Source organism: Caproiciproducens galactitolivorans, from assembly GCF_029266045.1.
In the GTDB taxonomy this organism is placed as follows: Bacteria; Bacillota; Clostridia; order Oscillospirales; family Acutalibacteraceae; genus Caproiciproducens; species Caproiciproducens galactitolivorans.
Genome location: NZ_JAJUFJ010000010.1, coordinates 57,672 through 106,636 on the forward strand (window position 1 = coordinate 57,672; position 48,965 = coordinate 106,636).

Sequence of the window (48,965 nt, forward strand, 5' to 3'; positions counted from 1 at the left end):
AACGGAAGGGGATCGACACAATCGGGCGAACAGGCGGTTTCGCCGATATTCAGCCCCGGAATTCCGGAAACAGCGACCAGATCGCCTAATTTTGCCTCCTGCACTTCCACACGCTTCAAGCCTTCAAACTGATACAGCTTCGTAATCTTCGCATTTTTCTGCTCGCCGTCCCGGCAGCAGAGAACCACGTTATCCCCGTTGTGAACCTCTCCGCGTTCCACGCGGCCGATACCGATTCTTCCGACATAATCATCGTAATCGATATTGGAAAACAGAATCTGCGTCGGACCGTTGAGGTCGCCCTTCGGCGCGGGGATGTGCTCCAGAATCGCGTCAAAAAGCGGTTTCATATCGGTACCCGGAACTTCGGGATCCGTTGTAGCGTAACCGTCGCGCCCGGAAGCATAGATTACTGGGAATTCAAGCTGATCGTCATTTGCGCCAAGCTCAATAAACAAATCGAGGACTTCATCAACCACCTCAGCCGGCCTAGCACCCGGGCGGTCAATTTTGTTTACGACAACCAGAGGGCTTTTGCCAAGGCCAAGCGCTTTTTTCAATACGAACCGCGTCTGCGGCATGCATCCCTCAAACGCGTCGACCAACAGCAGAACGCCGTCAACCATCATCAGGATCCGTTCCACCTCGCCGCCGAAATCGGCGTGGCCGGGCGTGTCGACAATATTAATTTTAACGCCGTTATACATAACGGCTGTATTCTTGGAGAGGATTGTGATGCCGCGTTCACGTTCCAGATCATTCGAATCCATCACGCGCTCCACAACATTTTCGTTGGCCCGAAATATACCGCTTTGCTTTAAAAGCTGGTCAACCAGCGTTGTTTTCCCGTGGTCGACGTGCGCAATGATCGCCACATTCCGAATGTCGATTCTAGAGTCCATAATTGATATTACCTCTTTAATAATTATATTCATTCACAATAATTTCACAAAACTTTTTTATTATAGCATAAAACATCCTGTTTGTGAATAAGACAAGCTAAATAGAAAAAATTGTTCGAAAAAACGCCGGTAAAACACCGGCGCTTTGCATTTTAAGGAAAGATTTGTTACTTTTTATATGGATGGTTCAATTGATAGCCCAACTTTTCCGCCAACGATACCCACTGCAAATCATGCGCGTCCCGGCTTGGATACAGATGGCGTTTCAAAATGAAAACATCTATAAGGTTGCAAATTCCGAAAAATGAATTTTCGTGTCTTATCCATCAAGCAAAGCATGAAAAAAGGACATACCTAACTGGAAGGTATGTCCTTAACTGGAGCGAACGACGAGGCTCGAACTCGCTACCTCCACCTTGGCAAGGTGGCGCTCTACCAGATGAGCTACGTTCGCATTGCTTGGTGCGAGAGTTATTATACGACAAAAGACGATCTTTTGTCAAGCCTCTTTTTTTAATTCAAATGTGTTTTTTTAGCAATTCCTTATTTGACAAGCTTATGTTATAATAACAAAGTGAATTTACTCGTTTTGAAAGGTGACCTGTATGAGCTGTTCTATTAATCTTGGAGAGTGGAACTCCATCTTTGCCGTTCCCTGCTCCGTTGTTGATAAACATATTAAATTAGCGGGTTCCGTCCAGTTGAAAGTCCTTTTGTGGGAACTCCGGCATGCGGGGGAACGCTTTGATGCCGCGGATATTGCAAAGGCGCTGGGCATTGACCGGGCCGATGTGAGCGACGCGATGCTCTACTGGCAGCAAACCGGGCTGTTCGCTGAAAAAGACGGGGAATTCGTTCCTGCCGGGGGAACCTCAGAAGCGGAAACCACAAAAACGGCAGAAGAGGCCCCGGCTGCGAAACCGACACAGGCACCGGAGAAGCCTAAAAGGATTCTTTCCCGCCCACAGAAGCCCGACAACGCGTTCGTTGCAAAGCGAATCGCGGAGTCCAAAGAAATTGCCTGCCTGATGCAGGAAGCCGAACAGATTCTCGGACGGTTGATTTCCAACGGCGACTCCGCCATGCTGTTAATGCTGCACGACCATTATGGCCTTCCCTGCGACGTGATTATCATGCTGCTGCAATACGCTGTCAGCATCGGCAAGGCCAATTCTAGGTACATAGAAAAAGTGGCCATGAACTGGGCCGACGAAGAAATCTTTACCCATGAAAAAGCGGAGGAAAAGCTGCGCCGCCTGGATGAAAGCAAAAAAGCATGGCATGCGGTGGAGCAGGCAATCGGGATTATGCACCGCGCGCCTTCCTCGAAGGAGCAGGCTTTCGCCTCTGTCTGGATTAACGAATGGAAATTCAACACCGCGCTGATCCACGAGGCGTATGAGCGCAGCGTGGACAACACCGGCAAATTCAGTCCCAGCTATATGAATAAAATCCTGGAGCGCTGGCACAAGGAAGGAATTTCCACGCTGGAACAGGCGCAGAAGGATAAGGAAGAGCGTGCGGCGGCCCGCAAAGGCGGCAGGAAGCCGATAACAACCTATGATATTGAGGAATACGAACGCTCCGGCGTTTTTGATAATTTTGACAGGAAGTGATTGCATTGGGTTACAGCAGGGAAATTTATGAAAGCGCGGAAAGGATTCTTGCAGAACGCCGTAAAACGGCCGAAAACGCCGCGGCCGAGCGCAAATCCATATTTTACAGTTGTTACCCGGAAGCAAAAAAAATCGAATCCGCACTGTCTAAAACCGCCATTGCCGCGGCGCGCGCCATTTTCGGCGGCGGCAACGCAAAGGAGCAATTAACGAAGCTGAAGCAGGAAAATCAGATGCTGCAAAACCAGATGAACGAACTGCTCGCATCCGCCGGGCACAACTCGGATTATCTGGAGCCGCCCTATGTTTGCAAAAAGTGCAGCGACACCGGCTATATTGACGGCAGGATGTGTTCCTGCATGAAAAAGCTTCTTCGGGCGCAGGCTTACGAAAATCTGAACAAGCTGACGCCGCTTTCCCTTTCCACTTTTGAGAGCTTTTCGCTCGATTATTACCCGGACATTGCGGAAAACGGCAGGGAGTCCCCGCGCAGAATTATGGAAAAGGTTTTTTACAACTGCCAGAATTACGCCCGCAATTTTTCGCTCTCCTCCCCCAGCCTGATTATGCAGGGTGGTACGGGGCTCGGCAAGACCCATATGTCGCTAGCAATTGCCAATACAGCGATCAAAAAAGGCTTCGGCGTTGTATACTGTTCCGTTAACAACATCATCACCCAGCTGGAACACGAACATTTCGGCCGCGATGCACAGGGGGATACCGACAGGCTCCTTCTGGAATGCGACCTGCTGATTCTGGACGATCTGGGGACGGAATTCCGTAGCGCGTTTTCCTGCGCAGAAATTTATAATATCGTAAACACAAGATTAATGACGCAGAAACCAACCATTATCAGTACCAATCTATCCCTGCAGGAGCTTCAGGAACGGTACACAGAACGTTTCGCCTCCCGGATTATGGGCGATTACGTCCGCGTGCTGTTCTGCGGGAAAGACAACCGGCTCCAGAAACGCCTAAGAAACCAAACATAAGCAACGCCACTTATTACCTATATCCAAATACATGGAAAGCCGCATGAGTCCTGTATTCATGCGGCTTTTTTTACTACTGTATTTATTTGTTAAAAATTACCTATTATTATATTTATAAGAATTATTGATATATGAAAGAGGATATGCTATACTGTGTAAAATTCCGTTTCAGCCGAACAGCTTCCGCCAATCTTACATCGCAGGGAGATCGTTTGGCTTTTCTTTGAAAAAATTTCAATAGGAAAGGTTGTGGTGTTAGGGTTGGAAAAAAAGCTGGCTTTATACGGCTTTAACAACCTCACAAAAACACTTAGCTTCAACATCTACGATGTGTGCTATGCAAAAAGTGAGAGAGAGCAAAAGGACTATATTGCTTATATTGACGAGCAATACAATTCGGAAAGATTAACGAAAATCTTATGCGATGTGACCGATATCATAGGTGCGCATGTCCTAAACATTTCCAAACAGGATTATGACCCGCAGGGCGCTTCCGTTACACTTCTAATTTCGGAAGAAGCCATTCCAAGGCACATGATCGACAAATCCTGCAGCCACAGCCTCTGTGATTTGCAGGACAGCCGCGAAACGGTAGTCGCTCATCTGGACAAGAGCCATGTTACCGTGCATACCTATCCGGAATACCATCCCGACAACTCGATTGCAACTTTTCGCGTGGATATTGACGTATCAACCTGTGGGAAAATATCACCTTTAAACGCGCTCGACTATTTAATCGGCAGCTTTGATTCCGATATTATTACCATTGATTACCGCGTGCGTGGCTTCACTCGGGATGTGAACGGCAAGAAATTATTTATTGACCATGATATTACCTCGATACAGGATTATATAAATAAAGAAACTTTAAAGAAATATGACGCAACCGACATCAACGTCTATCAGGCGAATATTTTCCATACAAAAATGCTGATTAAGGAAATCGTTCTACAGAATTATTTATTCAATACCGATTCCTATGAGCTGCCGCCCATGCAGCGGCTGACCATAACCGACAGCCTGCGGCGCGAAATGATTGAAATTTTCAGCGGCACCAATGTTTACTGAGAGGGTGAGGAAAAATGAATCATCTGTCTCAGGAAAAAACGCCGATTTTGACGGCCCTCAATAAATACCGTATGGATCGTATTGTCCCGTTTGACGTGCCGGGCCATAAGCAGGGGCGCGGCAACCCCCGGCTGACCCAGTTTTTAGGGGAACAATGCCTTTCGGTGGACGTAAATTCCATGAAGCCGCTGGACAATCTCTGCCATCCGGTTTCCGTTATTAAGGAAGCGGAAGAACTGGCGGCAGATGCATTCCGCGCCGCAAACGCCTTTTTCATCGTAAACGGAACAACGGCGGCCGTACAGTCGATGATTCTGGCGACCTGCAAACGGGGCGACAAAATCATCCTTCCCCGCAACGTGCACATTAGCGCAATCCACGCGCTGATTTTATGCGGTGCACAGCCCGTCTATGTGAATCCGGGCGTAAACGCCCGGCTCGGCATTCCTCTTGGAATGACACTCGAGGATGTAAAAGCAGCGGCCTCACAAAATCCGGACGCCAAAGCGGTTCTGGTAAATAATCCGACCTATTACGGGATCTGCTCCGATTTAAAATCCATTACGGAGCTGGCGCATTCGCACAATATGCTAGTGCTTGCGGACGAAGCGCACGGAACCCATTTCTATTTCGGCGAAGGTCTTCCCCCTTCCGCCATGTCCTGCGGCGCGGACATGGCGGCTGTCAGCATGCATAAAACCGGCGGCTCGCTTACACAGAGCTCCCTTCTGTTAACGGGGAAGAGGATGAATCCCGGCTGTGTCCGCCAGACGATCAATCTGACGCAGACAACAAGCGGATCCTACCTTCTGCTGACCTCATTGGATATTGCACGCAGCAATCTTGCTTTGGACGGGAAAGCCATGTTCCGAAAGGTCGTTTCCCTTGCGCAGTACGCGCGGGAAGAAATTAACAAAATCGGGGGATACTATGCGTTTTCCACCGAACTCTGCGACGGCAAAGCGGTTTATGACTTCGACACCACAAAGCTTTCCGTTTTTACAAGGGATATCGGCCTTGCCGGCATTGAAGTGTACGATATCCTTCGCGATGAATACGGCATTCAGATTGAATTCGGCGACATAGGCAATATCCTTGCGATTATTTCCCCCGGCGACAGCGAATTTACGATTGAACGGCTGGTCGCCGCGCTGGCGGAAATCAAGCGCCGGTATGCAAAGGACCCATCCGGAATGTTCGACCACGAATACATCAGCCCTCAGGTGGAAATGACCCCGCAGGACGCGTTCTATGCGGAGAAAAAGATGGTTTCCATCCGAGCAGGGGCGGGCTGCCTCTGCGCCGAATTTGTCATGTGCTATCCTCCGGGAATCCCGATTCTGGCGCCGGGCGAGCGGATAACGGAAGAAATCATCGATTATATTCTCTATGCAAAAGCGAAGGGATGCTTTCTGTCGGGAACGGAAGACATCACGATTGAAAATCTAAAAGTAGTGGATGTGTAAAGATATGGACTTATGGTTTACGGAAGAACATACAAAGGACGTCCGTTTTTCCATCCGGGTGGAAAAACAGATTCATTCCGAGCAAAGCAGATATCAGCGCATCGACGTGTTTGAATCGGATGAATTCGGGCGTCTTCTAACTCTTGACGGCCAAATCATGCTGACGGAAAAGGACGAATTTATTTACCACGAAATGATCGTGCACGTGCCGATGGCGGTAAATCCCAACATAAAAAACGTTTTGGTGATCGGCGGCGGCGACGGCGGTACCGTCCGGGAGCTGACCCAGTACCGTTCGATTGAAAGGATTGATCTGGCGGAATTGGACGAGCGCGTTCTGGAGGTCAGCCGCAAGTATTTCCCCCGGATATCCCAAAACCTTTCCGACCCCCGCGTTTCCTTTTCTTTTGAAGACGGGTTAAAGTTTATCCGCGAAAAGGAAAAGGAATACGACCTGATTCTAGTGGATTCTACTGATCCGTCCGGCCCGGGCGAAGGGCTGTTTACCAAAGAATTTTACGGAAGCTGCTGCAACGCGCTGAAGGAGAACGGCATTCTGGTAAATCAGCAGGAATGCGCGTATTACGCGGATTATTCCAAATTCATGAAACGGGCGTATCAACGCATGCGGGAAATTTTTCCGGTCTGCCGGATTTATCAGGCACAGATTCCTTCTTATCCATCCGGGAACTGGGTGTTCGGCTTTGCCTCCAAGGGGCTGGATCCGGTTTCCGATTTACAGTCCACAAAATGGAAAGCGCTTGGGCTAAAAACCCGGTACTACAACACAGACGTTCATGTCGGCAGCTTTGCAATTCCGAATTACATCCGGGATATGCTAACCGATGCCACAGAGTAGCGAGAATTTAAAAAACGGGTGCCCCGCAAGCTGCGGGACACCCGTTTTCTATTGAACCCCCAGAATAACCTGCTCTGCGCATTTGATTCCATCCACCGCGGCGGAAATAATGCCGCCCGCGTAACCCGCGCCTTCGCCGCATGGAAAAAGCCCCTCCGCCAATGGCGATTGGAACTTCTCTGTGCGCAGCATGCGCACCGGAGAGGAGCTTCGGGTTTCAACGGCGGTTAACAATGCGTCCGGAAAAGAAAAACCCTTCAGCTTCCGGTTCATCTGTAGAATCCCCTGCCGCATGGAATTAGTGATAAAATCCGGCAGGCAGTCGTCCAAGCTGCACAACGTAACGCCGGGGCGATAGGTTGGCTTTACATCCCCCAGAGCTTTGGTAGGAACCCTCTTTAAAAAATCCTCCACACGCTGCGCCGGAGCATGATAATTTTCTCCACCGAGACGGAAAGCTGCCGCTTCCAGCCTGCGCTGGAACGTCATACCGGCGAGCGGGTGGTCATCGCCGAAATCCTGCGGGCCAACACCGACCAGCAACGCCGCGTTCGCGTTTTCTCCATCGCGCGCAAAAATGCTCATTCCATTCGTAACAAGGCGCCCCGGTTCACTTGCCGCGGCGACAACGCTGCCGCCCGGGCACATGCAAAAGGTATAAACACCCCTGCCGTTTTCCAAATGCACCGCCAGCTTGTAGTCAGCCGCGCCGAGGTTCGGGCGGCCGGCAAATTTTCCGTACTGCGCATGGTCGATCAATCTTTGCGGATGCTCGATCCGGGCGCCGACGGAAAACGGTTTCTGCTCCATCGGTATGCCGAGGGAATACAGCATTTCAAAGGTGTCCCGCGCGCTGTGCCCCACCGCGAGAATCAGCCGGTCGGCATCCAAGGTGAAGGACGAGCCGTCCTGCGGCTGCACCTCCACGCCTGTCACTTTTCCTTTTTTCAGAATAATCTTTTTTAAGACGGTATCAAAGTGGACTTCCCCGCCAAGGGAAAGAATCTTTTCGCGGATTGCCTTTACCGCAGCCGGCAGCCGGTCCGTCCCGATATGGGGCTTTGCCATATACAAAATTTCCGGCGGCGCGCCGGCTGCGGCGAATTCCTCCAGAACCTTGCGGGAACGGGGATCCTTTGTGCCGGTATTCAGTTTCCCATCTGAAAAAGTGCCCGCCCCGCCTTCGCCGAACTGGACGTTACAGCCGGGATTCAGTTTTCCCGTTTTCCAAAAGTGTTCAACTTCTTCCTTTCGCTTTTCAACTGCGCTCCCGCGCTCAAAAACGATCGGGCGCCACCCTGCCTGTGCCAAAATCAACGCGGCAAAAAGGCCTGCAGGGCCGAAACCGACAACCACGGGCCGCAAGGTGCGCGGCTTCCCCGCAGGAAGCTGATAACGATACGGCTCGACCTTCGTTATTTTGGGGTCCTTCGGCAGAAACTTCAAATCGCAGTCCACCTCAACCGTACAGATAAAATGAACGTCGTCTTTCCTACGCGCGTCGATTGATTTTTTATACAACTTTAAGGATTTGATCTTTTCGGGGGCAACCTTCAAACGGGCCGCCGCCTGCTTTTTTAAATCTTCCTCGCTGCCATCCAGTTTTAAATGAATTTCCGATATTCGAATCATGTCCCACCCTTATTTTTCCGTAATGATAAAGCGCAGGCGGTTCCCGCCGCCATGCCGGTGCTCCAAGCCCAATGCAGGTTAAAGCCGCCGCAGTCGCCGTCAATATTTAACAGCTCGCCCGCAAGATAAAGACCGGGGCAGAACCTGGACTGAAGGTTTTCGTCCACTTCCTTTAGCGGCACCCCGCCAGCGGTTACCTGCGCGTCCTTCCACGAAAGCGTTCCGGTCACTTCAAACCGGAAGTCTTTCACGGTTTTTGCAATCGCTTTTAAGTCGTCCGTGCAATATTCATTCGCCTGACGGGGGATACGACGCAAAGCCGCCCGAATCACCCCACGGCCGACAAGCTTGTTCACACAGCCGCCCAGAAGTTCCTCAGCCGGCATCAGACCGAGGGTTTCCCGCAGCGCTTTCAGCATTGCGAATACCTCTTCCTCTGTATAATCCGGAAGAAGATCCAGGGCGATTTCAAGTTTTTTTGCCGCTTTCAGTTCTCCCACCAAACGGGACAGTTCAAAAATGCAAATGCCGGAAAGCCCGTTTTCCGTAAACTGCACTTCTCCGCAAACGGTTTTTACGGGCTTTCCCCCGGCGAGGAGCGTTGCGCAAACCGCGCTCCTTGCGCCCTTTAAGGGCTTTGCGCGGGCGGGATCAGTTTTTACCTGTACCAAGGCGGGGAACAACTCGGTTAGGCTGTGTCCCAATGATTTCAGGATTGGATAACCGCTTCCGTTGGAGCCAAACTGCGGATACGCCTTTCCCCCGCAGGCAAAAATCAGGCGCTTTGCAGAAACGGCACCGGACTGGGAATGAACCGTAAAAGTCGCTCCCGATTTTTTCACAGTAGCGGCGTGAAAATCCGTAAGGCTTTTCACGCCAAGGATTTCAAGCTGAAAGCGCAGGATATCCAATACGGCGGAAGCCTGTAAATTATTCGGATAAATACGCCCTTCCTCCCGTTCCCTGCACAGCAGGCCGAGCGAGGAAAACTGATCGATAATTCTCTGCGTCGTATACTTCTTGAAAAGCGGCATTGCAAGGTCTGTGTCCCCGTGGTAATGCTCGGCGGAAAGATTGCGGTTTGTCAGGTTACAGCGCCCATTGCCGGTTGCAAGCAGCTTTTTGCCGACGCGCGGATTCGCTTCCAGTACGGCAATCCTTGCTGGTATCCGGTTTTTTCTGCATTCCTGCGCCGCGCAGACCGCAGCCATCAGCCCGGCCGCGCCGCCACCAATAATTCCAATATCATAATATTCCATAGATCCTCCAAAGCGGTCACCAAAGCTTACTGAGAAACATACAGCAGCAAGCAGACTGTTCTTGCTGATTCAACCACTTCATATTCTGCAACATCATAATCTTAGTATAGCCCATTCCCTTTTAAAATGGCAAGCCTTTCGGCGAGTACTTTTCCCATTTCTATCCTGCCCCGAAACTGAAAAAGAAAACCGGCACGGCCGTACCGCACCGGTTTTCAGACGCACATGTAAAGGAGAGTCTTATAATCAATTAAAATATCTCTTCAGCAAACCTTTGAAACCTGCGCCGTGGCGTGCTTCGTCCCTTGCCATTTCATGTACGGAATCGTGAATCGCATCGTAGTTGAGCTCCTTGGCTCTCTTCGCAAGTTCGAGTTTCCCTGAGCAGGCTCCAGCTTCAGCTTCCGCACGCATCTCAAGATTCTTCTTCGTGCTGTCGGTAAGGACTTCACCAAGCATTTCCGCAAAACGGGCGGCATGATCCGCTTCCTGATACGCATACTCCTTGAACGCTGCGGCAATTTCCGGGTAGCCCTCGCGGTCAGCCTGACGCGCCATGGCAATATACATACCGACTTCACAGCATTCGCCGTTGAAATTCGCTACCAAACCGTCGTAAACTTCTTTATCAATTCCTTTTGCTATGCCAACCTGATGTTCACAGGCAAAGGGAGCATTTTCCGTCTGCTCCACAAATTTCTCTTTTGGCGCCTTACACTGCGGGCAAGCAGCGGGAGCTTCTTCTCCTTCATAAACATAACCACATACTGAGCATACAAATTTTTTCATCTTTCTTATCCTCCATTATCAATTTAGTATTTTAGAAAGGCCTTTGCCTTTGTAAACAATTGGAACAGATTCCGCGGAACAGTACCTCGCTAGAATCTACGCGAACATGGAATTTCTCGGCAATTTCAGAGTTTGTGCTTGATGAGATAAAACTGCCGGGAATATCAATCACAGCTCCACAGCAGGAACAGACAAAATGCGTGTGTGGATTAACGTTTCCGTCGTACCGTTCCTGCCCGTTTACGATACCGACGCTGAGGATGGTACCATCTTTCTTAAACTGCGCGATATTACGGTAAACCGTTCCCAGGCTTAAATCCGGATATTCCGGTTTCACCTTCTGGTAAACCCATTCCGCTGTCGGATGGATGGTCGTACTCCGTATCGCTTTTAAAATGGCTTCGCGTTTTCTGCTATAATTTTGTTTTCTTTCCATATTCGCTTCCTCAAAATAATAATAATTACTGTTCTTGTTTTATATATTAGCACGTCTTCCCTAATTTGTAAAGGGCTTTTTTATTTTTTTACGGATTGATTTCTTTTATTTTTTTGCTAAAATAGGTAAGGATAAAAATAAACAGTAAATAAGGGGAATTTATGAAAATCAAGAAGATTGCCAAAGAATATGCGCTAATTACGTTTAGCACTCTTTTTATTGTTGTGGGTGTTTACTTTTTTAAATTCCCCAATAACTTTACTTTTGGAGGAGTTACCGGCATTTCCGTTGTAATCGGAAGGATTACTCCGTTTACCCCCGGTACAGTAAACCTGATTCTGAATGTCCTTCTGCTGATTCTTGGTTTCATCTTTATCGGGAAGGGCTTTACTTTAAAAACCGTATACTCCAGTATGCTGCTTTCGGGGTGCCTCTCCGCACTAGAAAAAATTTACCCCCTGCGCCAGCCGTTAACCGACCAGCCGATGCTGGATCTGGTATTTGCCGTGGCGCTGCCGGCGTTTGGTTCCGCGCTCCTATTTAATATTGACGCTTCCAGCGGCGGTACCGACATCGTCGCTTTAATTCTGAAAAAATATTCGACCTGCGACATCGGCAGGGCATTATTTTTTAGCGACGTGCTGATCACTCTTTCGGCGTTTTTTGTGTTCGATATTAAAACCGCGCTGTTTTCAACACTCGGACTTTTATCCAAATCACTTGCGATCGACAACGTTATCGAAAGCATCAATCTCGCGAAGTATTTTAACGTGGTCTGTTCAAATCCGAATACCATCTGCGATTATATTGTGAATGAACTCCATCGAAGCGCTACCGTTTTGGATGCAAAGGGCGCATATTCACACAAACATAATTATGTAGTCTTAACCGCGTTGCGCCGTCCGCAGGCGGTACAGCTCCGGCGTTACATCAAGAGGGTCGAACCGGAAGCGTTTATTTTGATATCCAATACAAGCGAAATCATCGGCAAAGGCTTTCACGAATGAGAAAGAAGAGGGTGAAGCGGAAATTCCGCTTCACCCGTTTGATTATTTTAGAATACCATAATTTATATGGTTTTTTAAAGTACTCGTTAATTTCAGATTTTAGAACTGTTCTTTACAGAAGATAAAAACCATAGGAACAGTTTGTTCCATTTTCCTCTATATAAAAATTTCTTGAAAATTGAGAGAGAATATAATTGATCGTATCGTTATGAGACCATTCTTCAAAGGAGTAGCCGTAAAAAGAAATGGATATAATATCATCGAAAGCCTCGCTGCGTTTTTTAAGAAAGGAAGCAAATTCAACCACATCGCTTGAAATGTCCGATTCCTGATATTTCGTTTCATGTACTTCAAATAAGGTCAGCGAAGAGTCCGGGGACGTTATCCGGCCCGCCCGGGATGCAAGAAGCAGAATACAGGGATGGAGCTTTCCGGAAAGGAAGAGCTGCCGGTATACTTTTCTCGCATAGGGCAGGAGGTCCCCTCCCCTGATTTTATACAGTTCTCCATTGCGAAGATAAAATTTGACTTGTTGATAGCATTTCACAAGAACCGAGGCCATATGTTTAAATTCTTCCGTACCAAGCCTGTCTGAAAAAGCAATTTCTCCCGATGTGCTTCCGTAAATTGCAGAATTCATGAATGCAAATTGCAGCGGCAGACTGCTTTGTATTTCCTTCGAAAGGGACTTTGCGCTGGGAGAAAATTGAATCTCCGTTCCATCCGTAAACACGCAGTCAATCAGGTTCTTCTCTTTATTCCATAAACAGGATCCGGAAGGCCTGCTGTCCGAATACTTGTACAGCCCCGTAAAATCATGCCAGTCAAAAGCAGTTACATACATATTAAATCTTCCTTACGCTAATTGAAATTCTGTATATCCACGTCTGTGGTGAAGCTTGTAAAGCTTCCCGCTCCGTTTACCAATGTGAGCTCCCCAGGGCCAACTTCGATATATTGAGTTCCACTGTGATAAGTTGACATACCCGTAAAATTGTGTTCGAATGTCAGAACAGGTCCTGGAGTAAAATTAGAGGCCTTTAAATTTGCCCCATATTTACGTGAGCCTATTGCCCCATAGGTTCGCAGTCCGTGTATTGTACCATATTTTATTAATTCTGGTGCATAACATTGTACTTCAATTTCAAAAGTCCCGTCCCTATGCAAAGTTGTATATACCACTTCTTTACCAACAGACGATCTTGCTAATATTTGATTGGCATCACCAGGAACACCAATTACAGTAACAAACTTCTGATAATCTGGTGTAAATTCAATTAATTTGCTTTTGACATGTAGTTTATTATTATTATCAAAATACGTCTCACTGTAGGAATTATTATCCTTCAATGAACTGATGGGATTTGACGCTGCATAGGCAGTTGTGTAAAAAGAAGATACAAACAAGACTGATATCGCCAGCACTGCTGTTAAAAATTTTTTCATTTACCTTATCAACCTTTTTTGTCAATGTAACTGCTCGACTGACATCAGCATAAATTCCAACTTAGAAAATTCATTATATCCTAATTTTCATCCAAAATCAATAATAATTCTTTCAAATGATTTTAGTTTTATCAAAAAAATTATAGAAAAGATATTTTTAAACCTTGACAATTATCTCTGCCAAGCATATATCTTGCCATCCTGGTTTGCAGGGCAAAACAATTCTGCGCAGATTCCTACCGTTTTGAAAAGCTGTACGATCCGGAGCATACTACAATCGACCGCATCGGCCTTCAAGGGGACGCAATGACGGTGTCTGTCTGCACGGATAACCCCATGATTGATGAGGATATTAAACTCTTCACACAGGTGCTCAGCGACAATGACGAGTTCATTAGTGAACGTTTAAAAACACTTTCACACATTCTGAAAGAGATGGGGTATTAAAGTGGATAAGCAAAATAAAAAGGAGCTGACGGCTGCCTATAAGGGACGAAAAGTTGTCGGCGGAATTTACGCCATTGTGAACAGGCAGAACGGGAAAATGCTTCTGCTTTCCACCTGCGATCTGCAGGGGAGCAGGAACCGCTTTGCATTTGCGAAAGAAATCGGCTCCTGTATAAACCTGAAATTAACGGAAGACTGGCGCAAATACGGAAATGCCGCTTTTGACTTTACAGTACTGGAAGAACTTTCGAAAAAAGTAACCTAGACAAACAAGGAATTTTCAGACGTGTGGAAACCCTTCGGGAGTTATGGGCTGAAAAACTTCATGGGAAGGATTTGTACTAAGTTTACGAATTTTTATTCGGAGCGCCATCTCAATTTTGCTTTCAAAATTATATAATTGTATTGACAAGTTATATAATTTTAATATAATATTATTGTTAGCAAAAAAATTTGATTGGGATGAGCAGGATGGATCGAAATGTATATAGTCTTGTGCTGATTGATGAGGTAGTGGATGCAGTCGATAAAATGGCGTATGAGAAAAACACTAGTCGCAGCAACCTGATTAACCAGATTCTTGCAGAATATCTTTCCTGCCCAACGCCGGAAATGCGAATGCGGGATATTTTTGAAAGCGTGGACAGACTGATGACGGGACTGGGCAGTTTTCAGATCCAATTCCAGCCGAGCGATACCATGATCTCGATACGCAGCGCGCTTCGGTATCGGTACAAGCCGACCATCCGCTATACGCTGGAACTATACCGCCTCTGCGGCCCGACCCTCGGCGAGCTGCGGGTTTCTGCGCGCACGCAGAGCCAGTCCCTTCTTTCGATTCTAACGGATTTCTTTGTTTTTTGGTCCGCGCTGGAAAACAAGTATATCGCGTCCTATTTCCCGGAAGGAAAGGTATTGTGCGAGGTGGAAACAGGCCGGTACACACGGCAGTTCCTTCTGCCGCGCGACGAATCCCAGCGAACCAATGAAAATCTTGCGGCTGCCATATCCGATTATATCCGCTCTTTTGATAAGAACCTGAAGCTCTATTTTTCCGGGTTGGATGATTTGGAAGCGGCAGAGGAAGCAATCGAAGAAAATTATTCCCGTTATGTAAAAATTAGTGAAGTGATTTGAACAATTGTAAATAAGGAGGTAGGATTTTATGAACGCTCAAAAATTCACGCAGAAATCACTAGAAGCCATTCAGGAAGCGCAGAATATCGCGATTCAGAATAACAACATGCAAATTGAGGAAGAGCATTTGCTTCAGGCGCTGTTATCCCAGGAAAACGGCCTGATCCCCCAGCTTTTCAAAAAAATGGGCATTCCCACGGAAGCGGTGCTGGACAGCGTAAAGCGACAGGTCGCAAAGCTTCCGGGCGTAACCGGTCCGGGGCGCGAACCGGGAAAAATTTACGTTTCCGCAGACGTTGACGCCGTTCTGGTCGAAGCGGAAAAAGAGTCCGAGCGCATGAAGGACGAATACGTTTCCGTTGAGCATATCATGCTTTCCATTTTAAATAAGCCGAATTCCGCTGTGCGCGCGGTTTTTGATTCTTTCGGCATCACCCGGGATCAATTTCTCTCCGCGCTTTCTACCGTCCGCGGAAACACCCGGGTAACCAGCGATACACCGGAAGAAACCTACGACGCGCTTTCAAAATACGGGCAGGATTTGGTAATGCTTGCAAAAAATCATAAAATCGACCCCGTAATCGGAAGGGATTCAGAAATCCGCAATGTTATCCGCATCCTTTCCCGTAAATCCAAAAACAACCCCGTGCTGATCGGCGAACCGGGCGTTGGCAAAACCGCCATTGTCGAGGGGCTTGCCCTTCGGATTGTGCGGGGGGATGTTCCGGACAACTTGAAAGAGAGAAAGCTGTTTTCGCTCGATATGGGCGCGCTGATTGCGGGCGCAAAGTTCCGCGGCGAATTTGAAGAAAGGCTGAAAGCCGTCCTCAATGAAGTCAAAAAAAGCGAAGGACGGATTATCCTGTTTATCGACGAGCTGCACACCATCGTCGGCGCAGGAAAGACCGAAGGTTCCATGGACGCGGGCAATCTTCTGAAGCCCATGCTCGCACGCGGGGAGCTGCATTGTATCGGAGCTACCACCTTGAACGAATATCATCAGTATATTGAAAAGGACGCTGCGCTCGAACGGCGTTTCCAGCCGGTTATGGTGGAAGAACCGAGCGTGGAGGATACCATATCGATTTTAAGGGGCCTAAAGGAACGGTACGAGGTTTTCCACGGCGTAAAGATACAGGATCAGGCACTAATCGCCGCGGCGGTACTGTCGAACCGGTATATCTCCGACCGATTCCTGCCAGATAAGGCAATTGACCTCGTGGATGAAGCATGCGCCATGGTCCGCACCGAAATCGACTCCATGCCGACTGAGCTCGATGAAATTTCGCGCAAAATCATGCAGCATGAAATTGAAGAAGCGGCTTTGAAAAAGGAAACCGACTCGCTTTCAATAGAACATTTGAAAGAAATTCAAAAAGAGCTGGCCGATCTGCGCGAAAAGTTCAAGGAAATGAAGGCAAAATGGGAAAACGAAAAGCAGGCGATTTCCAAGGTTCAAAAGCTGCGTGAGGAAATCGAGAGGGTCAACGCGGAAATCGAAAAAGCGGAGCGCAATTATGACCTTGACAAAGCGGCGGAATACAAATACGGCAAGCTGCCCGAATTGACTAAGCAGCTGGAAGCGGAAGAACAGATTGCGGAGAAAACACAGGCAACCGGTTCCCTGCTGCGTGACCGGGTAACCGACGAAGAAATTGCAAGAATCATCGCCCGCTGGACGGGCATCCCAGTTGCCAAGCTGATGGAAGGTGAGCGTGAAAAGCTGCTCAAGCTGGACGACATCCTGCATCAGCGCGTTGTCGGGCAGGACGAAGCCGTGGAAAAGGTAACCGAAGCGATCATGCGCTCCCGCGCGGGCATCCAAGACCCGAACCGCCCGATCGGCTCGTTCCTGTTCCTCGGGCCCACCGGCGTGGGCAAAACCGAGCTTGCCAAGGCACTGGCGCAGGCGCTGTTTGACGACGAGCGCAATATGGTGCGAATCGATATGACGGAATATATGGAGAAATACTCCGTATCCCGCTTAATCGGGGCGCCTCCAGGCTATGTTGGTTACGAGGAAGGCGGCCAGCTCACCGAAGCGGTTCGCAGGCATCCGTATTCCGTCGTCCTTTTCGACGAGGTAGAAAAAGCGCATCCCGATGTATTCAACATTTTGCTTCAGGTGCTCGACGACGGCCGCATCACCGATTCACAGGGCCGCACGGTAGACTTTAAAAATACGATCATCATTCTGACTTCAAACTTAGGCTCCAGCTGCATTCTTGACGGAATAGATTCGAACGGCCGAATCAGCGAGGATGCAAAAGCACAGGTAAACGCCTTGCTGAAACAGCAGTTCCGGCCGGAATTTCTGAACCGTCTGGATGAAATCGTCTTCTACAAGCCGCTTACCCGCAGGGAAATTGACAAGATCGTCGAACTGTTGATCGCAGACCTGCGGCGCCGGCTGGAAGAAAAGCAACTGACGGTAAAACTGACGCCGGTGGCGAAGAACTATATTGTCGACCAGGGTTACGACCCAGTTTACGGCGCACGCCCCTTAAAGCGTTTTATCCAAAGCAAGGTGGAAACGCTGATTGCAAAAGCAATTATTGCCCGGGATTTAAAACCGAGAACCGAGTTGACCGTTGATTACGCCGACGGCAAACTAATGCTGCGCTAAGAACGATAAAGGAGCAAATTATGGAGTACAAAAGAATCGGAGACACCCTTGTCGCCCGTATCGACCGCGGGGAAGAAATCCTGCAAAACCTGAAAACCATTTGCGAGAAGGAGAACATCCGGCTCGCAAGCGTTTCCGCAATCGGCGCGGTTGACCACGCGGTCATCGGACTTTATCGGGTGGAAGAGAAAAAATATTATAAAAACACGTTTGACGGGGAAATGGAAATGACCTCCCTTACCGGCAATGTTACCGAACAGGAAGGTCAGGTATACCTGCATCTTCACGCGAACTTTGCGGGAGCTGACGGGCATGTTGTCGGCGGGCATCTGAACGAAGCAGTAATCAGCGGCACATGCGAAATGTTCATCCGTACCCTGCCGGGGAATGTCGGGCGCAAGCCGGATGATGAAACCGGTCTGAATGTGTTCTCCCTATAATTGAATTTTTTAAGAACAAGCGGCTCTGGAAGCGTACACTTCCGGAGCCGCTTTCGATAGAATATTTTATCTCCATTTTCTTACAAGATATGGTATAATAGAAAAAAAGATAAAGGTGAGATTTATGGTCAAGCATATCGTCATGTGGGCATTGAATGAAGACGCTAAAAAGGACAGCGAGAAAATCACAGCCGACCTGCAAAATCGGTTCAAGTCGCTGCTGGGTGTTGTGGACGGACTGAAAGCAATTGAGGTCGGACGCAATTACAACGGGGGAAAATACGATTTGGTACTACTTTGCGTATTTGATTCAAAAGAAGCGCAGGAAAAGTACCAAATGCATCCCGCGCATGTAGCGATAAAGGAAATTGTACATTCGCTTACCTGCGGCAGGGAATGCGCCGACTACGAAATCTGACCACATAAAAATGTACCCTCTGCTTTTCACAGAGGGTACATTTTTTAAAGCAGCATTATTTTTTCCCACCGATATATCCATATAGATCAAACGAGGGATGATCTTTACAGTCATTGAGAAGGCCTTCGTAAAACTGAAGGGTTTCCTGAATCGTCCCAAACCCATGCTCCACTTCGAAGCGCCGATAGGAATCCGGAGACTGCGACAGCTCATAAACTCCCTTTTGGAGACGGGAAATAAAATCGTTCGCCGGGCCAAAATTTTCCTCGTTCAAAATAACCCATCCGCTGGACGCAGCAATCAAGTCACGGAAAGCCCATGGAATAACATGGATTTCTCCTGCACGAATCCACTGTCCGTTTTGTATATTTAATTGCAGCACCACATAATATTGCATTCCATTTCCTCCAATAAGCCATATACTGGATTATGCGGAAACGGCGGCGAATGACTCAAGGTGTTAGACTAATGCTTAATTTGCTTTTTATTATTCATAAAATGGGTAGTTTACACCGCTTTTAAGCTTCCTTATCCATCGTATACATTTTCTTTTCTTCTACCTGAAGTTACACCCTAACTTTTAATATAACATAAATATGCAATAAAATATTACCAGTAAATAAGAATAAGGCCTGAATCAAAATGTTTCAGGCCTGTTTTTGCATCTGATGAAAATTGTAGTAAAGGAAAGAGATCATCACCGTTAAAATGCAGATTCCCGCGTAAAGCAAAAACAACTTGCTTTGCAGCCCGCCGGAAAGGACAAACCCGGAGCCAAGCGTTGCAAAAAGCGGTACGGCCACACCGCGGAAAGCGCTTTGAATATCACCCTTCCGATACAGCGAAAACACCTTGTAATAAAGCACAATATAGAACAGGTAGCTCATTGCAATAGAGATTTCCGAAATATCGGAATTGGGAAGCACAGAAAACTTTACGGTAAAGAAATGCACTACCATCCAGAACAGGGTCACACCGTAACAAAAAGCAGCCGAATTCACCGGCATGTCCAGCTTTTCGGAGCGCTTTCCCAGGAACTTCGAAAACGGAAACACCTTTTCGCCGCGCAACGCCATGGAGTACGGCATCCGAATGTATCCAAGGATAATGCCGTTAACCGTTCCCATTACCGCAATAATGACAAAGATCAGGATTAATTTTGCACCAAGACTGCCGAACAGCTTATTTGCAACCGCATAAACGTGCGCATCCTGCATTTCGATGATTTTTTGCGGAGGGAGCAAGCTGGAAACGCCGATAAAATAAGCGACATAGGTTGCCAGAATGACTAGCGGCCCTATAACCAGCGCCTTCGGCAGGTTCTTTTTCGAGTCGCGGATTTCGGAAGCAATAGAAGTGGAGATTGTCCATCCGTCAAAGGAAAAAGCCACCGGGCCAATGGCCGAAAGCCACTCGGCACCTTCCAGCTTTTGCACCGGAAAGCTCTGGAATCCTGCGGAAGGATTGCCAAAAAAGAGGCCGAACACGGCAATTACAACAAGAGGGATCATTTTCACCATAGTGGAAAGGTTTTGAAATCCACCGCCGAGCCTTGCAGAAAGCGAATTCATCAAAAAACAGAAAGTGTAAAAGAGGAACCCGACCAGCATCTGATTTTCCAGCGTACCGTCCCAGCTAAACAAAAGGCAGATATAAATTCCCACAACCCAAGAAACAACCGCCGTAATAGTCGGGAAATAAACAAATATCTGAAACCAGCCCATGCCACAGGCATACTTTTCACCTACAAATTCTTCAACATAAGTGATAACGCCCCCCGGGCGGTCGGTACGAGAGGCAAGCTCGCTGATGCAGAGTCCGCCGAATATGATACTGGTGGCACCCAGCAAAAAGACGGCTACACCAAGCGGAACGCTTCCGCCGGTAGCGGCGAGGATATTATCACTCTTAAAGAAGATGCCGGAACCGATGCAGATCCCAATGATCATCGCAATGGTTGTGAAAAGACCGTAATTCCGTTTGATTCTATCCAAATTTTCATTCTTCCTTCTTCAAATCTCAGTATGATTATTCTATCATACACGAACCACATTGAAAAGCAGAATGAAACAAAATACTATTTTTTCTCCTTGCGATTACAGGCTTGGCAACAGGAACATTTCGAACAGTCCCCGCAGCAGCTATGCCTGTGTTTTATGGAATAGCGCACCGCTAACAGAAAAATCACGGCAATAATTGTAATCAGGATGTAATCCGCTATCTGCATAATTCCTCCTATTCGCCATCAACGGTAAAAAATCAGTCCAATATGATAAACCAGGAACGCGACAATCCAGGCAATCCCCGTTTGATACAGTACAACGGCAACCGCACTCCTCCTGCTGTCCATTTCGTACCGGACCGCGTTGATTGCAGCGACACACGGGGTATACAGCAGGGTGAAAATCAAATACGACCATGCGCTCAGCGGCGTAAAGAGGGACGACAGCGCCGCGGATAAGTTGGAAACGCTGGTTCCCGTTAAAACAGCCAGCGTGCTGACAACCGCTTCTTTTGCGGTAAAGCCGGTAATTAAAGCCGTGGACGCACGCCAGTCATTAAAACCAAGCGGCGCAAACAACGGAGCGATTAACTGGCCAATACCGGCAAGCATGCTGTTTGCGCTGTCTGATACGACATTGATTCTTGTATCGAAGGTTTGCAGGAACCAGATGATAATGGCTGCCACAAAAATAACCGTAAACGCGCGGACTAAAAAGTCTTTCGCCTTATCCCATATCAGCAGCCCGACACTCTTCGCGCTTGGAAAACGGTAGTTGGGAAGTTCCATTACAAAAGGAACCGGATTGCCATGAAACACCGTATTCTTTAGAATAAAACCGGTGACAATGCCAACCAGTATCCCGATAATATACAAGGACGTCATTACAAGCGCCTGATGGTTTGGAAAAAAAGCCATGGTGAACACCGCATAAATCGGAAGCTTTGCGCTGCAGCTCATAAACGGCGTCAGAAAAATCGTCATTTTGCGGTCCCGTTCGCTCGACAGCGTGCGCGTCGCCATGATAGCGGGTACGGAACAGCCAAACCCAATCAGCATGGGGACGAAACTTCGCCCGGAAAGGCCGATTTTCCGCAGCAGCTTGTCCATAACGAACGCGACCCTTGCCATATAGCCGCTGTCTTCCAAAATCGAAAGGAAGAAAAACAGGACGACGATGGTCGGCAGGAACGAAAGCACGCTCCCCACTCCGGCGAACACGCCGTCAATAATCAGGGAGTGCACAACCGGATTGATCCCGTAAGCGGTAAGCCCTGCGTCGGCAAGACCGGTTACAAAATCAATTCCGGCGGACAAAGCTGCGCTTAACGCGCTTCCGATCACGCCGAAGGTAAGGTAGAAAACCAGCATCATGATCAGCAAAAAGATCGGGATGGCTAAATACTTATGCGTCAGAATATTATCCATTGCGACGCTGCGCAAATGTTCCTTCGATTCCCCCGTTTTCACAACCGTATCCGCACAGAGTTTTTCAATAAAACTATAACGCATATCTGCCAGCGCGGCTTCACGGTCGGTTCCGAGCTCATGCTCCATTTCCGCAACGCTGTGCCCGACCATATCCTTTTCATTCTCGGAAAGTCCCAGCGCGTTGAGCATCGGTTCGTCGCCTTCCACCAGCTTGGTCGCTGCGAAACGCGCGGGCACACCGATCCGTTCCGCGTGATCCTCCACAAGATGGGCAACGGAGTGAATCGCCCTATGTACCGCACCGGAGCAGAAATCCTGCCGCTTCGGAATCTGTTTTGCACTCGCAGTCGCAATCGCTGTTTCGATCAGCTCGTCAATCCCGTCGTTTTTGCTGGCCGAAATCGGAACCACCGGCACGCCAAGCTCTTCCTGCAATTTTTGTATCTTAATGGTCCCGCCGTTCGCGCGAACCTCATCCATCATATTTAAAGCGACCACCGTCGGCAGATTCAATTCAATCAACTGCAGGGTAAGATAGAGGTTCCGTTCGATATTGGTCGCGTCCACAATATTGATAATCCCATCCGGGTGATGTTTCAGTAAAAAATCGCGCGTCACGATTTCTTCATTGGTATAGGGCGACATCGAATAAATTCCCGGAAGATCGACTACCGTCGCGTCCCGATGGTTCCGGATGACCCCGTCCTTGCGTTCAACCGTAACGCCCGGGAAATTCCCCACATGCTGGTTGGAGCCGGTCAGCTGATTAAAAAGCGTTGTTTTGCCACAGTTTTGATTCCCCGCAAGCGCAAAAATCATCCGCTTATCTCTCCTCCACTTCTATTTTTTTGGCATCATCAATCCGGATCGTAAGTTCATAACCGCGAAGATGGATTTCAATAGGGTCGCCCATCGGCGCCACCTTGCGGACCATAACCTCTGTATGAGGAGTAAGACCCATGTCGAGCAGCCTGCGCCGAAGTGCCCCCTCGCCATTTACTGCAAGAATTTTTGATTTCCGGCCTATTCCCAGTTCATCTAATGTCATAACAAAAGCCTCCGTGTCCGATTGATTGTTAGCCATTGCTAACTTATATTGTATGCCCCCCGCAGGGGTTTGTCAAGCGCCAGATAAAAATTGTTAACATATTCCGAAATTCTCCTATTTTGGTTCCAACTTCTATGAAAGATCACGACAATCCCCTGCTGCTATTTACAGAATATGCGGTCGGAAAATCATTGTGCAAAGCAGGAAATAAAGTTAAAGAAAGGGCGGTTCCGAACGAACCGCCTTGCAAATCAGAATTCTATCGTATTCAGCACCGCTTGAATCGCCTGCGCGGAAGCCTGCAGTTTCTTCTGCTCCTCCTCGCTTAAAGGGATATCGAGGACTTTTTCGATCCCACTACTACCGACAATCGCAGGGATGCCCATGCAGACGCCGCTGATGCCGTAATGCCCCTCGATTAGGCTGGAAACCGGAAGGATGGAGTGCTCGTCGCGCAGAATGCATTCGGCTATCCGGCGGACCGCCATGGCAATGCCATAATAGGTTGCGCCTTTTTTGCGGATAATTTCATACGCGCTGTCCCGAACGCCTTCATAAAGCCGCTGCATGGTTTCCATATGCTTGAAATGCCCGCACAGCTCGCAAAAATGATCCAGCTCAACCCCGGAAACATTTGCGCTGCTCCAGACAGCCAGCTCGCTGTCGCCGTGCTCGCCGATAATAAACGCGTGGACGCTGCGGCTGTCCACCTTCAAATGCTGCCCCAAAAGGTATTTCAGCCTTGCCGTATCCAATACTGTACCGGAACCGATAACGCGATTGGGCGGGAAACCGGAAAGCTTTAAGGCGGCATAGGTCAGGATATCCACCGGATTCGATACAATCAGCAGAATTCCTTCGCACTGGCGCTTTTTGATCTCCGGGATAATTCTCTTGAAAATCCCCACATTTTTCTTCACAAGATCCATGCGCGTTTCATCGGGCTTTTGATTTGCCCCCGCGGTAATGATAATCAACCCGCAGTCCCGGATATCGTCATAACTTCCGGCATAAATTTCCATCGGGTGCGCAAAGGGCATGCCATGGCTTAAATCCATCGCCTCTCCCTCTGCCTTGTCGCGGTTGGCGTCGATCAAGACCAGCTCGGAAAAAAGCCCGCTTTCCACAAGGCTGAACGCGGCGCTGGAACCGACAAGCCCGCACCCGATCATCGCGCATTTCCGAACATTTACCATTTACATTCCCTCCCTTTTTAGAATCGCATAAAAAGACTAATCGATTACAAAATCACCGTCTTTGAAAACCTGGATTTTGCGTCCGTCAAAAGTCGTGCCGACAATGCTCATATCGGCGCTGCCGAACATGAAATCGCAATGGATTTTGGAATAATTGGAACCGAGCTTTTCCATCTCCTCCCGTTTCATTTCCGTACCGTTTTTCAGGTTGTCGGGATAAGAAGTGCCCAGCGCAAGATGGCAGGAGGCGTTTTCGTCAAACAGGGTGTTCAAAAATAAGATTCCGGACTGGGAAATCGGGGAATTGTAGGGAACGAGCGCGACTTCTCCGAGGTAACAGCTTCCCTCGTCAAACTCGATCAGGTTTTTCAGCGTTTCCTGCTCTTTTTTCGCGTGGAAATCCGTTACCTTCCCGTCTTTGAAATCCAGGTAAAAATCTTCGATCATTTTCCCCTGATAGCTGAGCGGTTTCGTTGCGTAAACGCGCCCCCGCACGCCGAATTTATACGGCATGGTGAACGATTCCTCGGTTGGCATGTTGGGGTTAAACACCGCGCCGTTCTTTGCCTGGCTGCAGCCGCCCGCCCAGATGTGGTCCTTAATCAGTTCCACTGTCAGGTCGGTTCCGGTCCCGTTGGTAAAATGCAGCGATTGAAAACGGAGGTCGTTCAGGATTTGATTGTGGCGCAGCAGATTCTGATTATGCCGTTTCCATTCTTCCACGGGGTCGTTCTCTGCGGAAATACGCACACTTTTCAGCACCGCGTCCCATAAGGATTCGAGTGCCTCCTCTTCGCCGAGCTTCGGGAACACCTTCTTCGCCCAATCCACAGTAGGAATTGCGACAATGGACCACTGACCGACATTCGCCAGGGTGTAATATTCAAAAGGCTCGAACGCGGTTTCCTTCGCAATGCGGACAATCTGCATTTTCTGCCCGTCAATATCCGCCATGAAACCCGGCGTTGCGGATTCAATGTATAGGAAACAGCATTTCTTGTCAATGCAGTTCTTTTTCTGTTCGATGCGCCACGGGGCGATATTCGCCAGCGTTTCCGTGCTTTCATTTTGTAAAGCCATTTTCGTGATCTTCTCGTCATCCCAGAGCACAAGCACCTCCCCCGCGCCTGCCTTATAGGCTTCCTCCACGCACATGCGCGCAAAATATGCACACTCCACAGAGGAAGAAATCACCAGCATCTGCCCCTTCTGCACGTTTGCGCCAACGCAGACCGCAAGCCTTGCATATTTCCGTAATATATCCTGTGAAACCATAAAACAACCTCCGTTTTTTTAATAATCTTCCGAAACTGGAACGCATTTATACAAATGAAGCTAGCCCCATCCCTGCCTTCGCAACTTTTTCCCTGTCTCTGCCAGCCGCTTCCGACGTTCGCGGTAATCGGGAAAGACGGTTTCCACCAGCTTCCAGAACCGCGGGGAATGGTTGTGTTCCCGTATATGTGCCAGCTCATGGACAACGACATAATCAATTTCTTCCGGCGCGGCCATCATCAGCTTCCATGTGAAATTGAGCCGGTTTTTTGCCGAACAGGAGCCCCAGCTCGTATTCGCCGAGCCGATACGGACACCCGGCGGGGTCACCCCCATAACTTTCGAAAAGCGGGCAATCCGTTCCTGAATGAACCGTTCGGCAATCAACCGGTACAGGTGCTTAATCTGCAACAACATTTGTTCCTGCTCCTGTGGCATAACCGAAAAGCATATCCCGTCAAAACCGTAGTGGTCGGCGAGCTTTACCGGATACGCACAGCCCATCAGGGGCAGCACAGAGCCGGCGCCGATGCGCAAGTTGCGGCGCGCCGCCGCGTCCTGCATGACCTGCGCGGATTTTTCCCGAATCCAGTCCTGTTTTTCGCAGACAAAACGGTCAATTTCCCTTTGCGCCGCACGCAAAGGAGCGCGTACGACAACCTCGCCTTCCCTATTTATGCAAATTGCGATGGTTTTCCGGCGGGAACGGATGAGCTTATATTCCAATCAAATCACCTGCGCTTCATGCCCCGGATTACGGCTTTCATACGGTCGTCCACCCGGTAGGATTCGATTATTTTTTGCAAGGCCTTGTTGTAAGTCCAGTCGTCCAAGCTGTTCTGCTTCAGGAAATGCATGGTTTTGTCCTGAAATTTCACAAAGCAGACAGACAGCGCCCACGCCACCGCCATTTTTACATAATAGCCGTCATGCCGGATTTCATCGCATATTTTCAAAACGCGGTCGATATATTCCTCCGTTATGAAATAATCCATCAGCATAATGACCGCAAACCGGAGGTCAAATTCCCGTTCGCTTTTCAGATACGGCTGCAAAAAGGCAAACAGTTTTTCCTTGTCCTTCGCCGCTGTTTTAAAGCTGGAGCAGCAGATGTCACAAATTTCCCAGTTGCTGATTTTCGGAACAAAGGCCGCAATCCGTTCAAGCGCTTCGTCCGGCATCATTTTTACATATCCGATCACAAGTCCCTGTAAAATAATCTCCTCTAGGCTTGCATCCTGCGCGTCGTTCAAAAAAGCCTGCCAATCGCTCTTTGCAATCTGCTTTGCAAGCGCGCGAAGTTTCGGCACGCGTACGCCGATGATATTTTCCGCTCCTGGAATTAATTTATACTGAAAATCCCGGTAAGACTCGTCCGCTAAGGTTTTCAAGTGCTCCGTCAGCGCGGCGGGACCAGTATATTGGAAATTTTCTTTCATCCGTTCACCTGCTTGCAAATTTTGTCAATCCCATTATATATTCTTTCCCTGTAAAATACAACAGCCGCCTTTCGGCGGCCATTGCTATCCTTATTTTTGCCTGATCATATTCTTGCTTCCGAAATAGGTTGCGAGAAAATAGCCCCCGTAAATCAGAAGAATGACAGCGGCGGTAAATAAAATGTTCCCCAAAATATCCAAATGGCCGAGAAGCATGATCGCATTATTGGCCACATGGATTCCCACTACGGAATGGATCAGCGCGAGCGAAAGCGGGATGAAGAAATAGATACCGATTTGCCCCAGCAGTGCACGGTTGATCATTTTCTCCTCCGCGCCTAATTTCCGAAGCAGCCCGTAGCGCTCCGTATTGTCCGACGCTTCGGAAAGTTGCTGAAGGGCGAGAACTGCCGCGCTGGTAATCAGGAATACCAGCCCGATATAAATAGCCAGATAGGAAACGATTGTCCTCAGCCCGGATGCATTTTCATACATGTCGGTTTTCGTAAACATCTCGTCAAAAGGCCATTCCGTATCTGATTCACATTTTGATTTTAGAAGCTGTGTGAATTCCTGCTCGTTAATCCCTTTCTTATATTGCGCGTTCAGCTCCAACCTTTGCACCTTCAGCCCTTTCACCAGATTGTCAGGAACAATCAGCGTACCGGGATCCTGGGGCGAAGAGGTCGTGAAAACACAGAGCGTCTGAACCCCATTTTTCGCGTAGGCCAGCTCCGTACCGTTCAGCTTAACTTTCCCTGTTTTATTGAGAAAGGATTCAATCGCTGGAACAAGCTGGCTTATATTACAATTCACCGCGAATTCGCCGGGCTTTAAGGTGATAACGGGTTTTCCCTGTAGAACAGCCGCGTTGTTGTAATCGGAAATCGATAGAATGGTCACCGGAACCTCTCGAAACCTCAGGGAATCCCTATAATACTCCGGAATCTTATCCATGTCATAGATTTCTTTGTATTGGATATCGGAGACATATTCGTTTACCTGCGTATATCCCCTGAAAAATTGATTAAGGTCAACCTTTTCTTTCTTCAGATTTTCGGCAATGCTTACGAATTCCGGCCTGTCTTCATTCAAAAAGCACATTAAAGAAATATCATAAGGGGTTGTGTCTTTCAGGTTTCTGGTCAGGACATTGGCGAGGCCCATGCCGGTCGAAAGCGTTCCGATTGTGATTAAAAGCATGATGCAGATGACCGACATCGAAAGAAAGGTGGTGTTGATCTTTGAATTGATCTGCCGCAGGATGAACATATTTAAGTTTTTAAAATACAGGCCCTTATTCATCTGCACCACACGGAGTAAAAAACCGGAAAGGGAGAAGAAAAAAAGAAGCGTACCGAGGCTGCCCAATATGATCGAAGCGGCAAACATGCTGTCAAACTGCATCATGCCGTTTTTAATAATCAGATAATAGGCAATTCCCAAACAAATAACGGAAAGGAAAAACACGAACACAGAAACGGACAGTTTCTTGATCTTCAAAGTCTCATTCTTTTTTCCTGCCAAAAGCAGGTCGATCAATTTCAGCTTTGAAATCGAAACCGTATTAAAAATCATGACAATCAAAAATATGATACCGAAGTAAAGCAAAGTTTTATAGAACGCATTAATCGAAAAAGTAAATGCAAACGCCTTCAGGTTCGCCTCAAACAGTTTCGCGGTAACAACGCTCAACCCTTGCGAGGCAAAAACACCGACGATCAGTCCGGTTACAAGGGCAAAAAGACCGATTAAAAGCGTTTCAAAAACGATCATCTTCGAAATTTTGCCCTTTTCCATTCCGAGCGTCATATAAATCCCAAGCTCTTTTTTGCGCCGCTTGATTAAAAACCGGTTCGCATAGACGATCAGAAAACCAAGGACCACAGAAATAAAAACAGAAACGTATGCGATTGCCTGCGCTAGTGCTTTGATACTGTTATATTGCGACTTGGTAAGTTGGAGCATGGCCGTCTGGGAGTCAATCGCATTAAACATATAAAACAGGCATACGCCGAAGGCCATAGTTAAGAAATAGACCGTATAGTCGCGGATGCTCTTCCTTACATTTTTTAAAGCAAGCTTACAAAACATTGGAATTGTCACCTCCGAGCAGAGTTACAACCTCAATGATCCTATTAAAGAACTGCTTGCGGGTATTGTCGCCGCGGACGATCTCATTGAAAATTTTCCCATCCTTAATAAACAGGATACGGTGGCAGTAGCTTGCGGTAAACGCATCGTGCGTAACCATTAAAATAGTGGCGTCCAGATTGCGGTTCAGCGTTTCAAAGCTTTCCAGCAGCATGCGCGAAGATTTGGAATCCAGCGCGCCGGTCGGTTCATCCGCCAGAATCAAAGAGGGATTTGTTACGATCGCCCTTGCGGACGCAACGCGCTGTTTCTGCCCGCCGGAAAGCTGGTACGGGTATTTTTGCAAAACATCCTCAATTTCCAGCTGCTTTGCAACCTGGCGGACACGGACATCAATTTCACCAGGTGCGGTTTTGATGATGGATAGCGCAAGCGCGATATTTTCATAGGCGGTCAGCGTATCCAGCAGGTTAAAGTCCTGGAAAATGAAACCGAGCTGCTCGCGGCGGAACCGGGACAGTTTTTTCTGATTCAGCCTTGTAATATCCATTCCGTTAATGAAGATATGGCCGGCTGTTGCGGAATCAATGGTGGAAATACAGTTCAGCAGGGTAGTTTTTCCGCTTCCGGAAGCGCCCATAATTCCGATGAATTCGCCTTTTGCTACTCCAAAACTGATATCGTCAACCGCTTTTGTAACGTTTCCTTTGTTCCCGTAATATTTTTCGATATGTTCAACCGTTAAAACGTTCTCCATTGCATCTCTCTCCTTTGTTCGATTGTATTAGTATTATAATACAATTTTGCGGTTTGAACCATCGATTCACCTTACGTTTTCCTTACAAATTTGTAAGCTTTTCATTACAGATACATGTTGCTTTTAGGGAACACCAGCGATACCATTGTGCCGGCGCCTTCATTGGACGCAATTGAGATGCCGAGGTTTAATTTATCGCACAGCTTTTTGCAAAGGTACAGGCCGATCCCGGTGGACTTTGCTATCTTCCGCCCATTTTCGCCGGTAAACCCTTTTTCGAAAACACGTCCCAAATCCTTTTTCGGAATACCGATCCCGTTGTCTTCAATTATCAGCGTCACGCTGTTTTCGTTCTGCAAGCCGCAGATTTTCAGGAATGGATTTCCTTTCCGGTATTTGATGGAATTCATCAGGATCTGCCCAATCATGAAGTCCGTCCATTTTACGTCGGTAAACACCGTTTTATCAAGCGCTGATGTTTCCACATGCACTTTGCTCTCAATCAGAAGGACAGAGTATTTTTTCAAGGAAGAATTCACCAGCTCTTTCAACGTCGTCTGCTTGATGACATAATCCTTCTCAACCGAATTGCTGCGGGAATAGAAAAGCGCCTGTTCCACATAATTTTCGATTTTGGACAGTTCCTCATTTAAATTGAGCGTTATTTTATTCCGGTTGTTTTCAATAATCAGTTTGCTGGAGGAAATCGGCGTTTTCACTTCGTGAACCCAGGTTTCGATGTATTCCCGGTATTCGCGGGAAGCAAGACGGTAGCGGGCGATTTCGTCGTTCATCGCCTTATTGGTTGTCTTTTCCACCTCATATAGGAGTTTTCCTTCCAAAAAGGACGGCTCGTCCAATAGCTCCGACAGCAGGTACTTTTTATCCAGCTTCTCCAAATGCTGGAACAGTTCATTATAAAAGGTTTTTTTCTGAAAATATTCCATTCCCAGCGCAGCGGCCTGCCCCAGCAGGAAAAGGCCGGTGATAAACCCGGTCGCGTAAGCGCCAACCCCGAGCATATTCATCAGGACAACCGCAAATAAGGATGAAAGCACAACGAAAAGGACCGAAAAGACCTTATCTTTTAAAAAGTCCACAAAATTCATACCATGTACCCCTGTCCCCGTTTGGTGATTAAGTAATCGTGCACGCCGATTTCCTCAAGCTTCCGGCGTAGGCGGTTAATATTCACCGTAAGCGTGTTGTCGTCCACAAATTCCTCCGACTGCCAAAGGTCATTCATCAGTTCTTCCCGGGAAATGATATGCTCCTTATTCCGCATCAGCAGAAGTAAAATACGGTGCTCATTTTTGGAAAGCTCCACCTCTTTATTTTGGCAGCGGGCAACGCCTTTGGACAAATCAAGCTCTACCCCCCGGTGCGAAAGGACGCTTGGCGGATCGGAATAATAAACGCGCTTCAAAACGGAAGAAATCCGCGCCAGCAGGATTTGGGTATTGTATGGCTTTGTAATGAAATCATCCGCCCCAAGGTTCATACTCATCAGTTCATCCACTTCGCTGTCCCGGCTGGTTACGATAATAATCGGAATTTCACTTTGGCGGCGGATTTCCCGGCAAATATGGTAGCCGTCGTAAACTGGAAGATTAATATCCAGCAAAATAAGCTGCGGATTTTCGCGAATGATGATTTCCGGCATGTGCGCAAAATCATCCGACGAAACACAGGTATATCCGTATTTTTCAAGCAGGCGCTTCAATTCATTCCGGATTTTCACATCATCTTCAACAATAAAAACAGTAGGCATATTTCTCAGCCTCTTCTCTATTTTTCTTTTTCACCAATCAGATAGATCTTGTCCTATATTATAGTTTATCCTTGCAAATCAATCAATCGCCCGTCCGTTTTCTTTCTAACCAAAGGAACTTCTTTACTTTGCGTCGCCGCCATGGTAGGATTATAAGCGGAATTTGGCGAAACCGCTGTGAAATCAGGAGGACAGAAATGAAAAAAATACTGTTTATCACCACCGGGGGCACCATTGCCTCCGAACCAACGGACGAGGGCCTTGCCCCTTCGCTTACCAGCGGAAAATTGGCGGCATTTCTTGGCGGGCTGGCAACCGAATACGACATAACAACAGAAGATCTGTTCCAACTAGACAGTTCGAACATCCAGCCGGAGGAATGGCAGTGCATTGCCCGCACAATTGCCCGCGAATACACAAAGTATGACGGCGTCGTATTAACACATGGTACGGATACAATGGCTTACACCGCTTCGGTACTGTCGTTTATGCTGCGAAATCTGCCTATTCCTGTGGTGATTACCGGTTCCCAGCTTCCCATCCTCCATCCGCTGACGGATGGCGTTGAAAATCTCCGCTGTGCCTTTGCGATGGCCAGCACAGGGGCGCCGGGCGTGTACGTTGCTTTCAATCGCAAGGTGATTTTAGGCGCGCGGGCAGTAAAAGTGCGGACCACCGGATTCGACGCATTTGAAAGCGTCAATTGCCCGTACGCGGCAACCATCGACGCAAACGGGTTGCAGCTAAACAATCCCGTTCTGCCGCAGGTCCAAGGGGACTTCGCTCTGGATGACCGCCTGAGCGACCGCGTCTTTCTGATTAAGCTCACACCGGGTTTGAACCCCGAAATTTTTGATATGCTGTTAAAAATGAATTATAAGGGAATTGTGATTGAAGCCTTCGGCGCGGGCGGCCTGAATTTTGTCCGCCGCGATTTGATTACGAAATTACAAAAAGCCGTGGAATGCGGCATCTCCGTTGTGGTTTGCAGCCAATGCCTGTATGAGCGCAGCGACTTCACGATTTACCAGGCCGGGCAAAAAGCCTTAAGAAGCGGCGTCGTGCAGGGATTTGACATGACAACCGAAGCCGCCGTCACAAAGCTGATGTGGGCGCTTGGGAAAACAGACAAGCCGGAAGAAATCAAGCGTATGTTTACAACAAATTATGTTGGGGAAATCAGCATTCCATAAGCTTCGGACGGAAGAAACTTTCTGAACAGGAAACATAAAAGCAATCTAGAACTACGGATACATAGCAAGCGCTCATCCTTCCAACCGGCGGGATGGGCGTTTTTCAATCCGACAATCCATTTGCGAGACATTTCCTTCGCTCTTTTGCGTACCTTCCTGCCGGCCCTCGTAACATGCCGCTTGCGCAAAAGAATAGATAAATGAAATCAGACATCGGACAACCATATTGAAAAACGATGTCTTTTCGTTTATAATGAACAAAAGACAGAATTAAGGGGATTCACCAATGACGAAAAAAGGGGAAAGCCTTGCTGAAAAAATCGCCGATGATATTCTTGCAATGATCACAATTGATAAAAAATTCTCTCTGGGCGACAAGCTGCCAAATGAAAATGTACTTTCTTCCCAATTAAAGGTGAGCCGCACTACGCTTAGGGAAGCCATCCGCATTTTGGTTGCCCACAATGTGTTGGAGATTCAGCGCGGAAAAGGAACATTCGTAAAAAGGAATCCGTCCCTGAATGATTCGATGAAGCTGGAGGAACTTTCCGGATTCCCTATGGACGTGAAGGATTTATATGAAATGCGTTTGATTTTTGAGCCACAGTCGGCTTATTATGCCGCAAAACGTGCGACCGATAAAGAGCTGGAACGTATTTTATACTACGGAAAGCTGGAAGAGGAACAGATTCTGAAAAAAATGGATCGGACCGAAGTGGATCAGGCATTCCACAAATCCATTGCAAAAGCGACCCACAACGAATTTATGAACCGGCTGATGCCGATCCTGTATCAGGCAATCGGCAAGGGGGTCATTTTATCTTATGCAAATGAGGACATCGTTCAAAATACCCTGCATGACCATCGAATGATTATGGAGTTCCTTGCAAAGCGGGATGCCCTCGGTGCGAAAACAGCCATGGAGCTTCATATTATCCACGCAATGCGCGGCTTCGGAATAGAAAACGAATAACAAATCCCATGCAAAAAGCACGCCCATACTGCTGATAGCGGTATGGGCGTTTTGTTTTCTGCTGTCATTTCCGCCCGCTAGGAAACTTCCCGGGAAGCTTTATTTTCAATTGACATAAGACATCATACAATATATAATTAATTAAACAACTACATAGAGAGAGGTGCTCAAAATGAATAGTGATGCAGTAACCAAAAGCGTACCGCAGCGCGCCCTGTTCCACGCGCTTGGATTAACCGACGAGGAGCTTGAACGGCCTCTGATCGGCATTGTCGGTTCACAAAATGAGATTGTCCCCGGACATATGAATTTGGATAAAATCGTTGAAGCAGTAAAAGCAGGCGTTTCCATGGCGGGCGGAACCCCGATTGTATTTCCGGCCATTGCGGTGTGCGACGGCCTTGCAATGGGGCACCGCGGGATGAAATATTCCCTCATCACAAGGGAGCTGATCGCGGATTCCACCGAAGCAATGGCGATTGCGCACGCCTTTGACGCCCTCGTAATGGTTCCGAACTGCGATAAAAACGTACCCGGCCTTCTCATGGCCGCGGCGCGCCTGAATATCCCCACCATTCTTGTCAGCGGCGGGCCGATGCTCGCGGGCCGCGTTGACGGGCAAAAGACCAGCTTTTCCAGCGTTTCCGAAGCTTCCGGAGCATATCGCGCAGGAAAAATCACCAAGGAAAAACTGCTGGAATATGAAAACAGGGTCTGCCCCACCTGCGGCTCCTGCTCCGGTATGTATACTGCCAACAGTATGAATTGCCTGACAGAAGTCCTGGGCATGGGCTTAAAGGGGAATGGAACCATTCCGGCAGTTTATTCGCAGCGCCTTCAGCTTGCAAAGCACGCGGGCATGAAGATTATGGAGCTGCTGAAAAGGAATATCCGCCCGCGCGACATTATGACCGAGGGCGCGTTCCGCAATGCGCTGACGATTGATATGGCTCTTGGGTGCAGCACAAACAGCATACTCCACCTTCCCGCAATCGCGCATGAATGCGGCATCTCTCTAAACCTGGATATTGCGAACGAAATCAGCGACAAAACGCCGAACCTCTGCCATCTTGCCCCTGCGGGCCACACCTATATGGAAGACCTAAACGAGGCGGGCGGCGTTTACGCCGTAATGCATGAAATTAACAAGCTCGGGCTGCTCCAAACCGACCTGATCACCTGCACCGGCAAAACGGTGGGAGAAAATATTGCAAACTGTATGAATCGCAACCCGGAGATAATCCGCCCGGTTGAAAATCCTTACAGCAAAACAGGCGGCATTGCCGTATTAAGGGGAAATCTGGCTCCCGATTCCTGCGTTGTCAAACGCTCTGCGGTGGCACCAGAGATGCTGAAGCACGAAGGTCCGGCAAGGGTTTTCGACAGCGAAGAAGAAGCCATTGACGCGATTACTTCCGGGAAAATCGTACCCGGCGATGTTGTTGTTATCCGCTACGAAGGACCAAAAGGCGGCCCCGGTATGCGGGAAATGCTGAATCCCACCTCCGCAATCATGGGAGCCGGACTTGGAAGCAGCGTCGCGCTCATTACGGATGGACGTTTCAGCGGCGCAACCCGCGGCGCAGCAATCGGCCATGTCTCCCCCGAGGCAGCGGTCGGCGGGAATATCGCCCTTGTAGAGGAAGGCGATCGCATCCAAATTGATATCATGGCAAATACCATTCACCTTGCCGTCAGCGACGAAGAACTGAAGAAACGCCGCGAAAATTGGAAGCCCAGAAAGCCCAAAATTACGGAGGGCGCTCTGGCAAGATACGCTTCGATGGTTTCTTCCGCGAATAAAGGGGCCATCCTGGAAATAAAATAACCTTTAATTTATCTAAAAAAAGCTTCAGTTGGTTTAAACGAACCAACTGAAGCTTTTTATGTAAAAACAGAATTATTTCGGAAGCTGGCTGAGCATTGTTGCTGTCTCTATAAAGAAGTCCAAAGCTCCATCCCAGTTTCTGCCGATGATGTCTTCATGGTCGATATGTTTTATACCCATGAAGTTCCACTGGCCAATCTTCGGCGTACCGTCGAAATCTTCGATGATATCGGTGGAACCATAGTGCGGACCGCTTTGGGAGATGGTATTGACATAACCGTCATTCGGCCACCATGTTTCATCAATAATGGGGATTTCACGGGAATAATCTTTACGGTGATACGAACCCATGAACGCCGCCTGTGCCGCCCATTGCGCGTTGTAAAGCTTTTTGTCACCCATAAGCAGCGGATCGGCAATCTGGTGGCCCTCGAAAGAAATTGGATTTTTCTTTGTTCCCAAGCATGCCCATGAGAAATAATAGGTATCGGGCTGGGCTTTGACCCATCTATTCTGCACTACTGCACCGTCCGTGCCTAAATCATAAGCACAGTTGTCTTTGCTGTTTGTCCACATACTGCTATTAAGAACCCTGTTCAGGAACTTCTTAAGGCTTTCTCCGGATTTTCTCTTCAACCCGAACTGGTCGAGCTTAATATCGTAGACTTCATTGGCATTTGGAATATTGCCAAGACCGGATCCAACTGCGGCAAGAGCAACAGCGGTAACCTTGTTTGTTCCCTTCACATCGGCAAGAGTGGTTCCGTCATGGGGGCTTGCCATGGTGGTAACGCTGCTAATCCAGTTGTGGCCGCCTGCAAACAATGGGCTTACATTCTCACCGGAAACAGCTCTCTCTTCCGCACTACCTTCGCCAAGAAGCGCCGACAAAAGCCTTACCGTCTGGCCGCCCTGGCTGTGGCCGATCAAATGAACCTTCTGAATATTTCCGTCTTCATCTTCCTGACCCCAATTCGGCAAAAAGCCTTTATAGGTCCTGCCGAATCTGGCGTGGCCGTAACGTTTCGAGTGCGCCTCGCCGTAGTCGACCGTACCACCCTTGATCTGCGCATAAAGCTCACACGCTCTGTCCCAGTTGCTGGAAAGCGGACCTACAGCGGCTGTGTAGGTTGTAAAGCCCCTGTCGTTCAATTCTTCCTGAAAATCGACATTGCCTCCCCAGTAATACTTGGCGTTGAACGCAAGCCTTCCGAAGGCTTCGTCTCTTCCCCAGCCGTTGCAGCCGTGGCAGAGAACAATCGGGTAGTCGTTTTGGCGCGACTCCTTCTTCTGTGCAGCCGCAGCCGCCGACGGCAGGAACACGGACATTGTTAACGCGAACGTTAAAATGAGTGCGCCAAGCTTTTTGAATTTTGACCTCTTCACCATTTCACAATCCTCTTTTCTTTTTTTTGAACATTCTTAGAAGTACATAAAAATAGAGATTCCTGTTTCCGTTTAAAAATCGTTTCCTTAAAGGCAAGGTGTTTTCATCTGCGCTTCCTTTTTTAATTTTTAAAATTCAACAGCAATCCTATGTTTTAGGTAATTCTTGGAAATGTTCTATACAGAATTATAGGTAGGATTTGCCAAAAAGTAAATAAACATTTTACGAATATTGTTTAAACTGTCACACAAACTACTTTGTTTAAAATCTTTTAAAAATTTTGGTGAAAAATATGACCAAAGTCATTGACAGAATGTCCAATCTCCATATTTTTCCTTTGTTTATGGAACTCTGCTGCAAATTTTTTGAATTTATTTTATTTTAAAAAAAGTCCCAATTGGCTATCGAACCAATTGGGTTACAATTTCATCATTTTTTCTTTTCTGCGAAAAGCTTTTATTTAATAAAATCCAATCACCCTGAAAATCACTGCATTTACAACTACGCCGATGAACCCCCAGAAGATTCCTAAAATTGCTCCCGCAAGCACATCCCGGGGATAATGCATCCCCATATACATGCGCGTTGTCCCAACCAGAGCGGCCAGCAAATACAGCACAACCGCAACAAACATATGTCCTTTAAAATACTGCGATAATATGGTGGCCATATAGAACGCCTGACCGGTATGCCCGCTGGGAAAGGACTTTCCTCTTGCGCGTGTGCCAACAACACGGACATTTTCCAGATAGGAAAACGGGCGGGGCCTTTTTATGAAAGATTTGATTCCTTCCACAACCAGCCAAAGCGTCAGCGTTCCGAATACAAACTCATACGCCAGATGCGGATTCACCGCAAAGTAAAGCACCAAAGCGATTACAACGGTTACAATACCGTTGCCAAGTTCCGTCAACGCCATCATGGTACGATCCAGCCAGCGCGGCCGTTTTCCATATCCGTTAAAAAACGTAAAGACATAGGCGTCTATGTTTTGGCCTTCCGTCCATACCAGCGAAACCGCCAGAAGGCAAAAAAACAAGAGCATGGCAAGCAGTACGGAGTGCTCCCGCATGGTAAGCCAGACATGCTTCCAAAAAGTGAGGGGGACAACCGTTACATAAAAAGCGAGCGCCGTAAGGATCACAAGGAGCCAGACGGAAGGGTGCAAACACCGGAGCCGGCAGATCAGCTTCCCGCACTTTTTCACTTTCGGATGGTTGAAAATATCAGTCATTTTTCTTTTGATTCCTCGCTTGCTTATTTTCTTTTTGGAAACGCGGAAGCATCACCGCAAGCGCGCGCCGATTCATTTCGATATGAACCGCCCCGGTCCCCAGCGGAACGCTGTCCGCCATAATCTGCATGGGCGGCATGGTTTCAATATCGACTTTATGAACATGATAATGTTCGATTCTCGGATCTTCCACTTCGCTTATATCCGAACCCTTTAAAGCGCAGCCGAGCAGGTTTATCTTATTCAGGTTGGAAAAGAGAAGGACATCCAGCAGCCCGTCTTTAAAAGCGGCTTTATTCCCTACCCGGTAGTTGCGCCCAACGTGCGGCATATTCGTTACCAGCACAACATGCCCCATCCGGACAATTTCACGCCGGTCATCCATTGACAGCTTGATTTTTGAATGGGTAGAAGAAACCAGCGTTGCAAGGAAGTCCCCCACCCGCTCGAAATGGCCATGCTGAATGTCATCCCCGGCCGAAAACAGGGACGACATCAGTCCGACGGAACAGACTTCCAAAAACGGCATTTTCATATCCCCATAAACCACCATTCCCATATCGATTTTCACCCGTTCCCCCAAGCGAAGGATGGAAATAGCAGACGGTATATCCTGCGGTATATTCAGACTGAGCGCAATATTATTCTGTGTTCCCGTTGGAATAATCCCTAGCGTTGCAGGCAAGCCGGCAATTTCCCTGGCAACCGCGGAAATGGTTCCGTCCCCGCCGCATACAACAAAAAGGTTCACGCCCTGTACAAGGGTTTCCTGAACCATTTTGGCATAATCGCTGTCGGGTTCCGTCAGGTACACCTCGGGAATGAACTTCCATTCCTGCAACATGCTGATAATATTCATTAATTGGACGGGAGAAGCGTTTGCCGAACCCGATGCAGGATTAAAAATCAATTTTGCGCGTCTCCGCCGTTTTCCCCAGTAGTAGATTTCATTCTCCATCTTGACCGCAAAACCTTTCTCACACGCCTTATTCATAACAGGATTATTATGAATAAAAAGGATGGAAAATATGTCTGGCCAGCAGGATTCATGAAAATTCAAAAAAAGGCACCCGCAAAGGTGCCTGTGTATTTAATGCCTCGGATGGGAACGTACCGCCAAAATTGCCTTAATGACCGCGGTTACAACCGCCGCGTTGGTCTGCGCATCCAACCGGGGCGCCGGCTGCCCTTCCATTAGAACCATATAGTGGGGTGAAAGCCGGTTCAGCGCCAGAGCAACCATATCCTTTTTACACCGGTCGCACCGGCAACACTGAAACCGCTTTAATGCTTCCTCCAGCTTTTCCAGCACAACGGCTTCCATCGTGTTCACCAGAACCGTCTGCTGGGTATCCATTAGCGGAATCCCAAGCTCGCGGCGCATCATGGCTCTGTGTGGGCTCGGCGCTTCCTCTTCCTTTGGCAATTTTTCCGCCTGCGTGCTTTTTTCTGAGGACGGCTGCTGAACCTCCTGTTCCTCCTGCAATGAGGCCTTAATGGTTTTGGAACCGGAAGGCATCAGCATTTTATACATTAAATCCTTATCAATATCTTTCTTGGTTTTTGCCATACGATTAGGCCTCCTTTTTCAGAAATTCATCTGTAAAGCTCTGGTAGTCCTTTGCAATATTATTTCTTGGGGAATAATCCAGAATATTCTGCTGAACCGACTGTGCTTCGCTGGCAGCAACGCTGCTCCTTATGTATGTGTCAAAAAGGCGGATATTTAAGTCCTCCGCGATCATCGCGGCCGTACCGCGAATTTCTTTGCACAAATGGGTACGGGGGTTAAATTTCGTAAGCAAAATCCCGGCAATATCCAGATTTGGGTTACAATATTTTTTCACACGTTCGACGGTTTCATATAGCTTACCAATCCCCTGCAGGCTGAAAATATCAGACAGAACGGGCACGATAATCGTATCGGAGGCAGTAAACGCGTTGATCGTAAGTATGCCGAGCGCTGGGGGCGTATCGATCAAAATATAGTCGTAAAGGTCCATAACCGGCTTAAGGGCCTCTTTCAGCAAATATTCTCTTCCTGTATTCGTAAATTCCAATTCAATTCCGCTCAGAAGAATACTGGAGACGATCAGATCGGCCGTATCGGATTTCTGTATGGCAAACTGGGTTTTCACATCGCCTTTCAGAACATCGTAAATGGTCGCGCAGATGTCGGTGTCTACACCTACGCTGAAGCCGAGGTTTCCCTGCGGATCCAAATCAATCATTAGGACGCGGAACCCCCTTTTCTTCAGCCCCGCCGCCAAACTACAGGTAGTGGTTGTTTTCCCTACCCCGCCCTTCTGATTGGATATTGAAATTACGCTGCTCATCTATAAATCCCCCTTGGCAATTTCACAAGCTTATTCCGTCCTTATTATACTATTTTCTACACAATCTTACAATAATTTCATAATTCTGACGGATTCTTTTTTCTGAGTTTGGTGAATTTATCCTATTTTTCAATCTTTAGGAAATTCAAAATAATTTTATAACAGTCCCGTACCTGGGAAAAAACCGGAGGCATTGCAAAAAAGCCGTGAAGCGCATCGGGAATCCGGTGCACCTCCACCGTATTTCCGGCCTCTTTCAGCCTTTTGCCGTAATCCTCCGCCTCGTCCCGCAGGGGATCGTGCTCCGCCGTAATAATGAGCGTGTCCGGCTGATTGCTGAAATCCTTGGATGCCAGCGGGGCAAAATAGGGGTTTTGCAAATCCTTTTCATCCGCCATATACAGCGCCATATAATCGTTGATCCGTTTTGCGGTAAGCAGATATTTTTTATGGCTGCTCCGTACCGAAGCATAGGGGGATTGCTCCGTATGGTCGTGATAGGCACAGGGATAAAGAAGTATCTGACGCGCAGGAAAGAATTCGCCCCGGTCACGAGCCATTAGGGACACCGCAGCAGCCAAATTTCCGCCGGCGCTGTCGCCCATAAGTGTGATCCGATCCGGTTCCGTTTGAAGCAGGGACGGTTCAAGGAATATTTCGCGCGTAACGCGATAGCAGTCCTCCGGCGCCGCTGGGAAACGATATTCCGGCGCCGACCGGTAATCGACCGACACAACGGTATAGCCGGTCATCTCGGCTAAATTGGCGCAGACCCGGTCATAGCTGTCAATAAAACCGGTTATCCACCCGCCCCCGTGAAAAAAGAGGATAATGGATTTGCTTTCACTATCAGAAGGGGTAAAGATCCGCACCGGAATCGCATGATTTTCATAAGCGACAACATGGTCCCACATTTTGTAGGGTGGCTTGCGGTGATGGTTTGCTATCCGGATAATCTTTTTCTGCATCTTATATTGATCCCCAAAATCGACGTCCGTGTAAGAAAGTGCACGCAGCGCAGCCCGCATAAGCCGGTTTACCGCCATTTTATACACGCCTTTCAATGCAAAATCTGAAAGTAGTATATACCGTTTACTTCCTTTTATTGCCGCTGGGCGCTTTTCCCCTCACACAAAAGGACGGAATTACACATTACGGGCACCCCGGCTGTACCGGGGAGTCCGCATGAAAACAGAAAAGGCGGTATGGTTTCCCATGCCGTCTAATCGCAAAAATCATCCTCTTCCGAATAAAATTCGTAGCAATCCTTTCCGCGCCGTTTCGCCTTGTACAGGGCGGCATCCGCCTTTGGATACAACTCCTGATAGGTCTTCCCGTCCTTCGGGAACAGCGCGATTCCGATGCTCCCTGATATTTGATACGATAAATCCTTGCTTGCATGCGTGGTGCGGAAAATCTCGCACATGGCTTTTGCCTTCTGTTCGATCAGATCATCGGCGGAAATATCGCGCAAGAACACAACAAATTCATCCCCGCCGATACGTCCGACAACATCCGACGTTCGGAAAAGCTTCTGGAGCCTGTGGGATATTTCCATAATGACTTCGTCGCCGGTCATATGGCCGAACTGGTCGTTAATCGCTTTGAAGTTATCAATATCAAGCATCATCAGCGCATGCCTTTCAACAGGCGCCGACTCCGCCAGATGGTCTTCAATTTGGGACTGTGTCGCGGTTTTGTTGAAAAGATTGGTCAGTGGGTCGCGTTGGGATTTATCCAGCAGCCGCTGCATCTCCTTTTTTTGCTTATCAATATTGTACGCCTTCCCAACTGCTTTGCTCGGCCTGCCGTACGAATCATAGATAATTTTCGCTTTTATGCGGTGCCAAATAAACTCATTGGACTTTGTTATAAAGCGGACCTCGGTTTCCGAATCCGCATTGCCCATCCGCAATTTGTTTAAATAAGCCTTAAATTCGGGCAAATCCTTATCGCATATACTTTCATTCTGTAAAATATTTTCTAAAAACCCGGAAATGTTCGGGTGCCTTCCGGTTAAAGCGGTAAAGAGCGGAGAAAACTCCATACAGTCGGCCGGAATATCATACTCAAACATAATATCATCGGAAAGGTTTTCCGCTATTTGGTACCGTTCCTGCTCCACTTCCAGTTCTTCCTGCGTCATTTTCAGCGTTGTAATATCCGAAAAGACACATTGATAGAAAACCTGCTGGTTTTGATTCACCGTGCGGGTTCCGCTTAAAGACACCCAAATCACTTTTCCGTCGCGCTGCACCATCCGGAACTCCGCCATAATCGGCCTTTTTTCCGCAATCTGCCTGGATATCATACTGGACAAAAAACGGGCGTCATCCGGATGAACGTTCTCGATGCCTTCATGCTCCTTGGATTTGTATTCTTCCTCCGTATATCCGCAAAGCCTGTAGAATCCCTCGCTGGCATAAACAAGCTTTAGTTTTCCGTCCTCGTACGCATACTGGGCAACGCCGCCCGGAATACTGTTTGCCAGGGTCAGAAGCTGCTTCATGGCGTCATTGGCCTTTTTATGGGCCTGCTTGGATTCCGTAATGTCGATCACAACGGCATAAAACTGCCTTTGCCCGTCCTCGCAGGTAACAATCTGAACACGGTTTAAAAACCAGCGTATTTCTCCCTCTGAAGTGACAATCCGGTATTTTACTTCTGCAAATTTGCTTTGCGTAAATTGCTGGCGAAGGTTGTTCAACGTCTGAACGCGGTCTTCCCCATAGATCATATTGCAGAAGGAATTGTGATACTTTTCTAAAAACTGTTCCCGCGAGTAACCAAACATTTTCAACAGCCCGTCGCTTACAAACTGGAACTCCATATCCTCGCTGTCATTGTATCGGAACGCGCCGCCGGGCAGGTTGGCAATAAAGGTTTCCAGCTCAACCTTTGTGGAGCGCAACTCATCATTCTTATTGCGGATCATCTTTCGGTTCTTTCGATCAGAAAGTACCATATATAAGATGAATAAAAGCATAGCAACTATAAGATGGGCCATAAGAGGAATGGTATAATGCATGATTTTATTGGTTTTGAAGGCTATCTCACTTACGGAAACCGTTTTAAAAATATACCAGTCCTCGATTCCCAACGGCATATAAAAAACGAAATATTCATTTTTATTGGTATAATAGTGGGAATTCCCGGATTTTCCACCGCGCATGTTGGATTTGATAAGATTCAAACCGTTGGAATCTTCAAAGGTTAAATTCGTATTGGAAAAGATATTGCTATTCCGTTTTTCGGGATTGGTTGTGGAGATAATCGTCCCATTCCCAAGAACGATGTTTGTTTCACTAAAATCCTCATTGCCGTTTACGTTGAGAAGCGCGTCGATTTTATTCGCCGGGATAATTGCTTGAACTGCACCTACTGTTTTGCCTGAAAGCCGAACCGGTGCGGCTGCAACGATCATATTCTTCCCGTCCAGTCTGGAATCTTCAACGGGAGCTATCACAATGGAACCGCCCATTACCTTTTTAAAATACGCACGGTCGGCAATTGGAAGGATCCGCCCATCTTGAAAATAGCAGGTGCCATCCGCCTGCACATACGATAGAGAAATTATGGGGTCGGATGAATCCATCTTTTTTAAAAAGCTTTGGATTTCTTCCTTACCGAGGGAATGGTACTGTGCTTCCATCACTTTGGAAAGCCCTCTGACAGAGGCTTCCGCAAATTGCAACTCATTTCTTACAATCAGAGCATCCTGGCCCGCTTCCGACGCTAAATTCTTCTGATTATCTTCAGTAAACGTATTTTTTACTAAAAGGGTATAGTGGCTGAAAGACAGAATTATAACCAAAATAGCTGCGGCCATAACAAGAATTGCGGTTATGGATGTATTAATTCTACTCTTCAACATATATCCCCCCAAGACATAGCGAAAGCCTTCATGCGGGTTTCATCAAATTGTATACAAACTTATAGTACCATATTTTCCCATAAAAAGAAATAATTGAATATAAATTTGCTTAACAAAACTTAAAAGGACTTTATCGCCGTCCCTAAATTATTGTCGATTGTAAAAGAGCGAATACTTTGACGACAGGTAAATAAAACGATCTGGGATGCGCCGTTTTTCTTCGAATACTCGGAAAGGAAACGCAGCCCCTCTTCCGCCCGACCATCATCGTACTGCAGAAAAACATCGTCCAGAAACAAAGGCAGCTTTTCCCCATTCTGCGACAACAGCTCCGCCACAGCCAGCCGCAGCGCCAAATAAGCCTGATCCACCGTACCGCTGCTCAGGTACTGCCATTCATGCGAAACCGCGCTATCCACATCCTGTACATTAATATCGAAATTTCTGGAAATCATTACCTTGTTATATTTTCCGCCGGTAAGTTTTTGGAAAATTTCAGCGGTTTTCTTATTTAAAATTGGCCCGAAGCTTTGCCGGATTTCATTAAACGCTTCCATTATGGTTTTTTGCGCCATGTCAAGGCACGCAAAGGTATCTTCGTTCTCGTCAATCTCGTGTTTTAACCGTTCCATTCCATTTTCCAGCTCACTGACGCTTTTCTGCCCGGCATAGCGGTTTTTTATCTCCGAACTCAACCGGACAATCTCTTCCGAAGCTTTCTGGTACTGTTCCAGGCTTTCCATGCTTTTTTGTTTGAGATTTTCCGCCTCGTCGTCTTCCAGTTTTTCCGGCAGGATTCCGCCATTCAGGCGAAGAATTTCGTTGCGGATTTCTTCCGCTTCCCGCTGTATTTGTTCCAGCGTGCGGCCCTGCATCTCCTCTTTCAAATACTCCAGCTGACTGTTGATTTTTACACGTGCGGTATGAATGGCCTGCAATTCCTCTTTTAACCGTTGAAAGGCATGAACCGCTTCTTCGAAAGTGGATACGGGAATATATTTCCGAATATAGGAAATCAGTCTTTGGATGCCTTGGTTCAAGTCCTCCCTCGCCTGTGCTGCATCCGCTTTGGCCCCTGCCAGGTTTTCCTGTTTTGCCAGCGTTTTCGCCAGCCGGCTTTTCTGCTCGATCTGCCTGTTCTGCAATTCCTCCAGGGTCTCGCAGCCTATTCTCTTTAGCTGGGACTGTATCTGCTTGTCAAGCGCTTGGTCATAGGCAGATTGGGTTTCAAACTGCTCCTGAAGGCTTTGAAGATCAGCAGACGGGGCTTCCTCTTTTCCGGCAAGCGCAGCTTGTTTTTCCTTAACGCTGTTTGTAAGCTCCGTCAACTTTTCACCGGCAAAACGCAGCTTGATTTCAAGCTCCGTTCTTTTTTGCTCCGCAAAGGACAAGTCCTCCAGCGCGCTTTGAAGCCTTTGTTGCACTTCTTCTGCTTTCTCCTGCATCCGCGCGAACTTTTCCTGTAATTCCTTCTGCCTGCTTTCCGCATCGCTCACCGAGCGTTCGGCTGCTTCCACCTCCAAATCCGCCGAACGGCGCACCTGCTCAAGCCCGGCTTTCGCACGCGCCGCTTCTTCTTCATCAATCACCGTAGTGGCAACTTCTTTTTCCTGTTTTCTGCCAAGCGCAGGGACAAGCAAAACTGCCGCGATTCCAGCGCCTGCAAAACAGGCCGGATGAAGAAATACGCCCAACAATATGGATAAAAGAAGGAGAAGCGCCACCGCGGCAAACAGGGGCACATTTCCTTTTCGTCCGACATCCTGCTTCACAAGAACCTGTTTGGGCGTTTGAGCCTGCTTCAGCCTTTCTTCCGCCGCTTCGATTTTTTGGCTGGAAAGCTGCTGCACGGATTTTAAATTGTGCAGAGCAACCTGATATTGCGTATTTATGCTTTCCTGTTCCTGTTTCAGGGAATCCAGCTTTTGCCGGCTCTTTTTCGCTTCCTCTTTCAGCCGGTTTACAGTATCCCGGATTTGTTCATGCTGCGCAGCGGCGTTTCTCAGCGAAGCTTCCTGTCTGGAATTCTCCTCCTTCTGAATCCGGAGCCGTTCCACTTCCTGCTCATATTCGGAGCGCAGCTTCTCTGCCTGCGAAAGCTTCTGTATGGTTTCCTTCAAGGCGCTCAGGGACTTTTGTACCGAAGCCTGTTCCCTGCCCATTTTGATGATACTGCTGATCTGTTCCGGCGGAATTTCAGCTTTCGCTGGAACGGCGACCTCCTCCTCTTCCAGAGCCTGGACATTTCGATCCCTTTCGCTGGCAACCTCTTTCAAAGATTGAATCCGGGCAATCTGTTCCTCGCCCTCGCTTACAAAAACCTCCGGAACAAAAGCGGGGTCCCACTTTGCCAATTGTGTTTCCCTGTTGTCGCAATCCAGAAGCTCTTTCTCAATTTTCTGCTTTTTCTGGACCAATTTTTCAAGGCCTTCAAGCTGCCGCAACTTTTCCTGAAGGCTGTATTGGGATTGATACTGCTGATATTCCTTTTCCAGCACATCCTTCTCTTCCGCCATCTGTATGCGCCGGGCTTCCATCTGCTTTTTTTCTTCCTCTCGCCGCAAAGCCTGTGCGCGTTCGTCCGAAAGGGAATCCAGAAGCTGATACTGTTTATCCAGAATCCCGATTTTCCCGCTTTTGGATTTTAACTGTTCCTTTGCACTTTGCAGGCGGGTGTCCACCTTTTTCTGCGAAACGCTTTCATCCCCCGTTGAAACAAGGTTCAAAAGCTTCTGGGTGATCTCATCGTCCTTATCCGCTCCGGCCATGCTGCCCGCCTGCCCGATAAACACGCTTTTTTCAAACGCAGTATCCCCCATTCCCAAAAACCTCTGCCCAAGGTTGGTACCGCTCGCGATTTTCTCCTTTTCCCCGGTCGTCTGATTCCAAAGGCTGATTTTATCCGTCGCGTTCGACGCGCCGAAAAGGCGCTCCAGCCGGTAAACCGTCCCGCCGCATTCGAATTCAATGGAACCGGACATTTTCGAGCCGTCCCACGGCATATATTTTTTCCGTTTGTTTTTGGTCAGGTCGGAGCTTTTCCCCGCCGAACCGTAAAACATCATTTTAATAAACGCCATAATGGTGCTTTTGCCGTCTTCGTTCTTTCCGTAAATAACCTGAAAGCCGTCCGTAAACGTAAGCTCAAAATCTTTCAGCTTTCCAAAATGGTCAATATGGATTCGCTTAATTTTCATGCAGCGTCACCTCGCTGTCGAACGCTTTTAAGCCGATATAAAGCGCCCGTTTGCAACGGGACGCCTGTTCCTCCGACTTGCATTCGTCTATCTTCTCCAGCATTTTCCGTACAAAAATTCCCTTGAGCGAATTTTCTTTTGCTAATTCGCTCAAGTCCGCCTGTACATGCGTTTTGTCTTTTAATTTGATATAGTAGAACTCTTTCTCAAGGCGCATGGCAATTGCCGCGCAGTCCGGCGTATAGGAAGCATCCAACGCCCCTTTCAGAATCACCTTATACAGATTTTCCGCGCAGCGCGCTCCATACCGCTGCCGCAGGGTGCGCAGAACGATCTCCGCCGCTTCATTATTGCTAACCGCCCCGCTAATGTCCACCGGCTCCTCAAGGTTCATCCGCCTGCAGACGGGAAGAAACGAAAGATCCACCCCGCCCTTATAGACCGTACCAATATAAACGCCCTTTTCGCCCAGCTCATCAAAGCCTCTTCCCTCCGGACAGCCACAGTAAGCGTATGCGGTTGCCCCGCTTTTCAGGATTTCGGTGCGCTTATGAATATGACCGAGAGCAAGATAGTCAAAGCCGCTGAAACGGATTTGTACGGGTGAAACCGGGTTGTAGTTGCTTGTCTGATTTTCCGCAACCAAATCCCCATGCATCACGCAGATTTGAATGGTGTCGTCCTCGGAAATGCTTCTTTCCGGCAGAAGCGTTTCCGTTACATACGTTCCCGTAAATGCGGTTCCCCACACGCGCACGCCCTTTTCCGGCAAGTCAAAGGAAGTGAGGCCCGCCTGATAAATATGTACATTCTCCGGCCAGTCCTCTTCAAAATAAGGGGAATCCGCCGAAAGATAATCATGGTTCCCGGGGGCAATGGCAACGATGGTATCCGGAATTTCGGAAAGGGACTTTTGGACGGAATGAATCACGCCGATATCCACCCCCGAGCTTTCAAACAGGTCGCCGGCTATTAAAAGCAGCTCCACCTTCTCCTCCCTGCAAAGGGAAACAATGCGGTCAAAGGTCAGCAACATTTCTTCACGGCGCTGCCTTGCGGCGTTTCCGATCGACGTAAGCTCCGCGCCCAAATGCAAATCCGCGCAATGAAGGATTTTGATTTGATTCATATTTTCACCATTCCCGTTACATCCAACTATAAATTCTATTATATCAACACATAGGAGGTAAATCAAATGAAAGAAGGCTTCGGATGCCCATGTTCCGAATTTGAATTTTAAGTAGAACCATGCTAGAGTCTGTTAACACTATTGCATTAAAGTATAAAATATAGTATAATAATTATATGGAAATAACAAAAGAACAATTTGATCGAATTGCCTCATATCTTCCGCGGCAACGTGGAAATGTGAGTATGAGCAATCTTCAAT

The 48,965-nt window shown here is 47.9% G+C and carries 43 protein-coding genes, 1 tRNA gene and 1 pseudogene (1 of these 45 only partly in view); 15 read left to right on the forward strand and 30 right to left on the reverse strand.

Annotated elements, in window-relative coordinates; all coding sequences use genetic code 11:
- The 3 genes from typA to P9B68_RS08430 form a co-directional block, all read right to left on the reverse strand.
- Positions 1 to 902, reverse strand: the 5' portion of a protein-coding gene (typA, locus tag P9B68_RS08420; RefSeq protein ID WP_135656594.1) for a translational GTPase TypA. The gene continues 919 nt to the left of window position 1, outside the view; 902 of the gene's 1,821 nt are visible here — the first part of the coding sequence; its start codon is at positions 900 to 902; its stop codon lies off the left edge, out of view.
- A 167-nt stretch (positions 903 to 1,069) separates the two neighbouring features.
- A complete protein-coding gene (locus tag P9B68_RS08425) occupies positions 1,070 to 1,171 on the reverse strand; it encodes a GNAT family N-acetyltransferase (protein WP_277668845.1) in 102 nt (33 codons plus the stop codon).
- A 109-nt stretch (positions 1,172 to 1,280) separates the two neighbouring features.
- Positions 1,281 to 1,356: transfer RNA gene (locus tag P9B68_RS08430), tRNA-Gly, on the reverse strand.
- Between the two features lie 151 nt (positions 1,357 to 1,507).
- On the opposite strand from P9B68_RS08430, the gene P9B68_RS08435 reads away from it, so the two are divergent.
- From P9B68_RS08435 to speE, 5 genes are all read left to right on the forward strand, one after another.
- A complete protein-coding gene (locus P9B68_RS08435) occupies positions 1,508 to 2,518 on the forward strand; it encodes a DnaD domain protein (RefSeq protein ID WP_135656593.1) in 1,011 nt (336 codons plus the stop codon).
- Positions 2,515 to 3,510 carry an ATP-binding protein gene (locus tag P9B68_RS08440; RefSeq protein ID WP_243112887.1) on the forward strand — a complete coding sequence of 332 codons (996 nt, stop codon included), beginning with the start codon at positions 2,515 to 2,517 and terminating at the stop codon, positions 3,508 to 3,510. Before P9B68_RS08435 ends, P9B68_RS08440 begins: the two co-directional genes overlap by 4 nt.
- A gap of 249 nt (positions 3,511 to 3,759) precedes the next feature.
- Positions 3,760 to 4,578: an adenosylmethionine decarboxylase gene (gene speD / locus P9B68_RS08445; protein ID WP_207669524.1), complete on the forward strand. Its 819-nt coding sequence runs from the start codon at positions 3,760 to 3,762 to the stop codon at positions 4,576 to 4,578.
- Between the two features lie 14 nt (positions 4,579 to 4,592).
- Positions 4,593 to 6,044 (forward strand): aminotransferase class I/II-fold pyridoxal phosphate-dependent enzyme, encoded by a 1,452-nt coding sequence (locus P9B68_RS08450; RefSeq protein WP_277668846.1) that lies wholly within the window; start codon positions 4,593 to 4,595, stop codon positions 6,042 to 6,044.
- Between the two features lie 4 nt (positions 6,045 to 6,048).
- The gene (gene speE / locus P9B68_RS08455; RefSeq protein WP_135656584.1) at positions 6,049 to 6,903 is read left to right on the forward strand and encodes a polyamine aminopropyltransferase; all 855 of its coding nucleotides are present in this window, start codon (positions 6,049 to 6,051) and stop codon (positions 6,901 to 6,903) included.
- Between the two features lie 48 nt (positions 6,904 to 6,951).
- Here speE and P9B68_RS08460 read toward each other — a convergent pair whose 3' ends face one another.
- The 4 genes from P9B68_RS08460 to P9B68_RS08475 form a co-directional block, all read right to left on the reverse strand.
- Positions 6,952 to 8,535, reverse strand: coding sequence for an NAD(P)/FAD-dependent oxidoreductase (locus tag P9B68_RS08460; RefSeq protein ID WP_135656582.1), 1,584 nt, complete (start codon positions 8,533 to 8,535; stop codon positions 6,952 to 6,954).
- Positions 8,532 to 9,794: a BaiN/RdsA family NAD(P)/FAD-dependent oxidoreductase gene (locus tag P9B68_RS08465; RefSeq protein ID WP_135656580.1), complete on the reverse strand. Its 1,263-nt coding sequence runs from the start codon at positions 9,792 to 9,794 to the stop codon at positions 8,532 to 8,534. The genes P9B68_RS08460 and P9B68_RS08465 overlap by 4 nt, the downstream gene beginning before the upstream one ends.
- 246 nt (positions 9,795 to 10,040) lie before the next feature.
- Positions 10,041 to 10,583: an NADH peroxidase gene (locus P9B68_RS08470; protein WP_135656578.1), complete on the reverse strand. Its 543-nt coding sequence runs from the start codon at positions 10,581 to 10,583 to the stop codon at positions 10,041 to 10,043.
- A 31-nt stretch (positions 10,584 to 10,614) separates the two neighbouring features.
- Positions 10,615 to 11,019, reverse strand: a complete 405-nt coding sequence (locus P9B68_RS08475) for a Fur family transcriptional regulator (RefSeq protein ID WP_277668847.1) — start codon at positions 11,017 to 11,019, stop codon at positions 10,615 to 10,617.
- A gap of 161 nt (positions 11,020 to 11,180) precedes the next feature.
- Here P9B68_RS08475 and P9B68_RS08480 point away from each other — a divergent pair, with 161 nt between their 5' ends.
- Entirely contained in the window at positions 11,181 to 12,026 is an 846-nt protein-coding gene (locus P9B68_RS08480; protein ID WP_135656567.1) for a YitT family protein, read from the forward strand.
- A 112-nt stretch (positions 12,027 to 12,138) separates the two neighbouring features.
- Here P9B68_RS08480 and P9B68_RS08485 read toward each other — a convergent pair whose 3' ends face one another.
- Positions 12,139 to 12,870, reverse strand: coding sequence for a hypothetical protein (locus P9B68_RS08485; protein WP_277668848.1), 732 nt, complete (start codon positions 12,868 to 12,870; stop codon positions 12,139 to 12,141).
- Between the two features lie 17 nt (positions 12,871 to 12,887).
- Entirely contained in the window at positions 12,888 to 13,472 is a 585-nt protein-coding gene (locus P9B68_RS08490) for a hypothetical protein (protein WP_277668849.1), read from the reverse strand.
- A 192-nt stretch (positions 13,473 to 13,664) separates the two neighbouring features.
- On the opposite strand from P9B68_RS08490, the pseudogene P9B68_RS08495 reads away from it, so the two are divergent.
- From P9B68_RS08495 to P9B68_RS08520, 6 genes and pseudogenes are all read left to right on the forward strand, one after another.
- Positions 13,665 to 13,919: pseudogene (locus P9B68_RS08495) on the forward strand (DUF6530 family protein); the annotation flags it as partial.
- Position 13,920: 1 nt separating this feature from the next.
- Complete coding sequence (locus P9B68_RS08500) at positions 13,921 to 14,184, forward strand: GIY-YIG nuclease family protein (RefSeq protein WP_277668850.1); 264 nt, start codon at positions 13,921 to 13,923, stop codon at positions 14,182 to 14,184.
- Positions 14,185 to 14,390: 206 nt separating this feature from the next.
- Positions 14,391 to 15,056: a ribbon-helix-helix domain-containing protein gene (locus P9B68_RS08505; RefSeq protein WP_277668851.1), complete on the forward strand. Its 666-nt coding sequence runs from the start codon at positions 14,391 to 14,393 to the stop codon at positions 15,054 to 15,056.
- 28 nt (positions 15,057 to 15,084) lie between these two features.
- On the forward strand, positions 15,085 to 17,682 hold the full coding sequence (gene clpB / locus P9B68_RS08510) for an ATP-dependent chaperone ClpB (protein WP_277668852.1): 2,598 nt from the start codon (positions 15,085 to 15,087) through the stop codon (positions 17,680 to 17,682).
- Between the two features lie 20 nt (positions 17,683 to 17,702).
- On the forward strand, positions 17,703 to 18,122 hold the full coding sequence (locus tag P9B68_RS08515; protein WP_135656545.1) for a PPC domain-containing DNA-binding protein: 420 nt from the start codon (positions 17,703 to 17,705) through the stop codon (positions 18,120 to 18,122).
- 124 nt (positions 18,123 to 18,246) lie between these two features.
- Positions 18,247 to 18,540 (forward strand): Dabb family protein, encoded by a 294-nt coding sequence (locus P9B68_RS08520; RefSeq protein WP_135656540.1) that lies wholly within the window; start codon positions 18,247 to 18,249, stop codon positions 18,538 to 18,540.
- A gap of 55 nt (positions 18,541 to 18,595) precedes the next feature.
- Here the strand turns inward: P9B68_RS08520 and P9B68_RS08525 are convergent, their stop codons facing one another.
- From P9B68_RS08525 to P9B68_RS08580, 12 genes are all read right to left on the reverse strand, one after another.
- Positions 18,596 to 18,937 carry a hypothetical protein gene (locus tag P9B68_RS08525; protein ID WP_135656538.1) on the reverse strand — a complete coding sequence of 114 codons (342 nt, stop codon included), beginning with the start codon at positions 18,935 to 18,937 and terminating at the stop codon, positions 18,596 to 18,598.
- 250 nt (positions 18,938 to 19,187) lie between these two features.
- Entirely contained in the window at positions 19,188 to 20,534 is a 1,347-nt protein-coding gene (locus tag P9B68_RS08530) for an APC family permease (RefSeq protein ID WP_243112886.1), read from the reverse strand.
- A gap of 251 nt (positions 20,535 to 20,785) precedes the next feature.
- Positions 20,786 to 22,792, reverse strand: coding sequence for a ferrous iron transport protein B (feoB, locus tag P9B68_RS08535; RefSeq protein ID WP_135656535.1), 2,007 nt, complete (start codon positions 22,790 to 22,792; stop codon positions 20,786 to 20,788).
- Positions 22,793 to 22,796: 4 nt separating this feature from the next.
- On the reverse strand, positions 22,797 to 23,021 hold the full coding sequence (locus P9B68_RS08540; protein ID WP_135656533.1) for a FeoA family protein: 225 nt from the start codon (positions 23,019 to 23,021) through the stop codon (positions 22,797 to 22,799).
- 251 nt (positions 23,022 to 23,272) lie between these two features.
- Positions 23,273 to 24,217, reverse strand: a complete 945-nt coding sequence (locus P9B68_RS08545) for an L-lactate dehydrogenase (protein WP_277668853.1) — start codon at positions 24,215 to 24,217, stop codon at positions 23,273 to 23,275.
- Between the two features lie 36 nt (positions 24,218 to 24,253).
- Positions 24,254 to 25,492, reverse strand: coding sequence for an aminopeptidase (locus tag P9B68_RS08550; protein WP_277668854.1), 1,239 nt, complete (start codon positions 25,490 to 25,492; stop codon positions 24,254 to 24,256).
- A gap of 60 nt (positions 25,493 to 25,552) precedes the next feature.
- On the reverse strand, positions 25,553 to 26,218 hold the full coding sequence (locus P9B68_RS08555) for a M48 family metallopeptidase (protein ID WP_135656527.1): 666 nt from the start codon (positions 26,216 to 26,218) through the stop codon (positions 25,553 to 25,555).
- Between the two features lie 5 nt (positions 26,219 to 26,223).
- The gene (locus P9B68_RS08560; protein ID WP_277668855.1) at positions 26,224 to 26,931 is read right to left on the reverse strand and encodes a DNA alkylation repair protein; all 708 of its coding nucleotides are present in this window, start codon (positions 26,929 to 26,931) and stop codon (positions 26,224 to 26,226) included.
- A 90-nt stretch (positions 26,932 to 27,021) separates the two neighbouring features.
- Positions 27,022 to 29,025, reverse strand: a complete 2,004-nt coding sequence (locus P9B68_RS08565) for an ABC transporter permease (protein ID WP_135656522.1) — start codon at positions 29,023 to 29,025, stop codon at positions 27,022 to 27,024.
- Complete coding sequence (locus tag P9B68_RS08570) at positions 29,015 to 29,782, reverse strand: ABC transporter ATP-binding protein (protein ID WP_135656520.1); 768 nt, start codon at positions 29,780 to 29,782, stop codon at positions 29,015 to 29,017. Before P9B68_RS08570 ends, P9B68_RS08565 begins: the two co-directional genes overlap by 11 nt.
- Before the next feature lie 104 nt (positions 29,783 to 29,886).
- Positions 29,887 to 30,891 (reverse strand): sensor histidine kinase, encoded by a 1,005-nt coding sequence (locus P9B68_RS08575; protein ID WP_277668856.1) that lies wholly within the window; start codon positions 30,889 to 30,891, stop codon positions 29,887 to 29,889.
- Positions 30,888 to 31,553: a response regulator transcription factor gene (locus P9B68_RS08580; protein ID WP_135656516.1), complete on the reverse strand. Its 666-nt coding sequence runs from the start codon at positions 31,551 to 31,553 to the stop codon at positions 30,888 to 30,890. Before P9B68_RS08580 ends, P9B68_RS08575 begins: the two co-directional genes overlap by 4 nt.
- A gap of 197 nt (positions 31,554 to 31,750) precedes the next feature.
- Here P9B68_RS08580 and P9B68_RS08585 point away from each other — a divergent pair, with 197 nt between their 5' ends.
- The 3 genes from P9B68_RS08585 to ilvD all read left to right on the forward strand — a co-directional run bounded on the left by P9B68_RS08585 (position 31,751) and on the right by ilvD (position 35,547).
- Complete coding sequence (locus tag P9B68_RS08585) at positions 31,751 to 32,746, forward strand: asparaginase (RefSeq protein WP_135656514.1); 996 nt, start codon at positions 31,751 to 31,753, stop codon at positions 32,744 to 32,746.
- 286 nt (positions 32,747 to 33,032) lie between these two features.
- Complete coding sequence (locus tag P9B68_RS08590) at positions 33,033 to 33,719, forward strand: FadR/GntR family transcriptional regulator (protein ID WP_135656511.1); 687 nt, start codon at positions 33,033 to 33,035, stop codon at positions 33,717 to 33,719.
- A 172-nt stretch (positions 33,720 to 33,891) separates the two neighbouring features.
- Complete coding sequence (gene ilvD / locus P9B68_RS08595; protein ID WP_135656509.1) at positions 33,892 to 35,547, forward strand: dihydroxy-acid dehydratase; 1,656 nt, start codon at positions 33,892 to 33,894, stop codon at positions 35,545 to 35,547.
- 72 nt (positions 35,548 to 35,619) lie between these two features.
- Here the strand turns inward: ilvD and P9B68_RS08600 are convergent, their stop codons facing one another.
- The 9 genes from P9B68_RS08600 to P9B68_RS08640 form a co-directional block, all read right to left on the reverse strand.
- Entirely contained in the window at positions 35,620 to 36,936 is a 1,317-nt protein-coding gene (locus tag P9B68_RS08600) for an esterase/lipase family protein (RefSeq protein WP_277668857.1), read from the reverse strand.
- A 458-nt stretch (positions 36,937 to 37,394) separates the two neighbouring features.
- Positions 37,395 to 38,168 (reverse strand): phosphatase PAP2 family protein, encoded by a 774-nt coding sequence (locus tag P9B68_RS08605; protein ID WP_277668858.1) that lies wholly within the window; start codon positions 38,166 to 38,168, stop codon positions 37,395 to 37,397.
- Positions 38,161 to 39,078, reverse strand: a complete 918-nt coding sequence (locus tag P9B68_RS08610) for a diacylglycerol/lipid kinase family protein (protein ID WP_277668859.1) — start codon at positions 39,076 to 39,078, stop codon at positions 38,161 to 38,163. Before P9B68_RS08610 ends, P9B68_RS08605 begins: the two co-directional genes overlap by 8 nt.
- 180 nt (positions 39,079 to 39,258) lie before the next feature.
- Positions 39,259 to 39,738 carry a late competence development ComFB family protein gene (locus P9B68_RS08615; RefSeq protein WP_277668860.1) on the reverse strand — a complete coding sequence of 160 codons (480 nt, stop codon included), beginning with the start codon at positions 39,736 to 39,738 and terminating at the stop codon, positions 39,259 to 39,261.
- Positions 39,739 to 39,742: 4 nt separating this feature from the next.
- A complete protein-coding gene (locus tag P9B68_RS08620) occupies positions 39,743 to 40,504 on the reverse strand; it encodes a ParA family protein (RefSeq protein WP_135656501.1) in 762 nt (253 codons plus the stop codon).
- Positions 40,505 to 40,626: 122 nt separating this feature from the next.
- Entirely contained in the window at positions 40,627 to 41,550 is a 924-nt protein-coding gene (locus tag P9B68_RS08625; RefSeq protein WP_135656499.1) for an alpha/beta hydrolase, read from the reverse strand.
- 176 nt (positions 41,551 to 41,726) lie between these two features.
- Positions 41,727 to 44,378, reverse strand: coding sequence for a sensor domain-containing diguanylate cyclase (locus P9B68_RS08630; protein ID WP_277668861.1), 2,652 nt, complete (start codon positions 44,376 to 44,378; stop codon positions 41,727 to 41,729).
- Positions 44,379 to 44,497: 119 nt separating this feature from the next.
- A complete protein-coding gene (locus P9B68_RS08635) occupies positions 44,498 to 47,575 on the reverse strand; it encodes an AAA family ATPase (protein ID WP_277668862.1) in 3,078 nt (1,025 codons plus the stop codon).
- Positions 47,565 to 48,704, reverse strand: coding sequence for a metallophosphoesterase family protein (locus P9B68_RS08640; RefSeq protein ID WP_277668863.1), 1,140 nt, complete (start codon positions 48,702 to 48,704; stop codon positions 47,565 to 47,567). The genes P9B68_RS08635 and P9B68_RS08640 overlap by 11 nt, the downstream gene beginning before the upstream one ends.
- Positions 48,705 to 48,965: the final 261 nt, after the last annotated feature.

Coding starts and splice junctions, on each gene's coding strand:
- P9B68_RS08460 (WP_135656582.1), bottom strand. CDS start 8,535: ATGATTCGAATATCGGAAATTCATTTAAAACTGGATGGCAGCGAGGAA.
- P9B68_RS08565 (WP_135656522.1), bottom strand. CDS start 29,025: ATGTTTTGTAAGCTTGCTTTAAAAAATGTAAGGAAGAGCATCCGCGAC.
- P9B68_RS08615 (WP_277668860.1), bottom strand. CDS start 39,738: ATGGCAAAAACCAAGAAAGATATTGATAAGGATTTAATGTATAAAATG.
- P9B68_RS08540 (WP_135656533.1), bottom strand. CDS start 23,021: ATGACATTAGATGAACTGGGAATAGGCCGGAAATCAAAAATTCTTGCA.
- P9B68_RS08480 (WP_135656567.1), top strand. CDS start 11,181: ATGAAAATCAAGAAGATTGCCAAAGAATATGCGCTAATTACGTTTAGC.
- P9B68_RS08640 (WP_277668863.1), bottom strand. CDS start 48,704: ATGAATCAAATCAAAATCCTTCATTGCGCGGATTTGCATTTGGGCGCG.
- P9B68_RS08505 (WP_277668851.1), top strand. CDS start 14,391: ATGGATCGAAATGTATATAGTCTTGTGCTGATTGATGAGGTAGTGGAT.
- P9B68_RS08545 (WP_277668853.1), bottom strand. CDS start 24,217: ATGGTAAATGTTCGGAAATGCGCGATGATCGGGTGCGGGCTTGTCGGT.
- P9B68_RS08600 (WP_277668857.1), bottom strand. CDS start 36,936: ATGGTGAAGAGGTCAAAATTCAAAAAGCTTGGCGCACTCATTTTAACG.
- P9B68_RS08625 (WP_135656499.1), bottom strand. CDS start 41,550: ATGGCGGTAAACCGGCTTATGCGGGCTGCGCTGCGTGCACTTTCTTAC.
- P9B68_RS08435 (WP_135656593.1), top strand. CDS start 1,508: ATGAGCTGTTCTATTAATCTTGGAGAGTGGAACTCCATCTTTGCCGTT.
- P9B68_RS08550 (WP_277668854.1), bottom strand. CDS start 25,492: ATGGTTTCACAGGATATATTACGGAAATATGCAAGGCTTGCGGTCTGC.
- P9B68_RS08525 (WP_135656538.1), bottom strand. CDS start 18,937: ATGCAATATTATGTGGTGCTGCAATTAAATATACAAAACGGACAGTGG.
- P9B68_RS08470 (WP_135656578.1), bottom strand. CDS start 10,583: ATGAAAAAATTTGTATGCTCAGTATGTGGTTATGTTTATGAAGGAGAA.
- feoB (WP_135656535.1), bottom strand. CDS start 22,792: ATGATTTTTGCGCTTGCGGGGAATCAAAACTGTGGCAAAACAACGCTT.
- ilvD (WP_135656509.1), top strand. CDS start 33,892: ATGAATAGTGATGCAGTAACCAAAAGCGTACCGCAGCGCGCCCTGTTC.
- P9B68_RS08570 (WP_135656520.1), bottom strand. CDS start 29,782: ATGGAGAACGTTTTAACGGTTGAACATATCGAAAAATATTACGGGAAC.
- P9B68_RS08635 (WP_277668862.1), bottom strand. CDS start 47,575: ATGAAAATTAAGCGAATCCATATTGACCATTTTGGAAAGCTGAAAGAT.
- P9B68_RS08485 (WP_277668848.1), bottom strand. CDS start 12,870: ATGTATGTAACTGCTTTTGACTGGCATGATTTTACGGGGCTGTACAAG.
- P9B68_RS08490 (WP_277668849.1), bottom strand. CDS start 13,472: ATGAAAAAATTTTTAACAGCAGTGCTGGCGATATCAGTCTTGTTTGTA.
- P9B68_RS08590 (WP_135656511.1), top strand. CDS start 33,033: ATGACGAAAAAAGGGGAAAGCCTTGCTGAAAAAATCGCCGATGATATT.
- P9B68_RS08475 (WP_277668847.1), bottom strand. CDS start 11,019: ATGGAAAGAAAACAAAATTATAGCAGAAAACGCGAAGCCATTTTAAAA.
- P9B68_RS08620 (WP_135656501.1), bottom strand. CDS start 40,504: ATGAGCAGCGTAATTTCAATATCCAATCAGAAGGGCGGGGTAGGGAAA.
- P9B68_RS08580 (WP_135656516.1), bottom strand. CDS start 31,553: ATGCCTACTGTTTTTATTGTTGAAGATGATGTGAAAATCCGGAATGAA.
- P9B68_RS08605 (WP_277668858.1), bottom strand. CDS start 38,168: ATGACTGATATTTTCAACCATCCGAAAGTGAAAAAGTGCGGGAAGCTG.
- P9B68_RS08465 (WP_135656580.1), bottom strand. CDS start 9,794: ATGGAATATTATGATATTGGAATTATTGGTGGCGGCGCGGCCGGGCTG.
- P9B68_RS08585 (WP_135656514.1), top strand. CDS start 31,751: ATGAAAAAAATACTGTTTATCACCACCGGGGGCACCATTGCCTCCGAA.
- speE (WP_135656584.1), top strand. CDS start 6,049: ATGGACTTATGGTTTACGGAAGAACATACAAAGGACGTCCGTTTTTCC.
- P9B68_RS08630 (WP_277668861.1), bottom strand. CDS start 44,378: ATGTTGAAGAGTAGAATTAATACATCCATAACCGCAATTCTTGTTATG.
- P9B68_RS08575 (WP_277668856.1), bottom strand. CDS start 30,891: ATGAATTTTGTGGACTTTTTAAAAGATAAGGTCTTTTCGGTCCTTTTC.
- clpB (WP_277668852.1), top strand. CDS start 15,085: ATGAACGCTCAAAAATTCACGCAGAAATCACTAGAAGCCATTCAGGAA.
- P9B68_RS08560 (WP_277668855.1), bottom strand. CDS start 26,931: ATGAAAGAAAATTTCCAATATACTGGTCCCGCCGCGCTGACGGAGCAC.
- P9B68_RS08450 (WP_277668846.1), top strand. CDS start 4,593: ATGAATCATCTGTCTCAGGAAAAAACGCCGATTTTGACGGCCCTCAAT.
- P9B68_RS08515 (WP_135656545.1), top strand. CDS start 17,703: ATGGAGTACAAAAGAATCGGAGACACCCTTGTCGCCCGTATCGACCGC.
- P9B68_RS08520 (WP_135656540.1), top strand. CDS start 18,247: ATGGTCAAGCATATCGTCATGTGGGCATTGAATGAAGACGCTAAAAAG.